This window comes from bacterium (genome assembly GCA_023150945.1).
Lineage (GTDB): Bacteria > Zhuqueibacterota > Zhuqueibacteria > Zhuqueibacterales > Zhuqueibacteraceae > Coneutiohabitans.
Genome location: JAKLJX010000033.1, coordinates 1 through 57,671 on the forward strand (window position 1 = coordinate 1; position 57,671 = coordinate 57,671).

The 57,671-nt window shown below is 60.9% G+C and carries 47 protein-coding genes (1 of these 47 running past the window's edge); 30 read left to right on the forward strand and 17 right to left on the reverse strand.

Annotation, left to right across the window (positions count from 1 at the left end; all coding sequences use genetic code 11):
* Nucleotides 1-556: 556 nt before the first annotated feature.
* From L6R21_25895 to L6R21_25955, 13 genes are all read left to right on the forward strand, one after another.
* A complete protein-coding gene (locus L6R21_25895) occupies nt 557-2,608 on the forward strand; it encodes an oligopeptide transporter, OPT family (GenBank protein ID MCK6562637.1) in 2,052 nt (683 codons plus the stop codon).
* 391 nt (nt 2,609-2,999) lie between these two features.
* Complete coding sequence (locus L6R21_25900) at nt 3,000-3,398, forward strand: hypothetical protein (GenBank protein MCK6562638.1); 399 nt, start codon at nt 3,000-3,002, stop codon at nt 3,396-3,398.
* A 176-nt stretch (nt 3,399-3,574) separates the two neighbouring features.
* Nucleotides 3,575-3,898 (forward strand): hypothetical protein, encoded by a 324-nt coding sequence (locus tag L6R21_25905; GenBank protein ID MCK6562639.1) that lies wholly within the window; start codon nt 3,575-3,577, stop codon nt 3,896-3,898.
* Nucleotides 3,899-3,944: 46 nt separating this feature from the next.
* Nucleotides 3,945-4,112, forward strand: coding sequence for a hypothetical protein (locus L6R21_25910; protein MCK6562640.1), 168 nt, complete (start codon nt 3,945-3,947; stop codon nt 4,110-4,112).
* A 422-nt stretch (nt 4,113-4,534) separates the two neighbouring features.
* A complete protein-coding gene (locus L6R21_25915; protein MCK6562641.1) occupies nt 4,535-5,866 on the forward strand; it encodes a sodium:proton antiporter in 1,332 nt (443 codons plus the stop codon).
* A 142-nt stretch (nt 5,867-6,008) separates the two neighbouring features.
* Nucleotides 6,009-7,283 (forward strand): dicarboxylate/amino acid:cation symporter, encoded by a 1,275-nt coding sequence (locus L6R21_25920; GenBank protein ID MCK6562642.1) that lies wholly within the window; start codon nt 6,009-6,011, stop codon nt 7,281-7,283.
* A gap of 313 nt (nt 7,284-7,596) precedes the next feature.
* Nucleotides 7,597-7,998, forward strand: coding sequence for a hypothetical protein (locus tag L6R21_25925; protein ID MCK6562643.1), 402 nt, complete (start codon nt 7,597-7,599; stop codon nt 7,996-7,998).
* Between the two features lie 273 nt (nt 7,999-8,271).
* On the forward strand, nt 8,272-10,413 hold the full coding sequence (locus L6R21_25930) for a sodium-translocating pyrophosphatase (GenBank protein ID MCK6562644.1): 2,142 nt from the start codon (nt 8,272-8,274) through the stop codon (nt 10,411-10,413).
* A gap of 23 nt (nt 10,414-10,436) precedes the next feature.
* Complete coding sequence (locus L6R21_25935) at nt 10,437-11,681, forward strand: NupC/NupG family nucleoside CNT transporter (protein ID MCK6562645.1); 1,245 nt, start codon at nt 10,437-10,439, stop codon at nt 11,679-11,681.
* Nucleotides 11,682-12,209: 528 nt separating this feature from the next.
* Nucleotides 12,210-13,637, forward strand: a complete 1,428-nt coding sequence (locus tag L6R21_25940; protein ID MCK6562646.1) for an amino acid permease — start codon at nt 12,210-12,212, stop codon at nt 13,635-13,637.
* Nucleotides 13,634-14,938 carry a cell envelope integrity protein CreD gene (creD, locus tag L6R21_25945; protein ID MCK6562647.1) on the forward strand — a complete coding sequence of 435 codons (1,305 nt, stop codon included), beginning with the start codon at nt 13,634-13,636 and terminating at the stop codon, nt 14,936-14,938. Before L6R21_25940 ends, creD begins: the two co-directional genes overlap by 4 nt.
* Nucleotides 14,939-14,999: 61 nt before the next feature.
* Nucleotides 15,000-16,544, forward strand: a complete 1,545-nt coding sequence (gene guaA / locus L6R21_25950) for a glutamine-hydrolyzing GMP synthase (protein MCK6562648.1) — start codon at nt 15,000-15,002, stop codon at nt 16,542-16,544.
* A 126-nt stretch (nt 16,545-16,670) separates the two neighbouring features.
* Nucleotides 16,671-17,852, forward strand: coding sequence for a ceramide glucosyltransferase (locus L6R21_25955; protein MCK6562649.1), 1,182 nt, complete (start codon nt 16,671-16,673; stop codon nt 17,850-17,852).
* Nucleotides 17,853-17,990: 138 nt separating this feature from the next.
* On the opposite strand, the gene L6R21_25960 is transcribed toward L6R21_25955, so the two are convergent.
* Entirely contained in the window at nt 17,991-19,313 is a 1,323-nt protein-coding gene (locus L6R21_25960) for an ABC transporter permease (protein MCK6562650.1), read from the reverse strand.
* A 12-nt stretch (nt 19,314-19,325) separates the two neighbouring features.
* Nucleotides 19,326-20,222: an ATP-binding cassette domain-containing protein gene (locus L6R21_25965; protein MCK6562651.1), complete on the reverse strand. Its 897-nt coding sequence runs from the start codon at nt 20,220-20,222 to the stop codon at nt 19,326-19,328.
* Nucleotides 20,223-20,450: 228 nt separating this feature from the next.
* On the opposite strand from L6R21_25965, the gene alr reads away from it, so the two are divergent.
* Nucleotides 20,451-21,623, forward strand: coding sequence for an alanine racemase (alr, locus tag L6R21_25970; GenBank protein ID MCK6562652.1), 1,173 nt, complete (start codon nt 20,451-20,453; stop codon nt 21,621-21,623).
* A 245-nt stretch (nt 21,624-21,868) separates the two neighbouring features.
* Here alr and efp read toward each other — a convergent pair whose 3' ends face one another.
* The 6 genes from efp to L6R21_26000 all read right to left on the reverse strand — a co-directional run bounded on the left by efp (nt 21,869) and on the right by L6R21_26000 (nt 29,435).
* The gene (efp, locus tag L6R21_25975) at nt 21,869-22,429 is read right to left on the reverse strand and encodes an elongation factor P (protein ID MCK6562653.1); all 561 of its coding nucleotides are present in this window, start codon (nt 22,427-22,429) and stop codon (nt 21,869-21,871) included.
* A gap of 43 nt (nt 22,430-22,472) precedes the next feature.
* Entirely contained in the window at nt 22,473-23,453 is a 981-nt protein-coding gene (mtgA, locus tag L6R21_25980) for a monofunctional biosynthetic peptidoglycan transglycosylase (protein ID MCK6562654.1), read from the reverse strand.
* Between the two features lie 53 nt (nt 23,454-23,506).
* Complete coding sequence (locus L6R21_25985) at nt 23,507-23,710, reverse strand: winged helix-turn-helix domain-containing protein (GenBank protein MCK6562655.1); 204 nt, start codon at nt 23,708-23,710, stop codon at nt 23,507-23,509.
* 211 nt (nt 23,711-23,921) lie between these two features.
* Nucleotides 23,922-25,778 (reverse strand): serine/threonine protein kinase, encoded by a 1,857-nt coding sequence (locus L6R21_25990; protein MCK6562656.1) that lies wholly within the window; start codon nt 25,776-25,778, stop codon nt 23,922-23,924.
* Nucleotides 25,779-25,869: 91 nt separating this feature from the next.
* Nucleotides 25,870-27,972: an AAA family ATPase gene (locus L6R21_25995; GenBank protein MCK6562657.1), complete on the reverse strand. Its 2,103-nt coding sequence runs from the start codon at nt 27,970-27,972 to the stop codon at nt 25,870-25,872.
* A complete protein-coding gene (locus L6R21_26000) occupies nt 27,969-29,435 on the reverse strand; it encodes a UPF0164 family protein (protein ID MCK6562658.1) in 1,467 nt (488 codons plus the stop codon). The genes L6R21_25995 and L6R21_26000 overlap by 4 nt, the downstream gene beginning before the upstream one ends.
* 313 nt (nt 29,436-29,748) lie before the next feature.
* On the opposite strand from L6R21_26000, the gene L6R21_26005 reads away from it, so the two are divergent.
* Nucleotides 29,749-31,299 carry a sigma-54-dependent Fis family transcriptional regulator gene (locus tag L6R21_26005; protein MCK6562659.1) on the forward strand — a complete coding sequence of 517 codons (1,551 nt, stop codon included), beginning with the start codon at nt 29,749-29,751 and terminating at the stop codon, nt 31,297-31,299.
* Between the two features lie 132 nt (nt 31,300-31,431).
* Here the strand turns inward: L6R21_26005 and L6R21_26010 are convergent, their stop codons facing one another.
* The gene (locus tag L6R21_26010; protein ID MCK6562660.1) at nt 31,432-32,313 is read right to left on the reverse strand and encodes an exodeoxyribonuclease IX; all 882 of its coding nucleotides are present in this window, start codon (nt 32,311-32,313) and stop codon (nt 31,432-31,434) included.
* A gap of 450 nt (nt 32,314-32,763) precedes the next feature.
* Between L6R21_26010 and L6R21_26015 the strand changes: the two genes are divergently transcribed.
* The 6 genes from L6R21_26015 to L6R21_26040 all read left to right on the forward strand — a co-directional run bounded on the left by L6R21_26015 (nt 32,764) and on the right by L6R21_26040 (nt 37,252).
* Nucleotides 32,764-33,525 (forward strand): carboxypeptidase regulatory-like domain-containing protein, encoded by a 762-nt coding sequence (locus L6R21_26015; protein ID MCK6562661.1) that lies wholly within the window; start codon nt 32,764-32,766, stop codon nt 33,523-33,525.
* A gap of 6 nt (nt 33,526-33,531) precedes the next feature.
* Entirely contained in the window at nt 33,532-34,479 is a 948-nt protein-coding gene (locus tag L6R21_26020) for an ATP-binding cassette domain-containing protein (GenBank protein MCK6562662.1), read from the forward strand.
* Nucleotides 34,454-35,335 carry an ABC transporter permease gene (locus L6R21_26025; protein MCK6562663.1) on the forward strand — a complete coding sequence of 294 codons (882 nt, stop codon included), beginning with the start codon at nt 34,454-34,456 and terminating at the stop codon, nt 35,333-35,335. Before L6R21_26020 ends, L6R21_26025 begins: the two co-directional genes overlap by 26 nt.
* Before the next feature lie 23 nt (nt 35,336-35,358).
* On the forward strand, nt 35,359-36,030 hold the full coding sequence (locus L6R21_26030) for a redoxin domain-containing protein (protein MCK6562664.1): 672 nt from the start codon (nt 35,359-35,361) through the stop codon (nt 36,028-36,030).
* A gap of 61 nt (nt 36,031-36,091) precedes the next feature.
* On the forward strand, nt 36,092-36,481 hold the full coding sequence (locus L6R21_26035; protein MCK6562665.1) for a RidA family protein: 390 nt from the start codon (nt 36,092-36,094) through the stop codon (nt 36,479-36,481).
* A 279-nt stretch (nt 36,482-36,760) separates the two neighbouring features.
* Nucleotides 36,761-37,252: an adenosine-specific kinase gene (locus L6R21_26040; protein MCK6562666.1), complete on the forward strand. Its 492-nt coding sequence runs from the start codon at nt 36,761-36,763 to the stop codon at nt 37,250-37,252.
* A gap of 44 nt (nt 37,253-37,296) precedes the next feature.
* On the opposite strand, the gene L6R21_26045 is transcribed toward L6R21_26040, so the two are convergent.
* The 8 genes from L6R21_26045 to L6R21_26080 all read right to left on the reverse strand — a co-directional run bounded on the left by L6R21_26045 (nt 37,297) and on the right by L6R21_26080 (nt 46,363).
* Nucleotides 37,297-37,512, reverse strand: coding sequence for a hypothetical protein (locus L6R21_26045; protein MCK6562667.1), 216 nt, complete (start codon nt 37,510-37,512; stop codon nt 37,297-37,299).
* 9 nt (nt 37,513-37,521) lie between these two features.
* Nucleotides 37,522-38,001, reverse strand: coding sequence for a tetratricopeptide repeat protein (locus tag L6R21_26050; GenBank protein ID MCK6562668.1), 480 nt, complete (start codon nt 37,999-38,001; stop codon nt 37,522-37,524).
* Between the two features lie 42 nt (nt 38,002-38,043).
* Nucleotides 38,044-40,152, reverse strand: coding sequence for a S8 family serine peptidase (locus L6R21_26055; GenBank protein MCK6562669.1), 2,109 nt, complete (start codon nt 40,150-40,152; stop codon nt 38,044-38,046).
* Nucleotides 40,153-40,644: 492 nt separating this feature from the next.
* Nucleotides 40,645-41,091 carry a hypothetical protein gene (locus L6R21_26060; protein ID MCK6562670.1) on the reverse strand — a complete coding sequence of 149 codons (447 nt, stop codon included), beginning with the start codon at nt 41,089-41,091 and terminating at the stop codon, nt 40,645-40,647.
* A gap of 163 nt (nt 41,092-41,254) precedes the next feature.
* Entirely contained in the window at nt 41,255-42,097 is an 843-nt protein-coding gene (locus L6R21_26065; GenBank protein ID MCK6562671.1) for a CPBP family intramembrane metalloprotease, read from the reverse strand.
* A 3-nt stretch (nt 42,098-42,100) separates the two neighbouring features.
* Entirely contained in the window at nt 42,101-42,883 is a 783-nt protein-coding gene (locus L6R21_26070) for an RNA methyltransferase (GenBank protein ID MCK6562672.1), read from the reverse strand.
* A gap of 81 nt (nt 42,884-42,964) precedes the next feature.
* On the reverse strand, nt 42,965-43,435 hold the full coding sequence (locus L6R21_26075) for a PTS sugar transporter subunit IIA (GenBank protein ID MCK6562673.1): 471 nt from the start codon (nt 43,433-43,435) through the stop codon (nt 42,965-42,967).
* A 369-nt stretch (nt 43,436-43,804) separates the two neighbouring features.
* Nucleotides 43,805-46,363, reverse strand: coding sequence for a YfhO family protein (locus tag L6R21_26080; protein ID MCK6562674.1), 2,559 nt, complete (start codon nt 46,361-46,363; stop codon nt 43,805-43,807).
* 147 nt (nt 46,364-46,510) lie between these two features.
* Between L6R21_26080 and L6R21_26085 the strand changes: the two genes are divergently transcribed.
* The 9 genes from L6R21_26085 to L6R21_26125 form a co-directional block, all read left to right on the forward strand.
* Entirely contained in the window at nt 46,511-47,176 is a 666-nt protein-coding gene (locus L6R21_26085) for a methyltransferase domain-containing protein (GenBank protein MCK6562675.1), read from the forward strand.
* 360 nt (nt 47,177-47,536) lie between these two features.
* The gene (gene pseB / locus L6R21_26090) at nt 47,537-48,505 is read left to right on the forward strand and encodes a UDP-N-acetylglucosamine 4,6-dehydratase (inverting) (GenBank protein ID MCK6562676.1); all 969 of its coding nucleotides are present in this window, start codon (nt 47,537-47,539) and stop codon (nt 48,503-48,505) included.
* On the forward strand, nt 48,502-49,677 hold the full coding sequence (gene pseC, locus L6R21_26095) for a UDP-4-amino-4,6-dideoxy-N-acetyl-beta-L-altrosamine transaminase (GenBank protein MCK6562677.1): 1,176 nt from the start codon (nt 48,502-48,504) through the stop codon (nt 49,675-49,677). Before pseB ends, pseC begins: the two co-directional genes overlap by 4 nt.
* On the forward strand, nt 49,674-50,441 hold the full coding sequence (locus L6R21_26100) for a glycosyltransferase family protein (GenBank protein ID MCK6562678.1): 768 nt from the start codon (nt 49,674-49,676) through the stop codon (nt 50,439-50,441). The genes pseC and L6R21_26100 overlap by 4 nt, the downstream gene beginning before the upstream one ends.
* On the forward strand, nt 50,434-51,459 hold the full coding sequence (gene pseG / locus L6R21_26105; GenBank protein MCK6562679.1) for a UDP-2,4-diacetamido-2,4,6-trideoxy-beta-L-altropyranose hydrolase: 1,026 nt from the start codon (nt 50,434-50,436) through the stop codon (nt 51,457-51,459). The genes L6R21_26100 and pseG overlap by 8 nt, the downstream gene beginning before the upstream one ends.
* On the forward strand, nt 51,437-52,495 hold the full coding sequence (locus L6R21_26110) for an N-acetylneuraminate synthase family protein (GenBank protein MCK6562680.1): 1,059 nt from the start codon (nt 51,437-51,439) through the stop codon (nt 52,493-52,495). Before pseG ends, L6R21_26110 begins: the two co-directional genes overlap by 23 nt.
* A gap of 12 nt (nt 52,496-52,507) precedes the next feature.
* Nucleotides 52,508-54,415, forward strand: a complete 1,908-nt coding sequence (locus L6R21_26115; GenBank protein ID MCK6562681.1) for a GNAT family N-acetyltransferase — start codon at nt 52,508-52,510, stop codon at nt 54,413-54,415.
* Nucleotides 54,412-56,229, forward strand: coding sequence for a hypothetical protein (locus tag L6R21_26120; protein MCK6562682.1), 1,818 nt, complete (start codon nt 54,412-54,414; stop codon nt 56,227-56,229). Before L6R21_26115 ends, L6R21_26120 begins: the two co-directional genes overlap by 4 nt.
* A 216-nt stretch (nt 56,230-56,445) precedes the next feature.
* Nucleotides 56,446-57,671: the 5' portion of a T9SS type A sorting domain-containing protein gene (locus L6R21_26125; GenBank protein ID MCK6562683.1), read on the forward strand. Its footprint extends 1,960 nt past the window's final position; only the first 1,226 of its 3,186 coding nucleotides appear in the window; the start codon lies at nt 56,446-56,448; the stop codon falls past the right edge of the window.

Genomic DNA, 57,671 nt, shown 5'->3' on the forward strand with positions numbered 1-57,671 from the left:
GATTGGGTAACACATATTATGAGGCAACGACGCCATTTCAAAAAACCTTCGGTAACAATATTTATGAGCCAATGCGCTTCCCGCCTGCTTGCGACAAAGGGCTTGCGCCCGAGCGCGCTGATCGGTATATTGCCCCCGCCTTTTCGGACCACCCCACCACGAGGAGCGTATGAGCGTATGATCGAACGAGCCGTTTGACCGGATGCCGCAGCCTTCTCCCACCCAAACTTCACCGAAGGCCGGCGCAACCAAACTGAGAGAGGGAGGTGTCGCATGCCGAATGCGAAATGCAAGCCCGTAATCCTGGCTTCACGATTCCCACCGCAGTCTTCATCCATCATTTTGGCGACCATAACTTAAACCACATTCCTGCCCGGAGGCCTGTTCTGCACCGTTGCAGTCTGTTGCCGGCAGCGGTGCCAACCGCCGCACGCCGTGCACCGCGCGCCAACTCGATCCCCGGCGGCAAGCCCCTGCAGAACAGCAAAGGATAATCCGGCCGGGCACGGTCAGCATGGTGATGCTTCAGATTTCCATCTCAACGAAGGAGACAATCATGGCTGAAGTCAAATCCACGGGTGGTGCAGCCCCCACCTACAAACCCTATGTTCCGCCGGAATCCTCCATGTCGGAATTCACCATGCGCGCCCTGCTCATCGGCCTGGTGATGTCGGTGGTGCTGGGCGCGGCGAATGCCTACCTGGGCTTGAAGGCCGGCATGACCATCGCCGCAACCTATCCGGCGGCGGTGATCGGCATGGCGCTGCTGCGCATCGTGAAAGGCTCGATTCTGGAGGAAAATTTTGCGCGTACCGTCGGTTCCATCGGTGAGTCGGTGGCGGCCGGCGCGATTTTCACGATCCCGGCTTTCTACATCGCCCGCATTTGGTATCCGCATTTTGCCACCACCGGGCACTATCTGGAATCCACCGCCATCATGGCCGCCGGCGGTGTGTTGGGCATCATGTTCGTGGCCTTGCTGCGCCGCGTGATGGTCGAAGACAAAGAACTCCCGTTTCCGGAATCCGTGGCGGCCTCCGAGATTCACAAAGCCGGGCGCAGCTCCGGCACCGGCGCGAAATTCCTGTTTGGCGCGATGGGCGCGGGTGCGTTGATTCAGGCGCTGGGCCAGTTCAAATTTTTCGCCACCACTTGGGAAAAGTTGGTGACGTTTTCCAAAACCAGCATTGGTCTGCAACGCAGCGGCGAAGTTACCGCGCAGGGCGGCATGCTGCTCAGCTCGCCCGGTATCAGCCCGGCTTACATCGGCGTGGGCTACATCATCGGGCCCAAGCTGGCTTCGTTGAACTTCAGCGGCGGTTTGCTGGCCTGGGGTTTGTTCGTGCCGATTCTCATGTATTTCATCGGGCCGACTTTGATCGCGGCGGGCGCCACGCCCGATGAAGGCACGTGGACGGCGATGGCCGGCAACATTTGGCGCCTGATTGTGCGGCCGATTGCCATCGGCGGCATGTTGGTGAGCGCGGGCTACACGCTGTTCCGCATGCGCAAGAGCCTGGCCACCGGCCTGGCACGCTCGATCAGCGACGTGAAAAAAGCGGCGGCCGGCGGCCACGTGACGGTGCGCACCGAGCAGGATTTGAAATTCAACTGGATCATGATCGGTATTCTGGCTGCCGGCGTGGCGACGTTTTTCATCTACAACTATTTTGCCAAAGATGTGACGGCAGCGCTGGTGGCGACGCTGGTCATGGTGATTGCCGGCTTCTTCTTCGCCGCGGTGTCCGGCTATCTGGTCGGCATCATCGGCTCGAGCAACAATCCCATCAGCGGCCTCACGCTTTCCACTTTGCTGGTGGCAGCTTTGTTGATGGTGGTGTTGGGCATGAAGGGCACCGAAGGCGTGGCCGCGGTTTTGGGCGTGGCCGCAGTGGTGTGCGTGGCTGCCGCGGTGGCCGGTGAAATGCTGCAGGATCTCAAGGTCGGTCACATTCTGGGCGGCACGCCCTGGAAGATGCAGGTCGGCGATCTCTTCGGCATTGCGCTCGCCGCCGCCGTGATGTTTCTGCCGCTCGTCATTCTGCACGAGGGCGACATCAAGGCCGGGCAGATGGCCAGCCCGCCATATGAGGGTGGCTTCGGCAGCCCGAAGCTCTCCGCGCCGCAGGCCAGCTTGATGGCGCTGCTGTCGCAAGGCATCGTCGGCGGCACCATGCCGTGGCCGCTGATTATCGTGGGCATGTTCATGGGCTTCGGCTTCATTCTCATGCAGGTGAGAAGCCCGATGCTGGTGAGCGTCGGCATGTATCTGCCCCTGGAAACGACCTTTGCCATTTTTGTCGGCGGCTTGATCAAGGGCCTGGTGGAAAGAGTGAATGCCAAGCGGCAGTTCAATGACGCGCAAAAAGCGCGCGTGGAAAACACCGGCGTGCTGCTCGCGTCCGGCTTGATCGCCGGCGAGGCGCTTATCGGCCTGCTGTTTGCCGGCCTCGCGTTCGCGGAGGTTCAGCTTTTTGCCATTTTCGAGAAGCCGTCGTTCCTCATCAGTCTGGTGGTGCTCGCGATCATCGGCTGGATTTTGGTGCAGATTCCGGTGAAGAATGCCGGCCGGCCGGATGAACCCGCGCCGCCGAGCGCCGTGTTTTAGTGTAATGGTTGTGGTGAATCATTCGCAGTCCCTGCCCCTGGTGCGCGGCCGTCGCAGCAACGGCACTCGCAATTGCAGCAGCGCCCGGCCAGGGGCATGACCGCGAAATTGACATGACACTGTTAACCTGACATTGTCACCCCCCAAGAATTGCCGCTGCGCCGCGGAGTTCGCAATCGCGATTGCCTGAATTCTCTGCGAACTCTGCGTCACCGCGGTTCAAATGTTTGCTTTGTGGTTCAGAATCGTTCAGAATTCTATTCTGATATTGAACGCCCCACGGCATACCAAACCCGCCCGCCATCGGATTTTTCCCGCCATTCTTGGGACTTGACTTTCGCAAAAGCCTTTCGTATTGTTGCGCCCGGTTGAACGAACCATGAATCTTGTCATGTCAAAAAAATCCGGTAAAAAGATGGGACGCAGCATGTTGCTGGCTTTGATCAGCCTCAACATGATTGTCGCGCTGCCGCCGGCAGGCGCGGCGTTCATCTTTTCCCGTGAACACCAGGGCGAAGCCGCGGCCGGCCGGGTGATGCAGGCCTGGACCGACGGCGAAGTGCTGGCCGGCTGCCACTTCCTCATCCCCAAAGCCGGCCAGGATGAGATTGCGGTCAGCCTCAAACGCAGCCTCGAACCGACGCCCCTGGTCAAATGTCGCATCTTGCTGGCAGTGGACTCCCCGCAAATCTCCAGCGGCGACGATTATTTTCAAGCCAACGATCTGCAATTCAATATTCCCCGCCTCGTTTTTCGGCAGCCGGTGAGCGAGCATTCCTCCGAAGGCTGAAAGCTTGCCCAACTCTTTCTCCAATTTTCATCACTCCCATCATTGATTCGGCGCCCGCCGTGCGCAACCGCAATGGTTTCGTCGCGGCATTCGGCGCCTGTTCACGCACGAACGGAATCGCAGGGTGGCAGGGAGGCTTGCGTTTATCACGATATGCCTGCAGCCAGGAGTATGCGATGTCCAGTTTCAAAGAGGACCAGGAGAACTTCACCGTCAGACGGTCCGCGCTGGAGCAAAATACCGCGCGCGACCTGCAAAGCCTCGCCCAACTGATTTCCGCGGAGCAACGCCGGCATTTGCTGCGCAAGCTCTTCGCCGGGGATGCCCAGCGGTTTGATTTGCTGTGCGCACAACTCGAGACCGCGCCCGCCTGGAATCTGGCGCGCCGCCTCTTGCACCAGCATTTCAAGGTGCATGGCATCAATCCCTATCAGGAGGAAGCGCGGCGATTCTCCAGCTTGGTTTACAAGCGCTATTTTCCACAGGATGCCTACGTTTAGGCTCCGGCGCAACTCAACCGAAAACACTGCAATTGAGGATAGCATCATGCCACTCAATCAGATCTTTTTGATCATCATCGGCGGCGGCATGGTCGTCGGCATGCTGTACCTGTTCGTCCGCGTGCTGTTACGGCCCACGTCCAACCATACCGCAACCGAAGCCCATTCGGGCAGCAGCACCAAAACCGGCGTTGCCGGCAAAGCCAAAGCCTGATTGCCACCGAAAGTCCCGGCGCCGGCAGTGCGGCGCCGGGCCTTTCGAAATTTGGCTTGCGCGAGTTGAAATTTATGCTAGGTTAGGGCGGAGCTTGATTCACAGGTTGATGACGGCAACCGGATTGTAACGATGAAAAAAAATCAACAAGGATTTGCATGTCACCGAGCAACGCCTTACTACAACCGCATGAAATCAGACTCCCTTCTGTTTCACGCCCTCCCCGCCTCGCATTTCACCTCTCGAGAAATTTTACCCTGATCATCGCTCTCGCGCTAACCCTGTTCCTGCCCGCAGTTCCCGCAGGGGCGTTGCCGGTGCACGGCGAATTGCGCGCCCTCCACGCGGACGCGGCCGGCCTTCCCGCCGGGCAGGCTGAATCTGCCGCGCAGCAGGAGGCCCCCGCCGCCGGGCACCAGAGCCTGGGCGAGCAATTGCCGTTATGGAGCGGCTTCCCCTTCGTCGGCATTCTGCTCTCTATTGCGCTCTTCCCCTTGCTGGCGCCACAATTCTGGCATCATCATTTCGGCAAAATCACGGCGGCCTGGGCACTGCTGTTCGCCCTGCCCTTCGTGCTGCAATTTGGCGGTGTGGCACTGCATGAAATCCTGCACATCTACCTGAAGGATTACCTGCCCTTCATTATCCTGCTTTGGGCACTTTACACCATCTCGGGCGGCATTTTGGTAGAGGGCGCGCCCGCCGGCCGGCCGGCCACCAACACGGTGATGCTGGCCATCGGTACTTTGATCGCCTCCTGGGTCGGCACCACCGGCGCCTCGATGCTGTTGATCCGCCCGATGCTGCGCATGAACCAGGAGCGCAAACACAAGGTGCACGTGGTCATCTTCTTCATCTTTCTGGTGAGCAATTTGGGCGGCTCGCTGACGCCGCTGGGCGATCCGCCGCTCTTCCTCGGTTTTTTGCACGGCGTGCCGTTCTTTTGGACCATGAAGCTGATTCCGGAAATGTTGACGGTGTCCCTGCTCGTGCTCGGGTTGTTCTATCTCATGGACACCATGCTGGCGCGGCGCGAGGGGCTCGCGGCCGGCACCCACAAATCCCGCGGCATCCGGCTGCGCGGCCTGCAGAATTTGATTTTTCTAGCGGGCGTGGTTGCGGGTGTGCTGTTCAGCGGTTTGGTGAAAGTGGGATCTTTCAACGTGCTCGGCATCGAGCTGGCCACGCAAGATGTCGTGCGCGACCTGTTTTTGATTCTCATGGGGCTGCTCAGCCTGCGGCTGACCGCACCCGAGGTGCGCCAGGGCAACGGCTTCACCTGGTTTCCCATTCAAGAAGTGGCCATTCTGTTCGCCGGCATCTTCATGACCATCATCCCCATGCTGGCGATGCTGCGCGCCGGCACGCAGGGCGCGATGGCGTTCATCATCGGCGCGGTGCATGAACCCTGGCAGTACTTTTGGGCGACCGGCGGCTTGTCGAGCTTTTTGGACAATGCCCCGACCTATCTCACTTTTCTGAGCACGGCGCTCGGCCAGTTCTACCCCGGCCAGGTGGAGCTGGAGGCGTTGCATCACCTCATCGCCGACCACGAAATCTACTTGAAGGCAGTCTCCTGTGGGGCGGTGTTCATGGGCGCCAACACCTACATCGGCAACGCCCCCAACTTCATGGTGAAATCGATTGCGGAAGAAAGCAAGATTCCCATGCCCAGCTTTTTCGGCTACATGCTCTATTCGCTGGCGATTTTGATTCCCTGTTTTGTTCTGATAACACTCATTTTCTTCAAATAGTGGTCCAAGGTTCCGTCGCAATCTGTGGCGCAGGCAAACAGCGCCACAGGCGTGCAATGGTGCAGCGAAGGGCAAGACCCCGACAATCGGCCGGACAAAACAGCGGATCACTAACGTCGTGGCAATGGAAGGGAGGAAAGGGATGGCGCGGCACACCAAAATCTTCATCGGGCTGGTTGCCGGCGCGGTCGCCGGCGTGCTCTGTAACAAATTCCTGCAGGACACGGCGCTGGTCGCATTCGTGCAGAAATACCTGAGCGACCCGCTCGGCCGGATCTTTCTCAACCTGCTGATCATGGTGGTGATTCCGCTGGTGTTCTCCAGCCTGGCGCTGGGCGTGGCGCAATTCGGCGATCTCAAACAGCTCGGCCGCGTCGGCCTGCGCACGATCGGCTATTTTCTGCTGGTCACCGCCATCGCCGTGACCATCGGCCTGGTGCTGGTCAACACCATTCGCCCCGGTGACTATCTGCCCGCCGCGACCAAAGAGAAGCTGATGGCGCAGTACAGCAAGGAAGCCACCGAGAAGATGGGGGCCGCCGAGCAGGCGAGCACCGAATTCGGCATTCAAACCCTGGTCAACATCGTACCGCGCAATCCCATTGCCGCGGTGGCGCGGCCCAATCCCGACATGCTGGCGTTGATCTTCGTGGCCTTGCTGGCGGGCGTGGGCCTCACCCTGATTGCCCAGGACAAGGCGCAGCCCGTCGTCCGTTTGCTGGAGGGCGTGTACGAGATTTCCGTCAAGATCATCAACCTCGCCATGAAGCTGGCGCCCTATGGCGTGGCGGCGCTGATTTTCAGCGTCACGTCGCGCTTTGGCTTCGATCTCATCGTCGCGCTCGGCATGTACGTGCTCACGGTTTTGCTCGGCCTGGCGCTGCATCAATTCGGCGCATTTTCGGTGCTGGTGCGGTTGTTTGCGCGCTATCACCCGCTGAAGTTCTTCAAAAAGGTGGAAACGGTGATGCTCACCGCGTTTTCCACCAGCTCGAGCAATGCCACCCTGCCCACGACACTGATGGTCTCGCAGGAGAATCTCGGCATTCCGCCCAAAATCTGCGGCTTCGTCATTCCGCTGGGCGCGACCATGAACATGAACGGCACGGCCCTGTTTGAAGGCGTGACCGTGCTGTTTCTCGCGCAGGTCTTCGGCGTGCATCTCGATCTCTCCATGCAGTTGATCGTGGTGATCATGAGCGTGTTGACGGCGGTGGGCGCGGCGGGCGTGCCCTCCGGCTCGATTCCGTTGCTCATTCTGGTGCTGCAGATGGTGCACGTGCCGCCGGAAGGCATTGCCATCATTCTCGGCGTCGACCGGATTCTCGACATGTGCCGCACGGTGTTGAACGTCACCGGCGACATCACCTGCGCGGCCTACGTCGCGCGCAGCGAAGGCGTGGTGTTGAAGGAGTAGCACGCTGTGCCTGGCAGGCATGTGCGCCGCGGAGAGGTGCAGAGCGCAGCGTCTGTGTGGTTCTGACCATGACTTTGATGCGGCGCGGTGAACCAAACGACTGGCCAGTTGCCCGCATGTGTAGAATTGGCCTCGCGCTATGTCATGCAGACGGATCTCGTGAAATATTTGCACTGCGCCCAAGTCTTGACTGAGTTCTTGCGCGATGACATTGCAACTGGTTTTGCCCGTAATGGTTTTGGCTAAACTCTTTCCCCGTGCCGTCCGAGGGCTTCAGTTTTCACTGATTTGAAAACTGGTGTAGACACTTGGCATGAAAAGACCATTGAACAATCTCCAACGCGGCTTGCTCGCCGGCGGCCTCATTTTCAATCTGTTGATGACGTGCCCACCGCTGGGCATGGCGGCCGTGCTTTGCTCCGGCCCGGAGGAAAGCGTTGACCTGCCCTCCTGCCCGCTCCTCACCAGAATCAGCGATGCCGAGATTGCCGCCGGTGTTCCGAGCTTCATGCCCAAGTCCTCGCAGGAGACCGAGTTTCTCCTGCTGAAACGGCTGCGGGCGAGCGCCGTGGCGCTCAGCAGCAGGATAGTTTTGTGGCACGAATCCCGGCTGATCGCCGAAGTTAACGAGTATCCGCTCGCCAACGATCTTCATTTCAACCAACCGCGCGTTTCTTTTCGCCAGCCTTCCAGCGAGCATTCTCCCGCAGGCTGACCTTTTCCCTTCCTGCCGGCGCGTGCTGCCGTGGAATTGCCGGCACGCGCCCAATTCTCCACAATAATCACAGCCAATTTCGAAAGTGGCGCCCTCCGTGGAAAACCGGCGGTTTTCCACGGGCAAAGTCGCAGCGGTGCCGCCTTCACCCGACAAGCATACGGTCGCTTCACCTCGCCTCGGTTGCAGGCGGGCCGCGCCGGCGCTCGGTTAACGCATGATCATTCGAACCGCCTGCGGTCCAACAAAATGAATTGCTGAAAGGGAGTGCTTGTGGAACTCGGTCTCACCCTCGGGTGCAGCGTCTTTGCGCTGCTGTTTGCCGGATATCTGGCAAAATGGGTATTGCGGAATGACGAGGGCACGCCGGCGATGCGCGAAATTGCCGACGCCATCCGCGAAGGCGCCGAGGCATTTCTCGCGCGCCAATACAAGACTATCGCGCTGCTCACGGTGCCGGTGGCGGCGGTGCTTTATGTGCTTTACGCTTTCGTGCGGCCCGGCACGGCGCATGACCCGGTGCCGGAAGTCCTGCTGGCGGCTTATGTCGCCGGTTCGTTCGTTTTGGGCGCGATTTGCTCGGGTATTGCCGGCTACATGGGAATGTTTGTCTCGATCCGCGCCAACATTCGCACGGCCTCGGCCGCGCGCACGAGCTTGAATCGCGGCTTGCGCATTGCGTTGCGCGGCGGCGCGGTTTCCGGTTTGTTTGTGGTGGCGATGAGCTTGCTCGGGGTCGGTGGCTTGTTTGCAATTCTCAAAGCGCTCGGCACGAAGCCGGAGCACATTCCGTTCTTGATTGTCGGCTATGGCTTCGGGGCGAGTTTCGTGGCGCTGTTCGCGCAGCTCGGCGGCGGCATCTACACCAAAGCCGCGGATGTCGGCGCCGATCTCGTCGGCAAAGTCGAAGCCGGCATTCCGGAAGATGATCCGCGCAATCCCGCGGTGATTGCGGATCTCGTGGGCGACAATGTCGGAGACTGCGCCGGCCGTGGCGCGGATTTGTTCGAATCCACCGCGGCCGAAAACATCGGTGCCATGATTTTGGGCGCCACCCTGGCGCTGTCGGCGCAACAAAGCGGCGCGGTTTTCTCCGCCGGCGTCGTGGGCGTGATGCTCTTCCCGCTGGTGGCGCGTGCTTTCGGTTTAATCGCTTCGATCATCGGCATCATGGTGGTGCACACCAAAGAAGACGGCGACCCGATGCACGCGCTCAATCGCGGCTACTATCTCACCACCGTGCTGGCCGCGCTGGGGTTTGGCGCGGGCTGCTACTGGCTGTTGGATTCGCCGCAAGCGCCGCAGGCCTGGTGGCATTTCTGGCTGTGCGGCTTGATTGGCCTGGCCACCGCGATGGCGTTCGTCTACCTCACACAATACTACACCGAGTACAAGTATCGTCCGGTGAGGGAAATCGCCCGCGCCTCGCTCACCGGGCCGGCGACCAACATCATCACCGGCTTGGCAGTGGCGCTCGAGTGCACCGCGCTGCCGGTGGTGGTGATTTCGGTGGCGATCATCGCCTCCTATCACCTCGGCCAAAGCAGCGGCTTGAGCCACGCCGGTTTGTTCGGCACGGCGGTGGCGACCATGGGCATGCTCGGCACCGCCGCCTACATTCTGGCGATGGACACCTTCGGCCCGATCGCAGACAATGCCGGCGGCATCATCGAAATGAGCCAACAGCCGGAAGAAGTGCGGAAGAAGACCGATCGTCTCGATGCTGTGGGCAACACCACGAAAGCGCTGACCAAGGGATATGCCATCGGCAGCGCGGCACTCGCGGCCTTTCTGCTCTTCTCCGCTTATCTTGATGAGTTGAGAAATTTCGGCAAGCCGCTGCAAGCGGTTGACATCGCCCAGCCCGAGGTGTTCATCGGCGGTTTGCTCGGCGCGACGCTGATCTTCCTCTTCGCCGCGCTCGCGATTCGGGCCGTGGGCAAGGCGGCCTATTACGTCATCAATGAAGTGCGCCGCCAGTTCAAAGAAAATCCCGGCATTCTGCAGGGCACGGTCAAGCCTTCCTATCGGCAGTGTGTGGACATTGTGACCGCCGGCGCCTTGCGGGAAATGGTGCTGCCCGGCGTGCTCACCGTGGCCACGCCCATCGCAACCGGCCTCATTTTCAAACAATTTCAACTCGGCGCCGAGGCCGTGGCCGCGCTGTTGATGGTCGGCACCATGGCCGGCATTTTGGTCGCGACCATGCTCAACAACGGCGGCGGCGCGTGGGACAACGCCAAGAAGTTCATCGAAACCGGCGAATACGGCGGCAAAGGCTCGGACCCGCACAAAGCCGCGGTGGTCGGCGATACGGTGGGCGATCCCTGCAAAGACACCGCCGGGCCGTCCTTGCACGTCGTCATCAAGCTGCTCAGCACGATCACGCTGGTGCTGGCGCCCTTGTTCATTTGACTCGCAATGCAAAGGAGGAGAGGATGGAAAGAGGAATCAGTGTACTCGGCATGTTTGCGATGATCGGCCTCGCCTATGCCTTGTCCTATGACCGCCGCCGTTTCCCCTGGCGGGTGGTGTTTTGGGGAACCGCGCTGCAGTTGCTGTTCGCGTTTTTCATACTCTGGACGAATGCCGGCAAGATCGCCTTTCAATGGACGGGAGACAAGGTCACCGCCTTTCTCGGATTTACCCGCTACGGCACCGAGTTTCTCTTCGGCAACCTGGTCAAGCCGGAATATCAAAACACCTTCGGCATGCAGTTCGCCTTTGCGGTGCTGCCCACCATCGTCTTTTTCTCGGCGGTGATGTCGATCCTCTATCATCTCGGCCTCATGCAGAAGATCGTCGCGGGCATCGCCGTGGTGATGGCGAAGACCATGGGCACGAGCGGTGCGGAATCGCTGTCATGCGCCGCCAACATCTTCGTCGGCCAAACCGAAGCGCCGTTGTTGATCCGGCCGTTTGTGGCGCAGGCGACCAACTCCGAATTGATGGCGGTCATGTGCGGCGGTTTCGCCACCATTGCCGGCGGTGTGATGGCCGGCTACATCCTGATGGGCATTCCTGCGGCGCATATTCTCGCGGCGAGCGTCATGTCCGCCCCGGCGGCGCTGGTGATGGCCAAGATTATTCTGCCGGAGAGAGAGGAGCCGGTGACGCGCGGCCACGTCAAAGTGCCGCCCACCAAGGTTGCCGGTGATGTGATCGAAGCGGCAGCCATTGGCGCAGCGGACGGCATGAAGCTGGCGGTCAACGTCGGCGCGATGCTGCTGGCCTTCATCGCCCTCATCGCGGTGATCAACGCCGGCATGGGCATTATTCACAATGCGCTGGCGGGCCTGGGCTTTCCCTATTTCCCCGGCGAGCTGCGCATTCTGTTCGGCTGGATTTTCGCGCCGCTCGCCTGGCTGATGGGCGTGCCCTGGCAGGATTGCATCGAGTTCGGCAATCTGCTCGGCACCAAGATTTCAATCAATGAATTCGTCGCCTATCTGCATCTGGCGGAGCTGATCAAAACCGGCGGCATGAGCGAGCGCGCCAACCTCATCGCCACCTATGCCCTGTGCGGCTTCGCGAATTTTTCCTCGATCGCGATTCAAATCGGCGGCATTGGCGGCATGGCGCCTGAGCGCCGCGGCGACCTTGCCCGGCTCGGCTTGCGTGCCATGTTCGGCGGCGCGCTGGCAAGCTGGATGACCGCCGCGATTGCCGGCATGTTGGTTTGAATCGAAACACAACCGAGTTCTCAATCACCTTTGCGCACGTGCCGGCCGCTGCGCCGGCACGCACTCTTACCTATCTGAAAAGGAGCCTCATCCATGTCCCTGTCTGCCTGGATCACCATGCTGTCGACTTGGGGAATCATCACGGGCTACACGGTTTATTTCTTTCTCAAGGTGATGAAAGCGCCGCAAAAGATGGATCGGGACGACTAGTTTTTGTCACCGTGATTCATGAAAGGGGTCCATCGTTGTGTCATCCAGAGGGATCTTGTGAAGCAATCGTCACCGCGCCAGCGCAGCGCTGACTTTTGTCTGCAGGCAGGTGACTTGCGCGACGACCCGGCATTGCCCCGTTTTTTTGGTTTGTCAATTTCACCAAGTTGCCCGATATTCCGCCTTCCGGCGCGTCTGTGCCGGTGCTGTTTTGCTCCACAAAAATTGCAGCCGCGATTCTGCCATTGCACCAGCCGCGCTGCCGCATTCATCCGGTTCCGACGCTCGGGAGCTTTTCTGAAAGACGACTCGCAACGCTTGCCCGCGGCAACCCCCTCGCCCGCTGCCACCAACCTGGCGCGGCGCCTCGGTTTGCCCTCCGCAATTCTAATCGTGCTGGGATTGATCATCGGCTCGGGAATCTTCCTCACGCCGCAAAACATCGCGGCCGCGGTGCAAGTGCCGGGATTGATGATTGTCGTGTGGGTGGTGAGCGGGCTGCTCACGCTTGCCGGCGCGCTCACCAACGCTGAAATCGCCGCTGAGATCACCGAATCCGGCGGACAATACGTCTACTTCCGCGTGCTGTACCGCGACTGGATGGCTTTCCTCTACGGCTGGACCTCCTTCATCGTCTATCAAACCGCCTCGATTGCCGCGATCGCGGTTGCGTTCGCGCGCTATCTGGAGTACTTCGTTCCGTTGCCCCATCTCAGTCCGGCGCTGGAGGCGTGGCAATTGCCCCTGTTCAGCAACATCACGCCCCTTGCCGATTTCGGCGTCAAGGCGGCCGCCATCCTCAGCATTCTTTTGCTGACGTGGGTAAATTATCGCGGCGTGGAATTCGGTGCGGCGGTGCAGAATGTCTTCACCGCGCTGAAAGTGCTGGCGCTCGGCGGCATCGTCGTGTTTGCGTTCACCTCGGCGCAGGGCAGTGTGGCGAACTTCTTCCCGTTGTGGGGCGCGCCGCCCTCCGGAAATTGGCTCGCCGCGGTGGGCGTGGCCATGATCGCGGCGCTCTGGTGCTACGACGGCTGGAACAATCTCACCTACATTGCCGGCGAGGTGAAGGAGCCGCAGAAGAACATTCCGCGGGCGCTGGTGCTGGGCACGCTCGCAACCATCGCGCTCTACTTGCTCATCAACCTGGCCTTTCTCTACGTGATGCCGATCACCGAGATTGCCGCCTCCAAGCTGGTGGCGGCGGAAGCCATGGCAAAAGTTCTGGGCCCGTGGGGCGGCGGTTTCATCGCACTCACGGTAATGATCTCCACCTTCGGCATTGTGAACACGACCTGCCTGACCGCCTCGCGCCTCTATCAGGCCATGGCGCAAGACCGGTTGTTCTTTGCCGGCTATGCTGAAATCCATCCCGTCTATCGCACGCCGGGCAAGGCGCTGCTGGCGCAAGGCGTGTGGTCGGCGCTGTTGACGTTCACCGGCACCTACGAACAGCTTTTTCTCTACGCCATTTTTGCGGCGTGGATTTTCTACGCGCTGGGCGCGGCCGGCATCTTCGTCCTGCGGCGCAAATTTCCCAATCCGCAGCGCGCCTATGCCACGCCCGGCTATCCGCTCGTGCCGCTGCTCTTCGTGCTGGTTGCGACTTGGTTCGTGATCAATACGCTGATCGAACAAACCGCTGACTCGCTGGTGGGCCTGCTTTTAGTGCTTGCAGGTTTGCCGTTTTATTTGTATTGGAAAAGGCAATTACAATCAACCTTCCAACCTGAGCAACCGTCATGACGACTTCCTATCGCCAATCAGTGGGCTTGCGGCTCTTCATCATTGCCGGACTGAGCCTGGTGCTGTTGATTCCCGCCACGTTGATCATTCTGCTGATCAATGAACGCGAACAGCGGCGCGATCACGCCATTCTCGAAGTCAGCGAAAAGTGGGGGCAAAGCCAGGTCATCGCGGGTCCAATCCTCACCATTCCCTACCGGCGTGCCGTGAGCAGCAATGACGGCAAAACCGTGACCACCGTGATGGAGAATGCCCACTTTCTGCCGGAGCAATTGCAGGTGACCGGTGAACTGGTGCCGGAAATCCGCCACCGCGGCATCTATGACGTCGTGCTTTATCAATCCGATCTGCAGTTGACCGGCACGTTCACGGCGCCCAATTTCGGCGAGCTGAGCATTGCTCCGGAGAACATTCTCTGGCAGGAAGCGGTATTCGCACTCGGCATCAGCGACTTGAAGGGCATTCGTGAAACCATCGTGATCAAGTGGAACGAGCTTGACCACATCGCCAATCCCGGCATCGAATCAAAGGACGTCCTGTTCTCCGGCATCAGCACCAAGCTGGCGGTGCAGCCGGCGACGCCGGGCTACTCCTTTTCCGTGGGCTTGAAATTGAACGGCAGCGGTGAGCTGCAGTTTTTGCCGGTGGGCAAGGAGACCAAGGTCAACATCGCGGCGGCCTGGGGCAATCCCAGCTTCGTGGGCAGCTTTCTGCCGGTCACCCGGGAAGTCCGGCACGATCGTTTCAACGCGGCGTGGAGCGTGCTGCATCTCAACCGCAACTACCCGCAGCAGTGGCTCGGCCCGCGGCAGGAGTTGCTCGCCTCGGCCTTTGGCGTCAAACTGCTGCTGCCGATCGACGAATATCAAAAAACCACGCGCTCGGCCAAATACGCCATCATGTTCATCGCGCTGACGTTCCTGGCGTTTTTCATGATCGAGATCCTGAACAAGAAGATCCTGCATCCGATTCAATACCTGCTCGTGGGCTTTGCCCTGCTGGTGTTTTACACGTTGCTGCTGTCGATCTCGGAATACCTGCACTTCAACCAGGCCTACTTGATCGCCAGCGCCGCGGTGGTGCTGCTGATCAGCGCCTACACCCGGGGCATGCTGCAGAACAATGTGATCACGCTCATCATCGGCGGCATTCTGGTTCTGCTCTACGGCTTTTTGTTCGTGATCCTGCAACTGCAAGATTATGCCCTGTTGCTCGGCAGCATCGGCCTGTTCGTGATTCTCGCGCTGGTGATGTATTTGACGCGCAACCTCGACTGGTTCGGCGTCGGCAAGGCGGACTGAGGCGCAGCGACGCGGAGACCTTGCCGGCCTTGCAGAAACGCTTCGCATTCGAAAAGTAGCCATGCACCCACACGACTACATCCTGATTCTTGATTTCGGCTCGCAATACACCCAACTCATTGCCCGCCGCATTCGCGAGCAAAACGTCTATTCTGAAATCAAACCGTGTACGCTCACGGCGGCGGAGATCAACGCGCTGCAACCCAAGGGCATCATCCTCTCCGGCGGGCCCAATTCGGTGTATGACGCGAATGCGCCGGCGTTCGCGACCGAAGTTTTTCAGCTCGGCGTTCCGATTCTCGGGTTGTGCTACGGCCAACAATTGCTGGCGCACCATCTCGGCGGCCGCGTGCAGCCCGCGCGGCAGCGCGAATACGGTTTTGCCACGCTGCAGGCAGTGGCCGAGAACGCGCTGTTGCAGGGCGTGCCGGCCAGCAGCCAGGTGTGGATGAGCCACGGCGACAGCGTGGCGGAACTGCCACCGGATTTTGTCGCGCTCGGTCGCACCGAGAATTCCGCCTATGCCGCTTTCGGCCATCCCGCGCGCAAATGCTACGGCCTGCAATTTCATCCCGAAGTGGCGCACACCACCGCCGGCGTCCAGATGCTGCGCAATTTTGTTTTTGCCATCTGCGGCTGCACGCCGAACTGGAATCCTGAGAATTTCATCAGCGCGACGGCGGAAGCGATTCGCGACCGCGTCGGCCGGGAACAAGTCATCTGTGCGCTTTCCGGCGGCGTGGATTCCGCGGTGGCCGCGGCGCTGGTGCACCAGGCCATCGGGCCGCAGTTGCATTGTGTTTTTGTCGATCACGGCTTGTTGCGCTGGCAGGAGGCCGAGCAAGTGTCCGCGGTGTTCTCACGGCAATTCGGCCCGGCCTTTCGCAAGGTGGAGGCGGCGGAGCTCTTTCTGAGCCGGCTGCGCGGGGTGACGGATCCGGAGCAAAAACGCAAGATCATCGGCGAGCAGTTCATTCGCGTATTCGAAGCCGAAGCGCGGCAGCTCGCCGGCATTCGCTTTTTGGTGCAGGGCACGCTCTATCCCGACGTGATTGAGAGCGTGTCGCCCACCGGCGGGCCGTCGGTAACGATCAAAAGTCATCACAACGTCGGCGGTCTGCCCAAAGATTTGCAGCTCGAGCTGATCGAGCCGTTGCGCGAACTGTTCAAGGATGAAGTGCGCCGCGTCGGCGCCCGGCTCGGCCTCGATCCCGCCATTCTCAACCGCCATCCCTTCCCGGGGCCGGGCCTGGCGGTGCGCATTCTCGGAGAAGTGACGCCGGAGCGGATCGAGTTGCTGCGCCAGGCGGATCACCTCTTCATCAGCGAGCTGCAAGATCAAGGCTGGTACGATCAGGTTTGGCAGGCCTTTGCCGTGTTGCTGCCGGTGCAGTCCGTGGGCGTGATGGGCGACAACCGCACGTATGAAATGACTGCGGCGCTGCGCGCCGTCACCTCGACCGACGGCATGACGGCGGATTGGGCGCGCCTGCCGCACGACTTGCTCATGAAAGTTTCCTCCCGCATCACCAACGAAGTGCGCGGCATCAATCGCGTGGTATACGACATCAGCGCCAAACCGCCGAGCACGATCGAGTGGGAATGACGCCGGCAGACCGATCGCAACTGCCGGCCTTCCTCTTCATCAAACTTAACCTGCCTTTCATCATCCGCTAACACGCCTGCGGTATCTTCGCGCAAATCGCAACATGTCCCAGCAGGCGTTTCCTCCATGCAGACTATTGCCACGGCCCTCCTGGCAGCACTTGTCCTGAGCGGCCTGATCTATCTCATTCAAGCCTGGTGTGTTCTCTACCAGACGCGACGCAAACAGCAGCACACTGCCTCGCTGCCGCCGGTGTCGATTTTGAAGCCGCTGTGCGGCCAGGTCGATGGCCTGGCGGAGAATCTGGAGAGCTTTGCCCGGCTGCGCTATCCCGAATACGAAATCATCTTCGGGTTGAAATCGGCCGGCGATGAGGCCATTGCGGTTGCGCGTGCTTTCCAGGCGCGCCATCCCGAGTTGCCCATCAAGATCGTCATTGACGAGCGGCAATTCGGTTTCAACCCCAAGGTCAACAATCTCGTGCCGATGATGGTGCACGCCAGTTACGATCTGCTGTTGATCAGTGATGACAACGTGCGCGTGCCGCCGGACTATCTGCGCGACACGGTCGCCGAAATGACCGAAGGCACGGGGTTGGTCTACAATCTCATCTGCGGCCTGGGCGGCGAGCGGCTGGGCTCGATTCTGGAGAATCTGCATCTCAATTCGTTCATCGCGGGCAGTGTTTGCTTTCTGCACACGCTGCTGCGTCACCCGTGTGTGATCGGCAAATCGATGTTGTTGCGCCGCTCGACGCTGCAACAGACCGGCGGCTTGCAGCAGGTGCGCAACGTGCTGGCGGAAGACTACCTGCTCGGCCGTCACTATCAGAGGCAGGGCTATCGCGTGGCGCTGTGCCGCACGCCGGTATGCAACTTCAACGTCACCTGGCCGCTGCGCAGCTTTTGGCGGCGGCACGTGCGCTGGGCGAGAATGCGCTTCTGGATCGGCACCTACCGCTACGCGGCGGAATGGCTCGGGAATCCGCTGGCCATTGCCCTGGCCTGGTCGCTGGTCGAACCTGGCTGGTTCAGCGGAGGCGTCTTTGCCGGACTGGCAGCGGCCAAGTCAGTGGCGGATTGGCTGCTGGCACGCCGGCTTTCGCCGGCAGTCGACTTTCGGCATTTCCTGCTGATGCCGGTGAAAGACCTGCTGATCGCGCTCGTTTGGTTTGCGCCCTTCACCAGCCGGACGATTCGCTGGCGGGAGAAAAAGCTGGTGGTGGGATTGGGTTCGAAGTTGCGGCCTCATCGCGAAAATAGCGGCGCCGGTGTGCTTCACCATACCTCCCTTCCGGTTTTGAGTTAGTTCGTCTCTCCGTGGCCCCGGACGGCTGACCGAAACCGGATTCCCCATAAAAAAAGAACGCGCGGCCAGGAATTGGCCGCGCGTTCTCATTTTCATCTCCACCCGAAGAATCCCCGCCCCGTTCAACCGCCTTCTGCCTCAAGCATAACGAATCCATCTGATGACTTCCGGCAGCGTGGGCCGTTTGCCGTACATCAACACACCGACGCGAAAAATCTTGCCGCTCAGCCACACGCAGCCGATCAGCGTCAGCACCATCAACATGATCGACAACGCGATCTCCCACGGCGTCACGGTTTCGAGCGCGATGCGAGTCATCATGGTGATGGGGGCAAAAAAGGGGATCATCGAGAGCACTTGCGTGGCCGGCGCCGTGGGGTTGTTGATGATGTAGATGCTGGAGAGAAACGCCACCACGAACACCAGCGTGATCGGCATCGCCAGGTGCTGGGCATCCTGGTCGGAATTCACCAGCGAGCCGACGCCGGCATAGAGCGAGGCATAGAGAAAATATCCCAACACGAAGAACAAGACGAAAAAGCCGAGCACCGCAACCGGAATTTGGGTTAGCTCCATGCCCGGTCCGGCTGGGGCGCCGAACATGGCGGCGAGCGAGATGCCGTAGAGCGACACCAGGCCGGCCACCGTGGCCCAGATCAGAAATTGCAGCAGGCCCATGGCGCCGACGCCGAGCAGCTTGCCGGCCATAAGATAGAAAGGCTTCACCGAAGAAATGACCGATTCCACCACGCGCGACGTCTTTTCCTCCAGCACGCTGCGCAGGATGATGGTGCCGTAGAGAATCATCGCCATGTAAAGGAAAAAGCACAGAATCCAGGCCACCACCACCTTCATTTCACTTTCTTTCTGCTCCCGGCCTTCCTCGCTGAGCTTGAAAGCCTCCAAATCGACCGGCCGCATCAGCGTGCGGATGCGATCGCCATCCAGACCGGAGCGTGCCAGCCGCTGATCGATGACGGCCTTGGTGATGGCATCCTCGATCGCCTCATTCTTGCGGAAATCGCTGGCCGTCTGGCCGTAGATTTCGGCGTGATTGTTTGCATAGATGCCGGCCTCGAGCAAAACGTAGTAATCCAGATCACCGGCGGCGATGCGCTCCGCCAGTATTTTCTTGGTGACGTCCAGATTCGGGACCGTCTCGACTTTTTCCAGTAGAAACAGGCGCACGCCCGCGGGAGTGGTGGCGTCGAGATATTTTTCCAAACCGGCAAACAGGTCGCCGGTGCCGTCCACCACACCGACTTTCTTGATTTCCTCCGAAGTGGCCGTGGCCAGCCAGATTTGCACGCCAAAGAGGCCGATAATGAACACCGGCATGAGCACCGTGCCGATGAGGAAGCCCTTGGTCTTGACGCGCGAGAAAAACTCCCGGCGCATGACCGTGAACATTTTGGTGAGACTGCCGCCCATGCCGGAGGCGGCGATCGGGGTCGAGGTCATGAGTCTGCTCCCTTAATTCGATTTCACCACGGCCAGAAAGATCTCGTGCAGCGAGGGTTCGGTGACTTCAAAGCGCGAAATGTCGGCAGATTCGAGCGCGCGCCGCAAAAAGGCCTTGGGCGTCACCGCCGCGGCCAGCGTGACTTCGACGTACTGGCCGTAATCATTGTAGCGCTCGACCAGCGACTGATCTCGCAGGTAATCCGCCCGGCCACTGTAGGAAAGAATGATGCTCTTGGGGCCGAAGCTTTGCCGGATGTCGGCGAGGCTGCCTTCCAGCATCTTGCGGCCGCGGTTGATCAGGCAAATGGCATCGCACAGGCGCTCGGCCTCGTGCATTTGGTGGGTGGAAAAGAGAATCGAGGCGCCGCGTTTTTTCTGCTCGAGCATTACGTCCTTCACCAGTTCCACATTGAGCGGATCCAGCCCCATGAACGGCTCGTCCAGAATGATCAAATCGGGCTGATGCAGAACCGTGGTCAGAAATTGGATCTTTTGCTGGTTGCCTTTGGAGAGTTCCTCGACTTTCTTGTCGCGCACGCCCGTCATTTCGAAGCGTTCCAGCCAATACTGCATGCCCGCCTGGATTTGCCGGCGCTTCATGCCCTTCAGCTCGCCGAAAAACTCGAGCGCCTCGTGCACTTTCATTTTGCGGTACAGCCCGCGTTCCTCCGGCAGATAGCCGACGCGGTCACGCATCGTCAGGGAATTGGGCCGGCCGGCGATGTGAATGGTGCCGGCATCCGGCAGGATGATCTCCATGATCATGCGCAAGGTCGTGGTCTTGCCCGCGCCATTGGGCCCGAGGAAACCATACATCGTTCCCGGCGGCACATGGAAGCTCAACTCCTTCACGGCTTCGACTTGGTCGAAGGTCTTGGAGATGTTATCGAGACGCAGTGTGTCCATGTGAGTGCTTTCGTTGTTGAACGGATTAGTCTCCACAAAACTGACGGAGAGCTTTTACGGGAAAAACCTTCAAACGCTTGCCGCCATTGGTTGCACCTGCAAAGCAGTGAAATTCGAAACCGGCGCAAGGTAATCATTGGACAATCCAGTTGCAAATGAAGCCCTCGCGTTTTAGTTTCGGCTTCCAACAAAAAACAACCTGCTCTCCAATACAAGGGAAGACGTCAAATGATCTCTCTGTGCCAACCTGAAGCGCCGCGCCGGCCGGCGTGGGTGGAAATCGATCTGCCACAACTGCGTCGCAATCTCGCCCTCATTCGCGCCGATCTGCCGCCGGGTTTGCGCTGGTGCTCCGTCGTCAAAGATCAAGCCTATGGTCACGGCGCCGTGGAAATAGCCCGGGCAACGGTCGCGGCCGGTGCAGCGTGTCTCGCGGTGGCCACGCTCGACGAGGCGCTGGAGCTGCAGCACGCCCGCGTGCCGGCGCCGGTTCTGATCTTTGGCGAGCGGCCCGCCGCCGAGCTGGATGCTTGCGTGCGCCACGGATTTCAAATCTTTGTCAATGACGCGCAACCAGCCGCGCAGCTTGATCAACTCTGCCGAAAACACAACCGGCTCGCCGAGGTGCACGTTGAAATCGACACCGGCCTGAATCGCTACGGCGTGCGCTGGACCGAGGCGCCGCCGGTCGTCAGCGCGATCCGCCAGCATGCCAATCTGCGGCTGGCCGGATTGATGACGCACTTTGCCATGTCCGACGAGTTGGACAAGACTTTCGCGCTCGAACAGTTGCGGCGCTTTGACGAGGCGGTGCAACGAATTCGCCAGGCGGGAGTCTTATTGGGCGATTCCCAACCGGGTGGGCCGCTGCTGCATGCCTGCAACACCGGCGGTTATCTCGATCTTCCCCAGGCCCATTTTGATCTGGTGCGCATGGGGATTCTGCCGCTCGGCGTGTATCCTTCACAAGTGTGCCGGCGCGTGCCGGGTTTGGCGCCGGTGCTGTCGGTGAAGACGCGGGTGGCGGCGATCAAGACCATTGCTGCCGGTGACACGGTTGGGTACGGTATGCGCTATCGCGCGGAATCGCCGCGCACCATAGCCGTACTCCCGCTCGGTTATGGCGACGGTTTTCCGCGCGTGCGCAACCTCGGCCAGGTGTTACTGCACGGCCGCCGCGCGCCCATCATCGGCGGCAACGCGATGGATGCGATGATGATCGACATCAGCGACATTCACCAAGCGCGGCTGTGGGATGAAGTTGTCATCCTGGGCCGGCAGGGCACGGAGGAAATCTCAGTGCATGAGCTGGCGGCGTGGGGCGGAACCGTCTCGTACGATATCATGACGCGGTGGAGCGTGCGCCTGCCGCGCGTGTACCGCGAGTCGGCGGCGGCGTGAAACTGCCGCAAGGCGCCGGGCAGGTGTGCCGAGGGAGCTGCAAAGCTGGGCATCCTGCGCTTTCTCGTGCAACGCCTTCAGGAGTGGTGGAGGAAGCACCACCGACTGGCTTCGTTGGATTGCCCCTCGCTGGCCACGCAAATCAACCGTTGGCGGAAGATCGCGTTGTGCGCCTGCCGAAAAACAAAAAAGCAACGGCATGGCCGCTGCTTTTTCTTCACGCTGTGGTTGGGCGGTGAAACGGCTTACTTCACACGCTCCAGATATTTCCCCGTCCGGGTGTCGATTTTGATGCTGTCCCCCTCCTTCACGAACAGCGGCACCTGCACCTTGGCGCCGGTCTCGATCACCGCGTTCTTCATGACGCCGGTGGCGGTGTCGCCCTTCACCGCAGGCTCGGCCTCGACAATCTTGAATTCGATGAAAAACGGCAGCTCCGCGGAGATGGCCTTGCCTTCGTAGAACATGACGTGGCAAAGATTGCCCTCCTTCAGGAAGCGCTTCTGCTCACCCAACAAATTGGCCGGGATGAAGGTCTGTTCGTAGGTTTCGGCGTCCATGAAATAGAGATTGCCCTCGGACTCATACAGATACTGCATGTCCTTCTCTTCGAGCAGCACCTCTTCGATCTTGTCGGACATACGGAAGGTGTGATCGATGACCCGGCCGCTTTTGGCGTGTTTCAACTTCGTGCGCACCATCGCGCGCCAGTTGCCCGGATTGAAATGTTGAAACTCGACGATGACCCAGACATCATTGTTGTGCAGAATGGCCATGCCATTGCGAAAATCAGAAGCTGCTGCCATGAAAAAGACTCCTGTGGTTCGGTTATGGAGCAAGACGTTGTTTTCAATTTTGCAGGTGCAATGAATCCGGCGCTGCCCGCATGCTGTCGCCGGCGGCCGGCACCGGCACCGGCGTGAGCACCACCGGCGGCAGTGAATCCGCCGCTTGCATCATCTGCAGGGCTTCAGCAGTATCGCTCTCGGCCACTGCGGGAACCGCCGGTTGCTGACCGCCGCGCGGCACCAGCGTCACACCCGCCGCTGCCAGCGCCTGGGCTTGCGCCGGTGTGATCAGGCGATGCAGTTGCAGCAGCCAGAGCACGCGCTGCTGCATGCGCTGGCAGGCCTTGGGCCGGCGGTAGGGATTGAAGTATCTGGGATTCGGCAGCATGCCGGCCAGCAACGAGGCTTCCGCCCAATCGAGCGCGGCCGCCGGCTTGCCGAAATAGTAACGCGCCGCCGCTTCCGCGCCATAGATGCCGTCGCCCCATTCAATCACGTTGAGATAGAGTTCGAGAATCCGCGCTTTGGAGAGCGCCTTTTCGATCCGGCGCGTCACGATCATTTCACGCACTTTGCGCCGCAGCGTTTTTTGCCGATGCAGGAAGGCGTTGCGCGCGAGTTGCATAGTGATGGTGCTGGCGCCGCGCACGTAGCGGCCTTGCTCGAGATTCTTTTCGAACGATTCCCTCATCATCTCGAGATTGAAGCCCTGGTGCTGATAAAACTGATCGTCCTCGCTGACGATGACGGCCTGTTTTAGTTTTTGTGAAATCCGCGCCGACGGCACCCACAGGCGGATGGGCGAATGCAAACGCCGCTCCCAATCAATCTTGCCGGCACGCGCCGTGGAGTCCGGCTGATAGGCACGAATCGCTTCCTCGTCGGGCAGGCCGCCGAAAAGCCACCACCACCCGCCCGCCAGCACGAGCAGCACCGCGAGCGCCACAAAACAAAAACGCCGCTGGCGCGGGCTGAGTTTGCGCAGCGGCGAAAAGGGTGAGCCATTCCGCCCGGCAGCGGACGCGAGAACGTCGTCATTCATTGTTCATCGACGGCAGAGAGGATTCGTCCGGGCTCGCAGGCACGCCGGAGCTCTCATTTCGCTTTCAGACTGATTTTGTAGCTCGCCTTGTTCTTGGCAATCTCAATATTGTCTTCGCGCGCCAGCCAGCCGAGCGCCAGCCACAGCATTTTGTCGTCCGCGCCGGTCGCCCTCTTCAGATTCGTCGGCGTCATGTCCTGCTGACCCTGCAGGGCGTTCCAAATTTTACCGGCGATTTGACCGATTTCTCCAGTCATCACTCCTCCTTATGACTTTGTATCATTGCATTCAGCGGGAATCCTCAACCTCGGTTCACGATCAGCCAGCCAGACGCCTGCTCGTGATGGGCACAATCGCCACGATGCTGCAAACACGCGAACAACGCAAAGCGAGAATTCAATAGGCCGCAGGTGTTTTTCAAAACGGCGTATGATATAGTGATTTGTCCCAGGAAAGTCAAGCTTTTTTTCAGATTTGCAGGAGGCGGGACAGCAGTTCACCGGCATCGGCAAAGCGTTTTGCCGGCTGCTTTTGCAGCGCTTGCAGCAGCACCTGTTGCAGGCCGGCCGAAACCGCCGGTGCAATCACACCCGGTGCGGCTGGATTCTCGTTCACGATGGCATAAGCCAGCGCATACAAATTCTCTCCCTGAAACGGCCGGCTGCCGGTGAACAGCTCGTACAGCACCACGCCCAGGGAGAAGACGTCGCTGCGCCGATCGACTTCCAGGTTGCTGATCTGCTCGGGCGACATGTAGGCCGGCGTGCCGAGCATCTGGCCGGCCTGAGTGAGACGCAGACCCGCCTGCTCGCGCCGTGCAATGCCGAAATCCAGCAGCTTGACGACTTGCTGGGAATTGACGATGATGTTGCTCGGCTTGAGATCACGATGGATGAGGCCGGCGGCATGCGCGGCGGCGAGCGCCGTGGCGATTTGCCGCGCGACGGCCAGCTTCCGGCTGAAATCGTTATGTGGCTGACTCGCCCACGCATCCAGCGGCAAACCTTCCACATATTCCATACACAAACAGGGCGCGCCGTCGACAAACTCCACGGCATAAATGATGGCAATATTCGGGTGGTTGAGTTGGGAAAGCGCGCGCGCCTCCGCCAGCAGGCGGGCGCGCTGCGCCGGCTCATGCCCAAGCTCCGGCGGCAGCACTTTGATCGCTGCCCGCCGCTGCAGATGTACGTCACGCGCGCAGTAGACGACGCCCATGCCGCCGCGCGCAATCTCATAAAGAATTTCATAAGCGCCGATCCGATCACCCGGCTGCAGCGGCAAGGTCACCGCGATCGTGCCGGCTGCAGTCGCTGACTCGACTTGTGCAAGGGCGCCGGGCAGGGCGGCCAGCCAGTTCTGGAACAATGGCGAACGCAGTTGCAGCGTCTCGCCGGTCTCAGCAAGCAGGCCGAGAGCGCGCAGAGTTTGCAGCGCGATGCGTTCCACCGCAGTAGTGGCGAGCGCCTCGGCCGGCAGACTCTGGCGGGCGCAGCGCTGCAGCAACGCCTGTTCGACCGGCTGCAGGCTTTGGTAATCGACTTGAAAAAAATTGCGCAGCGTTTCATCGTGCTGCATGCTGGCCAGAGCGGCATCGAATTCGCCCAACTCCAGCGTGCGCTTGGCCAGCACTTGCAGCAGAAAGGGATGGCCGCCGGTGCAGGCAAAGAGTTGTGCCTGCACGGCAACGTCAAAATCAGCCTGTGCGGTGAGGCGGCGGGCTTCCTCTTCTGAGAAAGGAGAAAGGTAAAGCGGCGGCGTGAAGCCGTGCAGAAAGGGTGAGGTTTCAGCGGCCTCGAACGTTTCCAGGCGCGCCAAGCGGCGGGTGGCGGTCAACAGGCAGCGGACGGCCTCGCTGCCCTGCAGCACGCGGCGCAAGCGCGCCAGCAGCGGCGCATCGTTCTGTGCCAGCGCGAGCAGGGCTTCTCCTTCGTCACACAGCAGCAGCAGTCTTTTGTTGTGCGAGCGCGTTGTGCTTTGCAGGCGCCGCAGGATTTCGGGAGTGGACAACTTCTCCCATTGGCGGTCGCAGTCGAAACGGTCGCGGGCCTCATCGAGGCCGGCGAGCAAGCTCTCGCGCAGGGTGTCGTCATCAACCGCGCCTTCCAAATCCCAATACAGCGGGAGGTAAACGGGATCGGCAGCGCGCAGCACGCGGCGCTCGAGCTCGCGCAGCAGCGAAGTCTTGCCCATGCGGCGCAGACCCGCGATCCACACCGCCGCGCGCGGGCCGTGCAACAATTCGTCGATCAATGCCGCGCGGCCGAAGAATTTCTCGCCGCGCACCCATTGGCCAATTACGAAGGGATGGGATTGCGTCATCATATTCGGAGCCAATACCATTTTCCGCCGGCGCGGCAGCGGCCAATCTCGGAGCTCCGGTCGCCGCGTTGCGCCCAGCCTCGAATTTCCACGTTCATGAGGCAGTATCCTCTCTCACTTCCTGCCGCAGGCGCTCGACCTCCGGCAAGCGGATGACACGCCGCCGGGTTTCGATGGCATGATTCACCAACCGCACGCAGAATTTCTGAATGAGAAACGGCCGGCCCTCGGAAAGCTGCCAGATTCTTTCTGCTGCCTCCGGCGTGAACTTGAAAAACCCCCTGACCGGCTCATGAATGAGCTGCAGCGCCTCGGCGCGCGACAGCGCCGGCATTGCGATTTGCTCGAAAAAATTGTACCACGGACTTGATTCACTCTCCCACTGTTTGCGAATGTTGCTGCCGGTCAGCACCGCCACCAGGTTCTCGCTGAATGACTTCATGAAAATCGAACGCAGCCGCTGGTTGGTGCGCTCACTGTAGCGATTGAGTTCATCCACTTCATCGAGCAGGAAAACCAGCCGCACGCGCTTGCCCGCCGCGCCGCGGTCATTCTCGCGGGCCTGCAAACACGCCAGGATGGTGCGCAAGTCTTCGGCGAACTCACGGTGGCCGTAGCCGGCGCGCGGCTGCGGTTTCGCCACGGCCGCCGCCACCTCCGGGCCGAGCTGGTCGCGCGCTTCTTCGATGAGATGCGTAAAGAACGACTCTTCGGCCACGCCCTGCAAATCCACCAGCACCGGCGCAAAATGATAAACCGGATCCTCCCGCTCCTTGAGCAGGCGCAGCAATTGATGCTGCAACGAAGTCTTGCCGATCCGCCGCGCTCCCGAGATCATCAGACTGTTGTTGGGCAGGGTACGCAGAATGCGCTCGAGCAATTGTCGCCGGCCGAAGAACATCTCGGCGTCACGAATCGGCGCGCCGGCGATGTAGGGATTGTAGCGATTCACGAACGAAATGCGGTTGCGGATCAGGCGATTGGCGAAAAGGGCGCCGAGCACGAACACCAGACCCGCGCCGGTGATCAGCCAGAATTGCGCGGTTTGATACAACGGCGGCAGGCGGCGCAGGCGTAACCGTTCCGTGCTGGTGTGCTGTTGGCGATCGAGATCAGCAGCAGTCACGGCGATTTCGTTTTCGCCCAGACGCAAGGGAATCGCGGCGGTGAAATGATATTTGCCTTCGGCATCCGGCTGCGGCCGGGCAGCCTCGGCTAGCGCGGCGCCATTCACCACAAAAGTGATCGCGGCAATGCCGGAATCATCTTGCGCATATCCGCGAATGCGCAGCGTCGGCGTGCGCACGCTGGCGGTGGCGGCCTCCGGCTCGCGCAGCACGAGCACCGGCGCGCCGGCCCGCACGTATTCGGTTCGGGTGATGGTATCGCTGCGCGCGGCAGCGGCGGGGGCCGGCGCACTCAGGCGGGCAATCTCGAATTGCACACGCTCGCGCCAGGCGGCGAGGGTGGCATCATTCGGCGCGAGTGTGGCGAGGCGATCGAAGCGGGCGAGCGCCTCGAAATAGCGGCCTTGCAGGTAGGCGGTCTGCGCAGCTTGCTGTTCTTGTGCGAGGGAATCAAGCGCGGCAGCCGGTTCCGCGCGCGCCGGGGAACTGCGCGCTGCCGGCGGATGCTCGGCAAACCAGCGCAAAATTTGTTGCCGGCCGGGTTCGTCCAACGCGGGGTTTGCCGTCAGCAAGGAATCCAGGCGGCGAATCGTGAAGCCCTGACCGAGGCGATAGCTCGCCTCCAACAGCGCCGTCCAGGGCAACACAGCCGGCGCGCTCTCACTCTTCTGCATTTGCAACAGGGCAGTGGCGGCCTCACGCAGCCGCAGCAGATTGTTGTAATCCGCGGGCAGCTCGCGAATGGTGGCGTATTCCAGTTCGCGATCGAAATGCGCGCGGGCGCCGGCATAATCCGCGAGGAAAAACAGCGCGCGGCCGAGTTGATAGTGCGGCAAATAATTGAAGGGGATCAACCCCACCTCGCTCACGGCATCGCGTCGCGGTGCGGGCTTGATCGCCAGCGCTGCTCGAAAATCCTGCGCCGCCTCCTGCCACTGGCTCTTCTCGACCTTCTGCAGGCCGTTCAAGTAGTGCGTGGACCATTGCGCCATGACTGCCGGTGCCGTCAACAGCATCATTCCCGCGAGCAGCATCAGCCACGGCCGCGGCCCATTCGATTGCTTCATCATAAACGCAACACCGCCGAGCCGATCAGGCTGATTTGCCCTCGTTCCGGACTGACATCCAGGCTCGTTTCGAAGCGCACCTTGTTGTTGAGCACGACGCCGGCGCCGGAAGTGAAATGCAGGAAGCCGGATTTATCCGGAAACTCGCGCTGCACCGCCGGCGCGCGTGAAACGGCCTGCCAGCCGAAGTTGGGTTCGGAGTAAATTCCCAGGCGCAACGGCCAGATGCGGCCCAGTTCGATCAAACGATACTCCACGCCGGCGCGCCAGGAAACGTGATGGTGCGCCGCCACGTCTCCCAAACCATCGGGATCGCGGCCGGCGACGTCGTCTTGCGGCAGATCATCATGCAGGCCCTGCAACAATCCGCGGCTGCGATAAAGCAGCACGTCCGCGGCCAGCAACAGACGGACATGCGCCCGCCAACTCAGCCCGAAACCGAGAAAGTCCGGCAGATTGAGCGTGAAGGGCACGCGTTTTTCTTCGGCAGTGAAATGGAGGGAGTCATCACGGCCGTCGCCGGGCGTGCGGTCGGGTAAAGTGTAAGCCGGCTGCGTGATGCGATTGACGATTTCATAGGCGGGCAGATGTTCATACACCGCGCCCAGCGTCCAGCGGGGACTGAATTCGAACAGCATGCCCAGGCTGTAGCCCGGCTTGAACTGGCTGCGCTGGGCATGATCGATGCGATAGAGGCCCTCGATGCGCACCGGCACGCTTTGCTCGGGCATGCCGGTGAAGTCGGTTTGCTGCCACAGCGCAGGCTCGAAGTACTGGCGTTCGTCGAGCTGCAGCCGCAACTGCGTGGCGCGCAGCGAGAGGCCGAGATGCACGCCGCCGGGCAGCGTGCGTGCCACCACCACGGCATTGTGAATCACTTCGCAATAGTGCTCGCTCGCCAGTCCCGGAAAGTTGCCGCCCGCGCCCAATTGCTCGGCCAGTGTCAACGGCCGGTTTGGCGCGAGGGTGAGAAATTGCCGGCGGCTGAAACTGAATTCCGAACGAAACGCCACCTGGCGGAAGGCCGCGAAAGTAAAACCCCACTGCGGGTAAGTGATGTTGACGAGCGTCTGGTCGAAGATCCGCTGGTATTGCCGCGCGCGGCCGTTGGATTCTTCCTGCCGGCTGACGGCAAAATCCGTGGTGTGCCAGCCGGCGCTATGACTCAAGCTGATTTCCGGCGTCGACAAAAAACTGATGCCGGCGGGATTGATGGCCGCGGCCGTGGCATCATCCGCGATGGCGATGAACGCGCCGCCCAGACTCGCGGGCCGGCTCGCGGGTTGAATCGGAACCAGGCGAAATTGCGTGAAGGCGAAATCAGCCAAACGCGGGCGGCTGGTTTGACTGCGCGCGGCGCCGGAGAGCATGACCAGCGACAGCAGCACCAGAATGCCGGCGAGGTGGCTGCGCCAGAACAGCGCGCAATCAGATCGCCGCGACGTGCGCACGCAGACCCGTTCCATATTTTTCAGAAAATCCGCAGCTCTCATCATCGTCTCGATAATGAAATTCACTGCCGGCAAGATAGCGCTTTGCCTTGGAATTTCAAGGGGATTTTTGGCCGCCGGCGCTGCCCGCTTGACATTGCAGCGATAAAAGCGTAATGTGAGCGGCGCCGGAGCGCGCGTCTGGCCTTTTGGCAAGAATGTTCCCGCAACGGCTTGGCCGTTGCATCAAAAACCGCAGATTTTCCACGGAACTCGAAGTTTTGAAATCCCCGGCTCAGCCGAGGTTGGAGCATTTTCCGACGGACTCGAACCAACCTGTGTGTACGACATGACTGACCCACAGAGTGATGATCTGAAACAAGAACTGCTCGCCCTGCAGACCCTGCACCGGTTGGCGCAGGCCCTGGTGATCGCGCCAGAAGCCGATGCAATTCTCGAACAGACGGTTGCCACTGCCACCGAGCTGACGACCGCAGCCGGCGCAGCGCTGTTGCTGGTGCAACCGGGCCGGTTTGAAGCGGAAGTCACTTCTGCCGGCTGGTTTCGCACGCTCGCGCGCCACGCCGCCGCGCCCGACACCGGCGCAGCAGAACTGCAACAACTCCACCGTCAGTTGGCCGGCTGGATTTTCAAACATCGCACCGCGCTGCTTTCGCCGTGGCTGCCGGAAGATGAACGCTTTCCGGGTTTGGCGATTTTGGGTCCGCCCGCGCTGGCCGCAGCGGGCGTGCCGATTCAGGCAGGCGAGGCCGTCATCGGCGCGCTGGTGGTAGTGAAGGGAGAGAGGCTGCGCAGCGGCGAAAATCCGATGGCGCGGCTGGAGCCGATCGCCGCACTGGTCGCGCCGGCCCTACAACGCCTGCGCCGGCTGCAGGAATTGGCGGAGGAGAACGACTATTTTCGCCAGACGCTGATCGCGCAGCAGGGCTTCCCGGGCATGCTGGCGAAAAGCGAGGCCATGCAAAAAGTCCTGGCGCTGCTGCAACGGGTGGCGCCCAGCGACGCGCGCGTGTTGATCGAAGGCGAGAGCGGCACGGGCAAGGAACTCGTCGCGCGGCTGCTGCATGAGTATGGCCCGCGGCGCGGTCGCAAGTTTCTCGCCGTGGATTGCGGCGCGATTCCCGACAATCTATTGGAAAGCGAGCTGTTCGGCTATGTCAAGGGCGCGTTCACCGGCGCCACGCAGAATCGCAAAGGCCTGCTGCAAGAGGCGGAAGGTGGCACGCTCTTTCTCGACGAAATCAACAATCTGCCCCTGCCGCTGCAGGCCAAGCTCATGCGGGTGTTGCAGGAGGGCGAGGTGCGGCCGTTGGGCAGCAACGTCACGCAAAAGGTCGATGTGCGCGTGGTCGCGGCCAGCAGCCGCAGCCTGGCTGAGCTGGTCAAGAGCGGCGCGTTTCGCGAGGATTTGTATTTTCGTTTGAAAGTGGTGCTGTTGCGCCTGCCCGCGTTGCGGGAGCGCAACGGCGATGTGCCGCTGCTCGCCGCGCATTTTCTCAAAAAGTACGCGCAACAATATCAAAAGCCGCTCACCGGTTTCGATCCGGCGGCGATGCAGATGCTGCAACGCTATCACTGGCCGGGCAATGTGCGCGAGCTCGAGCATGCGATCGAGCAGGCCGTGGTCCTGGCGCCGCCGCAGGCGCAGTGTCTGACCGTGAATGACTTGCCGGAAGAGGTGCGGCCGGGCGCACCCGCGGCAGCGCCGCTCGAGGAAATGGCCAGCCTGTCCGCGGCCGTGGAGGCACTGGAACGCCGCATGATTCAAAAAGCGCTCAACGCAACCAACGGCAACAAATCACAAGCAGCAGCGCGCTTGGGACTGAGCCGCCGCGGTTTGTTGAACAAGCTGGAACGGTATCAAATCGCGACGGAGTGAGCAGCCGGTTTCGGGTTCGCCCCAAAACACCACCGCCCGGGCGCTTCATCATGAACGCACGCACGCCTTGTTCGACTGGTGCACACTTCAGGAGCAAGCGCCCGGGCGGTTTCTTCCTGCTCTGAACAGACACTATTTCTTCCAGCGGGGGATGCGTTCGCGAATCCTGCCGAAGCCCAGCCGGTCGAACAATGCCTCCACTTTGCCGCGATCGGCGCCGGTGTATTTCAGCATGCGCCAGTTGGCTTCGACCGGAGCCTCGGTGGCGATGGTGGCGAGCTGCCGCGAGAGCATCGCGCTGGCGCGGCCTTGCTCCAGCTTGGCGCGAAGCGCGGCCGCGCCGCGCAGGTTCATGCGCTCGACCGCGGCGAGCCGCGCGTACAAGTCGTCCAGGTCATGGAATTTCGCCAGCAAGGCGGCGGCGGTTTTCGCGCCGATACCGTTCACGCCCGGAATATTGTCGACGGCGTCTCCCATCAATGCCAGCAAGTCCACCACCTGCTGGGGTCGCACACCGAAATGCTGTTTCACGCCTTTTTCATTCAAACGCCGATCTTTCGCAAAATCCCACAGCGTCACCCGCGGGCCGACGAGTTGCGCCAGATCCTTGTCGCCGGAGACGATCACGAACTCGCCGGTTTTGCGGCCCAGTTTGTGGAGAAGAGTACCGATCAAGTCATCGGCCTCGAAGCGATCGTCGATAAACGTGCACATGCCCAGCGCGGCGGTGACTTCGCGGCAGGCCTCGAATTGTGCTTCCAACTCCGGCGGCGGCAGCTCACGCTGGGCTTTGTAAGCCGGGTAAATGTCATTGCGAAACGAAGTGGTGAGGCTGCCGTCAAACGCCACGGCGAGATGCGATGGCTGCTCGCGCTTGAGCAAATCGAGCAGGAAAGCGGTGTAACCGTAAACGGCATTGCTGGCCGCGCCCGCGGGCGTGCGCATCGAGGCGGGAATCGAAAAATAAGCGCGAAAGACGTAGGGGCTGGCGTCAATGAGGTAGAGCGTGGGCATTGCGATCGGCTCCGGGAATTGTTCACGATTAGATGGGTGCCTGGCAATATAAGCGCCCGGCGTTGTGAAGCCAGAACAAAATTGCAGGAGACTTTGGGGGCTTTGGGGGCGGAATCCTTTGGGGGGCAGGATGGTTGAAAGGCCTTTTTCCCAACAGTGACGCGGCTCTGCCGGCAATAAGGTCGCCGGCGGACGAAGCAGGATTTTCATCGTCAGGAATCCGCCGCGTTTTTTCTGTCCGCTGCCACGGCGCGATCGCGAAATCGCGGGGGAAAATTAGCTTGACATTCGTGGGCGCGTTTTATATTGTTGCGTCGCGATAGGCGATGAATTTGTCCTTCATTTGCAAGTCCGGCCTCTGGTTCAGCCGTCATTGATCTCGCCTGCAAACCAACATCCACTCAGTTAATCCTCTCATCCATGAACCCCAGTACCAAGGGAGGTGTACCGATGCGAGTTGTACGTCTGTGGATCTTGCTGGCAGCGACAGTAATTCTCGGCTTGGCGTTTGCGGGAGCGGACAACGACAAACCTGCCGGCAGCCCTGCTGTGAAGATCGAAGCGGCGGCGCCGGCCAACGGTTCGGTCACCGGAACCGTGAAATACGCCGGCAAGGCGGCGTCCAAAACCAAGCTGCCCATCACCAAAGACACGGAAGTGTGCGGCAAGCAGGAACATTTCGATGAATCGCTGGTGGTGTCAGCGAACGGCGGCATCAAGGACGTGGTCGTGTCGATCACGGGCGTCACCGGCGGCAAACCGATGACTGCGCTGGGCAGCGATTTTGTCATCGACCAAAAAGGCTGCATGTACAACCCGCACATTTCCGTGGTGCCAGTGAAAACGCCGATTCGGATTCTCAATCCCGACGGCATCCTGCACAACGTGCACAGCTACAGCACCAAGAACAAAGAGTTCAACATGTCGCAGCCCAAGTTCGTGAAGGAGAAAAAGATCAGTTATGACTTCGCGGAAGTGGTGACGCTGAAGTGTGATGTACACGGCTGGATGAGCGCGAAAGTCATGGTGGTGGATCACCCCTACCATGCCGTGACCGACGCCGACGGCAATTTCACCATTGCCGATGTGCCGCCGGGAACCTACACGGTGGAATACTGGCAGGAGAAGCTGGGCAAGCAAACCGCCAAGGTGACTGTCGCTGCCGGCGCGGCTGCCAAGGCCGATTTCAGCTACCCTGCCGCGGCCAAGTGAAATGGAATGAATTCTCAGCCTCTGGTTCAAATCGAGAATCTAACCCACTCCTACGACGGGCGCGCGGCGCTGCGGGGAGTGGGTTTTTCTGTTTATGCCGGTGAAATTTTCGGCATCCTTGGGCCCAATGGCGGCGGCAAGACCACGCTGTTTCGCATTCTCGCCACGCTGTTTCAAGCCGGCGGCGGCCGCGCCCTGGTGGCCGGGTTTGACGTCGCGCAGCAGCCGCAACAAGTCCGCAGCCGTCTCGGGGTCGTTTTCCAGTCGCCGAGCGTCGACGGCAAGCTCACCGTGGCGGAGAATCTCCAACATCAGGGCAGGCTCTACGGCTTGCATGGTGCACTGCTGGAGCAGCGCCTGACCGGATTGTTGCAGCGCTTTGGCCTGCAGGAACGCCGCCATGAGCTGGTGGAGAATCTTTCCGGCGGGTTACGCCGCCGGGTCGAGTTGGCGAAAGGTTTGTTGCATCAACCCGCGATTCTCCTGCTCGATGAGCCGAGCACGGGACTCGATCCCGGAGCGCGCAAGGATCTTTGGGACCTGTTGCGCAGCCTGCAAAGCGGCGAAGGCGTCACCGCCCTGCTCACCACGCACCTGCTGGAAGAGGCGGAGAAATGTGATCGCCTCGCGATTCTCGATGCCGGCCGACTGATCGCGCTGGGCACGCCGGAGGAATTGAAAGCGCGCATCGGCGGCGACGTCATCATGCTCAACTCTGCGCAGCCGGAACTGCTGCGCCAGCGCATCCGTGAGCTGTTTCAAATCGAAGCGACGCTGGTGGACGGCCGCCTGCGCCTGGAGCGCGCCCACGGCCATGCGTTCGTGCCCAAACTCATCGAGGCATTTCCCGGCATGATCACCTCCCTCACCATCGGCAAACCGACCTTGGAAGACGTGTTTATCAAAGAAACCGGCCACCAATTCTGGGATGGCGCAACAGCACAGCGAGGTTGAAAGCGTGCCGCAACTTTCGAGTGTCAACCAACCGGAATCCTCCTCCGCCACCGGCTTGCCTTCGCCACGCTCCTTCTTCTGGCGGCCGGTGTTCACCCTGTGGCAGCGCGAGCTGATGCGCTTCGTGCGGCAGCGCAGCCGCTTGTTTGGCGCGCTCGGGCAGCCGCTGCTGTTCTGGCTGCTGCTGGGCGCTGGCTTGAGTCCCTCCTTTCAGCCCGCCGGCGCACCGGAGCATTTGAACTATTTGGAGTACTTTTTCCCCGGCACGATTCTGCTCATCCTGCTGTTCAGCGCGATCTTCACCAACATCTCCATCATCGAAGACCGTACTTCGGGATTTCTGCAATCCGTGTTGGTGGCGCCGGTTCATCCCGCCGTGCTGGTACTCGGCAAAGTGGGCGGCGGCGCCACGCTGGCGCTGGTGCAAGCCGTCCTCTTCCTGCTGCTGGCACCGTTGCTCGGCATCGCGCTGACCTGGCGCACGCTGCTCTCCGCCACGCTGGTGCTGGCGCTCAGCGCTGGCGCCATGACCGCCCTGGGTTTTGCCATTGCCTGGCGCATGGATTCGACACAGGGCTTTCACGTCATCATGAATGTGTTTCTCATTCCGCTGTGGCTGCTCTCGGGCGCGTTTTTTCCGGCAGCCGGCACGCCGGCGCCGCTGCAGTGGATCATCATGATCAATCCCGTCACCTATTGCCTGGCGGCGCTGCGGCAGTGTTTGTATGCGCCCGAAATCAGCCGCGCCATGGCGCTGCCGCCGGCCGGCCTCGCCCTGTTGATTACCGTCATTTTTGCGATCGCGATGTTCGGTTTGGCGCTGTGGTCGCGCCGCCGAGCCTATCGCCTGCCCTGATCAATTCCAAACAACATACAGCCATGAAATACTCCTGCAGACACTTCCTTGCTGCGCTGCTGCTGTTGCTGGCAACGGCGGCGACTCCCCAAACTCCCGAACAGGCACTGTGCGCGGTCTGCCGCGTGTTGGAAGGCACCACCACACCCGAAAAAGTGGCGGCTTCCACCATTTACCAAGGCCAAACCTACTACTTCTGCGCCAAACGCTGTCAGGGAATATTCGCGCAGGATCCCGAAGCCTACGTGCCGCCGGTGTTGCCGCGGCCGGCGCCGTCATTCACTGTGAACACACTGACAGGCGAGGCGGTGACGCTGGCGAATTTCCGCGGCCAGGTTCTTTTGCTCGACTTTTGGGCGACCTGGTGCAAGCCGTGCGTGCGCACCTTGCCCAGCCTGCAAAAAGTGCATGATCAGTTCGCCGACAGCGGCTTTTCCGTCGTGGGAATTGCCGTCAATGAAAAAGGCGTCAAGCCGGTGCAATCCTTCCGGCAGAAGCACAAGATCACTTATCCGATTTTCATGGATGCCGCGGACAAGCCGGCATGGGAAACATATCGCGTGAAAGTGATTCCGGCGATGTTTCTCATCGACCGGCAGGGTCAAATCGTGCAACAATGGGTGAATGAGCCGGATTTCAACGAAGTGACGGCGGCCATTCGCCGGCTGGTTGCGAAGCCCGAGCCGCGTGATTAGTGGTTGAGAGGATTGCTGCAATCCGTTGTTGTTGCCGTATGGCACAAAGGAGAGACCAATGCTGGAACGAAAGAACATCGCCACCGGCACAAAGTGGGAGCCGGTGGTGGGCTATTCGCGCGCGGTGCGGCTCGGCAACACGATTTGTGTTTCCGGCACGACGGCGACCAACGCCGACGGCGGGATCGTCGGCCTCGGTGATCCGTACGCGCAAACCGTGCAGACGATCCGCAACATTCAGACGGCGCTGCAGCACGCCGGCGCCCGCCTGCAGGACGTGGTGCGCACGCGCATCTATGTCATCAACATCGACGATTGGGAGCAGATCGGCCGCGCCCATGGCGAGTTTTTCGGCGCCATCCGGCCCGCGACCAGCATGGTACAGGTGAGCCGCTTGATCATGCCGGAAATGCTGGTCGAGATCGAGGCCGATGCCATCATTTCCTCATAACCCGAACGGGACGGAACCGCAAACGGCAAAATCCACGCAAAGCTGCCGGGAGGCGCAATGCAGACTTGGCTGCAGCCTTCCATGATTAGTGGCAACGGATGATCAAGCGATCATGGCGAGCCTCTGCGGCCAGGCCTCTCCGCGTGAGTTCTTTTCTCAACCTCGAATGCACTGAAGCTCTGCAGAATTGGCATTGGCATTTCTGCCGGGTTTTCTTACCTTCCGCGCAACACTCCCCACAATTCTCCTTCACCCCGAACCAAAACCGTGAGGAAGATCATGCGACTCGAAGAGCTCAAGCTCGTCCCCATCGAAAAGCCCGAGGCGATGAATTTCATTCTCGGGCAAAGCCATTTTATCAAAACGGTTGAAGATCTGCACGAGGCGCTGGTGGCCGCCGTGCCCGGCATCAAGTTTGGCCTGGCCTTTTGCGAAGCCAGCGGCCCGCGGCTGATCCGCTGGAGCGGGACGGACGAGGAGTGCCTGGCGCTGGCGAAGAAAAATGCGCAAGCGATCGGCGCCGGCCACAGCTTCATTATTTTCCTCGGCAATGTCTTCCCGATCAACGTGCTCGGCCTCATCCGCAATGTGCCGGAAGTGTGCCGGATCTTCTGCGCCACGGCCAACCCGACGCAAGTGATCGTGGCGGAGAGCGCCCAGGGCCGTGGTATTCTCGGCGTGATTGACGGCGAATCGCCGCTGGGCGTGGAAGGCGAAAAGGAAATCGCGGAACGAAAAGGCTTGTTGCGCCGGTTTGGTTACAAGCTCTGAGTCATCGCATGCGGCTGCGCCGACCTGGGCGGCGTAGCCAGACTTCAATCATCCTGCGAGGCCGGGGGGCGCGGCTGGTGGCGGTGGGATTCTGCCGGCGGCTGGGGAGCAAGCAGCTTTTCCTGCATCGTCGAAGTGGGTTTGGGTGGGACAACGGGTGAGCGGCGGTTGCGGCGATAGAGTCTGAGCCACAGGCCGACAAAGACGCCGGCGACCAGCAAACAGGCAAGGGCCACGACCAGCAGTGCTTGCGCCGTCATGCCCCTGCCTCAATTCAGATTCGCCCGCAGGCGTTCTACGGCCTTGCGGGCTACGGTATAATCCGGCCGTATGGCGAGCGCGGCTTCATAGTGCTCGAGCGCGCGCGGCCACAGCAACTTCCGCTCGAAGATCAAGCCGAGATTGGCATGGGGAAATTCGCGGTTTTCGTAGCGCGGGGCGGACATGGCCCGCCGCAGCCAGGGGATCGCCTCCTCGAGTTTTCCCATCTCCATCAAATAGACCCCGATGTCGTTGTAGGGATTGCCGAAATCCGAATCGAGCTGGATCGCGCGCCGGCATTCGGCAATCGCTTCCTCCAGGCGTCCCATCATGCTGTAGGTCCAACCCAAGAACGTATGCGCTTCCGCGGTCGGCGCGATTTCCAGAGATTTCTTGTAATGCGCGGCCGCCTGTTCCAAATGCCCCCGCATTTGCATCTCATATGCAATGCGAAAGAAGCGCAACGCCTCGTCTCTCAGTCTTTCCATGATTGGATCACGGGCGGATTCAGGGTTCAAGTGCAGCCGGCGTCACCGCAAGAGCAGGAGTTTTTTGCGCGCGGTTGCCTGCGGCGTGCGGATGACGTAGAAATAGACGCCGCTCGCAAGCAGGCGGCCGCGGCTGTCACGGCCGTCCCAGCTTATTTCCGAACGGCCGGCTTCGCGCGGGGCGGACAACAAGGTACGTACCTCCTGGCCCAGCATGTTGTAGATGCGGATATTCACCGGCGCCGCTTCGGTGAGCGTGAAGCCGATCACCGTCGCCGCGTTACCGGTAGAAACCCGAAACGGATTGGGCGTGTTTTGTTCCAGCACAAAACTTGTGGGCGGCTTGGGCGGCCGGCTGCCGACTTCCAGCGTGCCGTCGCGCCGCACGAGAAAATCACCTTGCGGTGAATTGCGCGGATAGGTGACGCGGCCGAAACCGTTGTCCTCCGCGGTAAAGTGAATCTGGAAGTGCGCCGTATCCGAGGCCGGTTTGGGAATCCGGCCGGCGAAGGCAATCGAATCAACCGGCGCCAGCGTCGCGCTGCTGTAGTTCGTGCTGCCGCGCTCGGCATACCAAACCTGCACGCTGCCCGGCACCAGGCCGTCGCGCGAAAGAATGCGAATCGTGACCTGCAGTTCGCCGTTGGTGGAGCTGATTTCAGGAAGATTGCTGAACGCCGGACCGAGCGCCGTGACCGCCGCGCGCGCATTCAGAATGCCATAGCCGTAATCATTGTTGGGCGTGGCGGCGAGGCTGCCGGTGCTGTGCAGCACACTCATCATCTGCTGCGGCGTGACCTCCGGATGCGCCGAAAGGATTTGCGCGACCACGCCCGCGGTCAACGGGCAGGAGAAAGAAGTGCCGCTGACGAAGCCGTAGCTGTTGGGCGCGCCGATCACCACGGCTTGCACGCCGATGCCCATGGCCATCACATCGGGTTTGATGCGGCCGTCCGCGGTCGGGCCGCGGCCCGAGAAGCCGACAATCTCGCCCGCCGCGTTGACCGCGCCCGCGGCAATCACGTTCGGGCCGTCCGCCGGCGCCGTGATGATGCGCCAACTGTCGTCACCCTCATTGCCCGCGCTGTTGACCACGATCACGCCCTTGCCGGCCGCAATTTCCGCGGCCTTGGTGATGATGGCGGTTTTGCCGTCCATGTCCGCGGGGGAATAACCCGCCTGCCCCTGGTCGAAGGTGCTGTAGCCCAGCGAGGTCGAAGTCACCTGAACGCCCAATTGCTCCATCCACTCGATGCCCGCCACCCAGAAATCCTCTTCGGCATGCGTTTCCGAGGTGATGTTTTCCGTTTTGGCAAACAGAAAATCGGCATCGAAGGCCGGGCCGATCAGTTGCCCTTCTTTGAAACCGCCCAGCACCGAGAGCGTTTCCGTGCCGTGGCTGTCCTGGCCGGGCGGATCACCCGACTGATTGCGTGTAACCTTGTCATTGCGGATGAAATCGCGCTCGCCGAGCACGCGGTTTTTCAGATGTTGAAAGGCCTCATGCTCCTGCCAGCGAAAGCCGGAGTCGAACATGCCCACCAGCACGCCACGGCCGGTGATGCCGGCATCATGCAAATCCGTGGCGCGGATCTGTTCCATTTGCGTCAGTGAGGTGCCATAGGAATAACGATGCGGCGCCGCCGGCTTTCGCAAGCTTGCCGGCGGTTGTTCCAGCGTTTTGACTGGCGGCGTTCGCAAGCGGCTCACCGGCCGCACGGAGGCAACGCTGGCGAGTTGCTCGACCGCTGCCCTCTGCGCCGGCGTGGCGGCTACACTCACCGCATTCAACCAGCGCGACACCGTGATGGGCGTCAGGCCGAGGGCCGCCAGCTCTTTGAGATAAGGTTCGTACACGTCCAGGTCGTAGGCATCGACCAGTTGGCTCTCGCCGGCGACCCTGGCGCGGCGCTGCAAAGCGCGCTCAGAAAGCCGCGACTTCGCTTCCTGCAACGCGGCCGCACTTTTGGCCAGCGCGGTCGGGCCTTTATCCTTGAAAAATATCCAAAACTTTTCTGATTGCTCCGCCTGCTCCTGGGATTGGGCGGACGGCGCGCCGAAATCCGGGGTGCCGGCAGAAAACGTGTCAGGCAGGAAAAACAGCGAGAGCAAAGTGGCGAGCGACACGAAGAAAAAGGGGCGCTGAGACAAGCGGTACCTCATAGGATTGATCGTTTACTGGTTTAGATGATTCAGAAGCGTCAGCGGCGCGCTGCTGGAACCCGCCCCGGTGCGATTGCCCTCCGCTCCGCACGCGCATTCTCGCGTTCTCTTCCAACAACGCCGCCGACGATCCGAAAATTTCGCCTTCACGGCAACAGTTGCTTGTGGGCCAAAATAGAAAAACAGCCTAGCAAAAGCAAGGGGCAAAACCGCGAGTGACGAAGCGCCTTGACACGATGACGGAGAGCCTGCGGCGGGAGGCAAGCGGCCGCCTGCGCCGCTGCCGGGTCAGGGTGTCAAAAATAAAAAACCGGGTTCCACTTGGTTGTAGAATCCGGCTCTGGCAGGCAATTCGAGGGTCGCGACGGTGCTTGGCGCAGCCGCAATCGCGTTTCTGGAAACTCTGGGGTATTTGATGGAACGGCCAAGCCCTGGCGGGAGCACTTTTGTGCAGTGCCTGCAATTTCGAACGGACGCCCGCTAGAGCAGCTCGTTCGGACTCAAGGCCACAGCGGCCTCCGGCTCGTCGCTGCCAGCGGTTTCCAGGGTGAAGGGGGTTGGCAAGGCGAGCAGGCGATTGACGCGCGCCAGCAATTCATCCGCCTCGACGTGACGATCGACCCAGCCATCGGCGCCGCTCTCCTGCAGCGAGCAGCCCAGGCGTTCGTCGCTGGCGACAATGGCGAGCACGCGCACGCGGCGGTGTTTGTGTTTGATCTTCTGAATCAGCTTGCAGGCGGTTTTGCCGTCTTGATTGAAACGGCTGTAATGCGCATCTAGCAGCAGCAAATCCGGCCGCTTGCGGCGCAAGAGCCGCATCAACGTCACTTCGTCCTCGGCAATGTCGATGCGATAACTCGCACACAGCGCCAGATACATGCGCATCTGAGATTCGAGGTCGTCGTTGAGAATGATGATTCGGTCCATAGTCGCAGCCCACGCTCTCGTTCGGCGAACTCTCTTCCCGGCAATCTGTCGCAACAGTGCCGAGCGCAAAACCTGCGCACAGATTTCCTGCGGTTAAGAGAATGCAATCGTTTGGCTAAACAGTAGTGTCAACCCGGCGGGAATGCGGAAAGCGGTGGGCGGCTCAGAAGGGTGACAGCGGCGTGTTCAAGAACGTGGGAATTTGAATTTCTTCCTCGCAGTAGCGGAAGAACAGGCGCAAGCCCGCCACCAACACCAGCACGGCGGCGAGCAACAGCAGCGGATGCACGTGGCCGTGCCACTGCATCAGCGGATTGTTGGCGTCCTGCGTGAGATTGTTGAGCAGCAGCGCGGTGAGATTGTTTTGCGCGTGCACGATCGCGCCGGGAATGATCGAGTCACTCTTCCAGGCCAGCACGCCGAGAAAGAAGGCGATGAAGATGAACTGCACGAACCACCAGGGATTCAAATGCACCGCGCCGAAGAGAATTGCGGTGATGAAAATGGCGTAGGCCGGCTGGTGCCGCTCTTCAAAGGCATTCTGCACGAAGCCGCGAAACAGCATTTCTTCGAACACGCCGGCAAACAGCACCGCGGCGAGCAGCATGATGATCCAATCCAGCGTGCTGTTGGCCTGCAAAGTCCGCTGCAGGATTGCCTCCCATTGTTCGGGAAAAGGCAGCAGCACACTCACCAGGCGATCCACTTCGAAGGCGAGCACGGTAATGGCCAGCCCCAGGGCCACGGTCACCCCCACCACGCGCCAGCTCACCGGGTTGAGGCGGAACACCGTGCGCGGCGAAAGTTTTTTGTGGCGCAGGTAGAGATAAGCCGGCACCAGCAGCGACAACTCGCCGAACAGCAGCGGCCACTTGGTGAGCGTGCGCTCGCTCAGAAATCCGGCGATGACCAGGGGAATGGAGGAAAGCAGGAGAACAATGCCGACGCCGCGCAGAGGAGGATAAAGGGCAGCGGTCGCAGCGGGCGGGGTTGCTTCAGATCGCATGGTTCACCGGCACATTTCCGCCAGCAGAATGGCCGCGGCAATCGCGACATTGAGCGAGTCGCCGCCGCCGCGTTTGGGAATGGAAACGCGATGCTGGATGATCTCTTTGAGCTGCGGGGAGAGTCCTTCGATTTCATCGCCCAACACCAGCACTTTCTTGGCGGAAAAGCGCAAGGTCGTGTAGGGAAAATCGCCGGACTGATCCGCGCCGTAAAGCACGCAGCCGAACATCTGGAATTTGCGCAACAGGCCGACGACATCTTCGACTTCGTGGATCGCCAGCCGGAACAGCGCGCCCATGCTGGCGCGCACGACTTTGGGATTGTATACCTCGACGCAGGTGGTGCCCACGATGATGCCGTCCACGCCCAGCCAGTCCGCGGTCCGCAAGATCGTGCCGAGGTTGCCGGGGTCATGGAGTTTTTCGATCGCCACCCACAAGCTGCGCGGCACCTGCTTCATTTGCTCCAGCGGATCGAGGGCGGGCGGCCGCTTGCGCACAACCGCGACAATCCCCTGCGAGTTCTTGGTGTCGGAAAGATTAGCGAACGCCTCGACGCCGACTTCTTCGACCGGCAGGCCGCGCTGCTGCGCCAGCTTCAACGCCTGATGCGAGCGCAGCGAGTTGAGCAGCGAGGGGCAAGAGATGATGTGTTCAATCTCCCAACCCGATTGGATCGCTTCTTCACAGACGCGGCCGCCTTCCGCCAGGAAGCATTGCGTCTCTTCACGGTATTTCTTCTGCAGCAACCGGGTGATGGATTTCAAATCAGCTTTGGAAAGCATAGGAGGACAGACGGGCTAGGTGCTGAGCAGGAAAGCAAGCGGTGTGGACTTCAATGCCGCCACCGGGCAGCCCCGCGACGATCAGGATTCATGAAAGCTTTCTTCCTCATTGCTGATGGTGCCAAAGGCTTCTGCGGGCGTGGCGGCCGCCAGCAGGCGCTCGCGAAAGTCTCGTTTGTGCACCAGGCGCGAAATCCGGCTGAGCGCTTTCAAATGCGGACCGGTTTGATGCGGCGGGCCGACCAGCAGCCACACCAGCCGCACCGGCTGATCATCGATCGCATCGAACTCAACCGGAGTGTGGGCAATGCCGAGCGCCGCCACGATCTCCGGCGCCGCTTCGGCCTTGCCGTGCGGAATCGCAACGCCTTCGCCCACGCCGGTGCTCATCACCGCCTCGCGGTCGAGAATGGCCTTGAGCACCTGGTTGCGATCCTTGATCCGGTGCGCCGCGGCCAGCACATCCACCATCTCTTCGATCACTTTCGTCTTGTCGCGGCTGGCGAGCGGCACTTTGATCAGGTCTTTTGACAAAATATCCTGCAACTTCATGAACAATGTCTCCTTCGAGCACACCGGCTGCCTGCGCACCACTCCCCACGAACCGCACTGTCCGGCAGTGACTGCCGCCTGCATGCGGTGCGGCCCTGGGGGCAAACTCACAATGTGCGCACGTGATCACGACTCACAGCCCGCCAGGCAGGAGGGCGCGGGTATGAGGCCAATCAACTCCTCCGGTCAAATTAGGACGGCAAATTTATAGCAGTGTCGTCTCAATTGCAAACCTTATTTTCGCACTGGTGTCCGCAGCGATGCCGCACTCGCTCTCAAATCACCGGCGCTTCAAGAAAAACTCAGCGCTGCCGGCAGCGCACTGTCCGTGTTCTTCACGCATGCGGACAACGGTTTTACGAACCACCCTCAACCGCGCCGGCGCCCGACAACGATAAAGGCCACACCGATCACCAACGCGCTGACGCTCAACCACACGCCGGTGGTGAAAGCGCGTGAAGCATAGCGAAACTCGATGCGATGCTGACCGGCGGGCACGGCAACGCCGCGAAAACAGTAGTTGGCGAGATACGTTTTGACCGGCTTGCCGTCCAGATAGGCGTGCCAACCAGAAGGGTAATAATTATCACTCAACACCAAAATCTGCGGAAACGCCGAAGCCGTTTCCACCGTGAGGTGATGAAGCTGATATTCCTTAATTGTTGCGCTCGCCGTGGAATCCGGTTGCGGCGCCGGCTCGGGCGTCTGCTCGAGCAGGACGGTGGTGTGCGGATCGAACGCGCCGGAGGCCAGCCGCTGCAGCGCTGCGAGGTTGTCCGTTTGCACCTCATATTGCCCCACCAAAAACGCGCGCGGCAGGGCCGTGGTGTTCTCCAAAAGGTGCAACGGATACGTGCCGCCTTGATAGTTCATCGGCACCGTCGCGCGGCTCACCCAGTTTTCCTCCGGCAAGGGAAAGAACGAAAGAATGTATTTCACGTTCAGCAGGTCGAGCAGGTTTTTGATGGCGGTGCGGCGTTCCGCCGGAATCGCCTCCACCGGTTTTGGCTGCAGGCCGCGCTGGCCGTCTTGCGTGACCACGGTGAAGTAGTCGTTCATCAAACCGCTTTGCAGATCCGTGGCCTCGAGAAAATCCTGGTAGCGCCGGGGCTTGGCGGCATGATAGCCGCCCACGCTGTGAATGTCCTGCGCCGCCCAGTGGGTTTCGCGAAAGAGATCGAGCGTCGGAAAGATGCGATAGAGGCTCTTGTCCTGCTGCAGGAATTGCGCAACGGCATCCGGTTGCAGCACCGCCTGTGCGTTGCGCTCCGGCGCGGGCGGATTGCCGATCTTCTTGTCCACCATCCAGAGATCGACGAGCGTGACGAGCACGATGACGGCCGCGGCCGTGCGCGGTGCCACTTTGCCGGCAAAGGCCAGCGCCAGCAGCGCGAGGCCCGTGCCCGTGAACAGCGTGAACTTCCACAAATCTCCGAACAACAGGCCGAAACGCATCTCATCCAGCCGCGCCTGCGTGGCGGGGTCATATTGATCGGGATAGAGGCCGGCCATGAACTGCTGCAAGCCGCTCTTGAACACGGTCACTGCCAGCGCCAGCACGAGCAGCGCACCGGCGATGCGCCAGAGATTCTTCGCGATCAGGGCGCGGCGGCCGGCCGTCTGCGCCTCCGGCGCAGCCAGCGGCTGCAGCAGCGCCTGCAATCCCAGTCCCGCCAAAATCGCCACGCAGCATTGCACCAGCACCAGAATCATCACCGGCACACGAAACTTGTTGAAGTGCGGGAAATAGTCATAAAACAGCCGGTAGAATGATTCGAAATGATGGCCGAAGGAGATGAGCAGCGCGAGCACAATGCTGGCGCCCAGGAAGCCGGTGTGCGGCACGCGTTTGAGCAACGCTACGATCGCCAGCGCCAGCACGAGAATGCCCATGTAATTGGGATAGTCCGTAAAGGGCATGGTGCCCCAATACGTCATGCCGCCGAAGCCGTAGAACGAAGGCAGGAGAAACGTCATCATCTCGCCGGGTGAGAACGACCATTGCGTGGCGTAATCGAAGCCCACGCCCGCTTCCACCTGGCCCTGCGCTGATTGCAGCACCGAGGCGGAGCCGCGAATGGAATAGGGCGTGTATTCCTGCACCGGCAAAAAGAGAATGGCGGCGAGCGCGAACGCCAACACCAGGGCTGCGGCGAAACCGCCCAGCATCGGCAACACGCGCTGCGCTTGCTTGCGCAGCAGCGCTGCGGTCAGCTCGTAGAGCACGAAGAAGCCCACCAGCATCAGGCCGTAATACGCGATTTGAATGTGGCCGCGCTGCAGCATGAAGCCGAGCGTCAAGCCCGCCAGGCCGACATTCAACCACGAAAACTTTTCGAACAGGCGATCCACCGCCCAAAGCGCGAGCGGCAGATAAGCGGCGGTCATCATTTGCGAGCCGTGACCGAAAATGATCATGGTGATCAAGTAAGGCGTGAGCATAAACGCCAGACCGCCGAGCAGGGCCGGCAGATAGTTCGCGCCCTTGCGGCGCAGGAACAGAAAGACGCCCAACCCGGCCAGCACGTAATGCAGGGCGATAACCAGCATGCCGCGCACCGGCACGAGGCGGCTGATCACATCGACAATGGCATGAGGAAAGTAGGCAAAGGGATTATACGTCAGGCTGGCGAAGCTGGGCATGCCGCCGAAAATGTGGGGCAGCCACAGCGGATACACACCATCTTCCCACAACGCTTTTTTCAATGGTGCGGAGATGGCAAGCGGCGCCTGCGCGTCAGGAGAGAGATATGTCTTGCCAAGGAATATGGTCTCGAAAAAAAACACCAGCATGAGCAGAAGATAAACGCCGCTGGCGGACAACACGGGATGTTTTGCGAACCAGGCGAAGGTGGGTGAGGGAGCTGCAGCGCGGCCGGGTTTGATGGTTGCGGTGGCGCGCCGGTGCGAAGAGGTTTTCTTGGACATGGATGAACGGTGATCCTCGAGAAAATGCGTTGTCACACCTCGGAATGAGGCGCTATATAGGATGATTTTCCACGAATCGCAAGATTTTTTCTGTGGAAAATTCCCGCTGCGTGTTTATATTGCCGCACGAATTTGAGGATGAATGAAATGAAACAGACAGTGCCCGCGCCGGCAGATGCGTGGCGCGGTGAATTCGGCAAAGCCTACACCGATCGCAACGCCTGGCCGCTGGCGGAGATGGAAGAAAGATACCGGCAAACCTACGGGCTGAGCCGCACCGAGATGAACCGCCGCCAGCTCGACGTGCTCGACCGCAACCTGCGCATCCTGGAAGTGGGCGCCAATGTCGGCAACCAGTTGCTCTGCCTGCAGCAGATGGGCTTCACTTCACTTTACGGCATCGAACTGCAGGACTATGCCGTGGAGCTGGCCAAGCAGCGCACCCGCCACCTCAATCTGCTCACCGGCGTCGCGCACGACCTGCCGTTCAAAGACGGTTACTTCGATCTGGTCTTCACCTCCGGCGTGCTGATTCACATCGCGCCCGCCGATATCCCGGCGGTGTTGCGCGAGATCCATCGCTGCAGCCGGCGCTACATTTGGGGCTTCGAGTATTTTGCCGAACGCTATACCGAAGTCAATTACCGCGGCCATGACGGCTTGCTGTGGAAAACGGATTTTGCCCGCCTTTATCTCGACACCTTTGCCGATCTGCGTTTGCTGCGGGAAGACCGTTACCGTTATCTGAATCAGGATTTGACCGACACCATGTTTCTGTTGGAGCGGATCGATGCACCGGCCGGCCGCGAGTGAAGCGGCAGGTTCGGCCTTTGTTCCCCCAATAGGCATTTGGCGATTCAAACTCAGAGTAAACTTCTGAAAGATCCTTAACCACAAAGCAAACATCTGCACCGCGGAGACGCAAAGGCACGCAAAGAAAAGATTCGAGTTCTGTCTTTCATGATTGCAGGCAACAAATGATTGGGAAATCTTTGCGAACCTTTGCGCCTCTGCGTGATTTCTTTGCCGAAATTCGAGAGCGTTGGGAACGGTCAGAATTGTCACGAAACCCCCATAAATACAGGTTGAGATAGTACCCGTCGGACAAATGTTTGCTTTTTTTTGCAGCGCTTCGATTTCAAAGAACCCATCAATTCCACTGTGAGAGGCAACATGAACTGGAGTGACAAAAACGTTTTGCTCACCGGCGGCACCGGCTCGTTCGGCAAGAAATTCGTCGCGATTGCGCTGCAAAAATACCGGCCGAAGAAGCTGATCGTCTTCAGCCGCGACGAGCTCAAGCAGTATGAAATGCAGCAGCAGTTCCGCGATCCGATCTTGCGCTATTTTCTCGGCGATGTGCGCGACCAGGAGCGGCTGCACCGCGCGCTGCACGGCGTAGACATCGTCGTGCACGCCGCCGCCCTCAAACAAATCCCCGCCTGTGAATACAATCCCATCGAAGCCGTGAAGACCAACGTGCTGGGCGCGCAGAACATCATCGAAGCCGCGATCAACAACGGCGTGCAGCGCGTGATCGCCCTGAGCACCGACAAGGCCGCAAATCCCGTCAATCTTTATGGCGCGACCAAACTGGTGTCGGACAAACTCTTCGTCGCGGGCAACTCCTATTCCGGCGCCACCGGGCCCCGCTTCAGCGCGGTGCGCTACGGCAACGTCATCGGCAGCCGCGGCAGCGTGATTCCCTTCTTCAAGGAAAAACGCGCCACCGGCGAGCTGCCCATCACCGATTTGCGCATGACCCGCTTCTTCATCACCCTCGAGCAGGGCGTGGAATTCGTGTTCCGCTGTTTTGATTTGATGCAGGGCGGCGAGATTTTCGTGCCGAAAATTCCCAGCATGCGCATCACCGATCTCGCCAAAGCGCTGGCGCCGGAGTGCACCATCAAAGTCGTGGGCATCCGGCCCGGCGAAAAAATTCACGAAACCATGGTGCCGCGCGACGAAGCCCATCACACGCTCGAGTTCGATACTTACTTCATCGTCGAGCCGACCTTCCCGTGGTGGGGCAGAGCCAACCACGGCGCGGGCAAACGCGTGCCGGATGACTTCAGCTACAGCAGTGACAACAACACCTGGTGGCTGAGCGCGGACGAACTGAAAAAACTGGTGGGCGAATGAGTCTGGCTTGGCTGCCCTATGGCCGGCACTGGCTGGAAGAAGATGACATCGCCGCAGTGGTCGAAGTGCTGCGCCATCACAATCTCACCCAGGGTGAAAAGGTCGCGGAATTCGAACAAGCGCTGGCAGCGTATTGCGGCGCGCAGTACGCCGTGGCGGTGGCCAACGGCACGGCGGCTTTGCATTGCGCCGCGCTGGCGGCCGGCTTCGCGCCCGGCGACGAGGTGATCACTTCGCCGCTCACCTTTGCCGCTTCAGCCAATTGCATTGCCTATCTCGGCGGCCGGCCGGTGTTCGCGGATATCGATGCCGGCACGCGCAATCTCGATCCCGCGGAAGTGGCTCGCCGACTCACGCCGCAAACCCGCGGCCTGCTACCGGTGCATTTCGCCGGCCGCAGTTGTGACATGCCGGTATTCGCCGAGCTGGCCCGCCGCCACAATCTGGTGGTGATCGAAGACGCGGCGCACGCCATCGGCAGCGAATATGAAGCCGACGGCGCCTGTCTGCGCGTCGGCGCGTGCGCCCATTCCGACATGACGGTGTTCAGCTTCCATCCGGTCAAACATGTGACCACCGGCGAAGGCGGCGCCATTCTCACCAACCGCGCGGATATCTACCAGCGCCTGTTGCTGTTTCGCAGCCACGGCATCACCAAGAATCCACAACGCCTCGAGCACAACGAGGGCCCATGGTATTATGAGATGCAAGCGCTCGGTTACAATTACCGCTTGACCGACATGCAGTGTGCGCTCGGCCTCAGCCAGATGAAAAAGCTGCCGCAATTTCTCGCGCGCCGCGCGGAAATCGTCGCCCGCTACAACAAAACGTTCGGCAGCCATCCGGCCCTGATTCCGCCGCAAGTGCCCAAGGCGGCCACGGCCTGGCATCTCTACGTTTTGGAATTCGACCTCGCCCAGCTCGATTGCGACCGGCGCACGATTTTCCTGGAGCTGCAGGAAGCCCGCCTGGGCGTGCAGGTGCATTACATTCCCGTGCATTTGCTGCCTTATTACCGCAAACACTTCGGCACCAAACCCGGCGATTATCCCCGCGCCGAACGCTACTACAGCCGCGCGCTGTCGCTGCCGCTCTACCCGAAACTTACCGACGCCGAGGTGAACCGCGTGATCGACACGGTTCTGCAAATCGTCAACCGGCACCGGCGATGAACCCGCTCTCTGACAGTGCGGCGGCGTGGTCGGCAGGCGTCATTCTGCAGGCGCGCATGGGCTCGACTCGCTTGCCCGGCAAAGTGCTGCGCCTGGCCGCGGGCCGGCCGGTGCTCGAATGGTGCCTCTTGCGCCTGGCGGAATCGCAGCAGTGCCGCCGGGTGATCGTGGCCACCAGCACGCTGCCGCAGGATGATGCCATTGCGGCGTTCTGCGATCAGCGGCAAGTACCTTGCTTTCGCGGCAGTGAAAACGATGTGCTGCAGCGCTACTACGAAGCAATGCGCCGCTTTCACGTCGATCCGGTGATCCGCGTCACCGCCGACTGCCCGCTGATCGATGCGCACGTGCTCGATGCCATGCTGCCAGCCTACTTTGCCCGGCAGGCCGACTATCTGAGCAACACGCTGACGCGCACGTTCCCGCGCGGTTATGATCTCGAAATCTTTTCTTTCGCCGCGCTGCAAACGGCGCAGCAACAGGCGCAACAGGCCTACGAGCGCGAGCATGTCACGCCCTTCATCTACCAGCATCCCCAGTTGTTCAAACTGGCAGGCTACGAAAATGATTTCGATGCTTCGGCGCTGCGGGTGACAGTGGATACGCCGGAGGACTTGCTGGTGGTGGATCGCATCTATCAGCACTTCGTGCAAACGGGCCGCGGCCATCATTTCACCCTGCCGGAGCTGGTGAAGCTGTGGTCGAGCCAGCCCGACCTGGCGGCCCGCAATCAACACATTCGTCAGAAACAACTCGGTGAATAGAACCATTATCTTTCGCACCGACGGCAGCCGCACGATCGGCGTCGGCCATGTTTATCGCTGCCTGGCGCTGGCGGAAGCGCTGCGCAGCCGCGGCTGCAACGCCTGTTTTGCGGTAACAGTAACGCCGGCGGCGATTCAAGATTTGATTCGGCAGCACGGCCATCAGGTGGAGGTGCTCGCCAGCGGGGCGCCGGAAATCACGCAGCTTGCCGCGTTGGCGGAACGATACGCCACGCGTTTGCTTTGCGTCGATACCTACGCGGTGGAGGCGGCGTATTTCCGCGACTTGCAGGCCACGGGCTGGCGCACGGTGTGCATCGATGACTTTGCCGGCTTTGCGATCGCAGCGGAGGTGGTGATCAATCACAACGCCTACGCCGCGGATTTGCGCTACGAAGTTCCGGCCGGCACGCGCTTGCTGCTCGGTCCGCGCTATGCGCTGTTGCGGCGGCAGTTTCGTGAAGCGCGCGCGGCGGCCACTGCACCGGCGGCGACGCCTTACCTGCTGGTGCTGATCGGTGGCTCGGATCCGCATCAATGGAGTTTGCGCTTGGCACACAGTCTGTTGGCCGCGCTGCCGGTCAACATCGTGGTCGTGGCCGGGCCGGCAACCATCGGGCTGCCGGAATTGCAGCAACTGGCGCAGGCGCACGCCCGCCTGCGCGTGAAAAGCCAGCCGCCGGATTTGCCGGCCCTGATGGCCGGCGCCAGCCTCGCGGTCAGCGGCGCCGGCGTGACGACGTATGAGCTGGCCTGCCTCGGTGTGCCCAGTTTGTTGTTGATTGTCGCCGATAATCAGCGGCAAAATGCGGCGGCGCTCGGCCGCTTGGGCATTGCGCAGGTGTTGGGCTGGCATGCAGACTGGCAGGCGGACGCTATTGCCGCTCGCGCGGCTGCGCTGTTGGACAATGGCAGTGAACGGCAAGCGATGGCGGCGCGTGGCCGGCGCCTGGTGGATGGCGCCGGCGCGGAACGCGTTGCCGAGGAGATCGTGCATGAAATCGATTCGTCTCACTGAGTCCCGCTGCCTCGGCGAGGGCGAGCCGTGCTTCGTGATTGCGGAAGCCGGCTCCAACCACAATCGCGATTTTGCGCTGGCACAGAAGCTCATCGAGGTCGCGGCTGAGGCCGGCGCCGACAGCGTCAAATTTCAAATCTTCACCGCCGACAAGATCTATTCGAAAAAGACGCCGAAGATGAGCTATTTGAAGGAAAAGCAGCTCACGCAGGAAAGCGAGACGGTGTATGATTTGATCAAGAAACTCGAGCTGCCGCGTGAGTGGCTGCCGGACTTGCAGGCCTACAGCGAACAAAAAGGCATCATCTTCTCCGCCACGCCCTTCGACCTCGAAGCGGTCGATCTGCTGGCAAAACTCGACGTGCCCTTCTACAAAGTCGCCTCGTTTGAGATTACGCATCTGCCGCTGTTGCGGCACATCAGCCGCACCGGCAAGCCCATCATTCTCTCCACCGGCATGGCCAACCTGGCGGACATCGAGCGCGCACTGGAGGTAATTCAGCAGGCCGGCAGCAGCGAGGTGATCCTGCTGCACTGTGCCATCAACTATCCGCCGGCCTATGAAGACATTCATCTGCGTGCGATCGCCACCTTGCGCCGCGCCTTCGAAGTGCCGGTGGGCTTTTCCGATCACACGCTCGACAACGTGTGCCCGATCGCGGCGGTGGCGCTGGGCGCGTGCGTTATCGAGAAACATTACACCACCGACCGCGCGCTGCCCGGGCCTGATCATCCGTTTGCGATGGACCCGCCGCAACTGCGTGAGATGATCGCCGCCATTCGCAAAACCGAAAAGGCGCTGGGCCACAGCCTGAAGCGGCACACCGCCGCCGAAGCAGAATTACACCAGCTTGCGCGGCGCAGTTTGGTGGCGGCCTGTGATATTCCCGCCGGCACGGCCATCACTGCGGCGATGCTGGAAGTGAAACGGCCGGGCTTCGGCATTCCCACGCACTTGATGGATTTGGTCGTCGGCCGCACGGCGCGGGTCAACATCGCAGCCGACGACATTCTTTCCTGGGATATGATTGGCTGATTTCCACGCGTGATGAACACCACCATCCATCTGCGCCCGGCTGCGGCGCACGACAGCGAAGATGTGCTGCGCTGGCGCAATGATCCCCTCACCCGCGCCAACTCCTTTCACAGCGAGACGATTTCTCCGGAAGAACACCAGCGCTGGTTCAGCCAGACGCTGCAGCGCAGCGACCGGCTGTTGCTCATCGGCCTGGCGGACGCCGGCAAGATCGGCGTCGTGCGCTTTGATCTCGCCGGCGACAGCGCGGAGATCAACCTCAACCTGGCACCGGAAGCGCGCGGCCGCGGGCTGGGCACGGCGTTGATTGTCGCCGGCAGCGGTTATTTGCTGCAGCAGCATCCGGCCATCGCGAAAATCTACGCGAATATCAAACGCGAGAACCTGGCCTCGGTTCGGGCGTTCGAGAAGGCCGGCTATCGTTTGCTGGCCGGCGGCGAGCACGCAACCTACGTTTTCACACCCGATCGCAGCGCGGCAGCCGGCAGCCGCCCCAACCGCCGCATGATTGCACGGCAGGTGATGCAATTGTCGAGCGCCAACGTGATGGTGCAGGCGGCGCGCTTCATGAAGAATTTTCTGCTGGCGCGGCTGCTCGGCCCGCAATTGTTCGGCTTGTGGAACGGCCTGCAAATTCTGCTGGTGTACGGCGTGAACGCGCATCTCGGCGTGCTCAATGCGATGAATCGCGAAGTGCCCTTGCGCCGCGGCCGCGGCCAGAGCGCAGCGATTCCGGCGCTGGCGCGCGTCAGCCTGACCTTCACCATGATCGCCACGCTGGCGCTGGCGGTGGTGCTCGTGCTGATCAGCATTTCGCCGCTGGTCGACGGTCTCGAAGCCGTGGCGTTGCGCCTGCTCGCCGCGGTGTTGCTGGCGCAACAGCTTTATCAATTCTTCCAATTTTGGCTGCGCGCCGATGATCAATTCGCCCTGCTCAGCCGCACGCTGGTCGTTTCGGCGGTGATCGAGCTGGCTGTGACGGTGGCGTGGGTTTATTATGTCGGCTTTCTCGGCATCTTCTACGGCTTTTTGGCCGGCGCGCTGGTGGCCGTCGTGCTCTGCCTGCGCGCGGTCAATCCCGCGTTTTGGCGCCTTGCTTTCGATTTCAAACTCATTCCGCAGTTGGTGCGGCTGGGTTTTCCGATGATGATCGTCGGCCTAAGCTACAGTTTGATGACGACGCTCGATCGCGTGTTGATCATCAACTTTCTCGGCACCGAGCAGCTCGGCTACTATGCCTTGGGGCCGCTGGTGCTGGCGGCGCTGACCTATGTGCCGGCCACCATCAATCAAGTGATCTACCCCAAGCTGGGCGAGCGTTACGGCGCGACCGGCGAAGCGCCCAGCGTGGCCGGCTATGTCATCCGGCCCACCGTCATCACAGCGTACCTCATGGCCTTGGTGTTGGGCGGCGCTTATCTCGGCCTGCCGCTGCTGCTGCAATTGCTGCCGAAATACAACGCCGGATTGCCGGCGGCGCGCATTCTGTTCGCGGGCTTCTATTTCCTCAGTCTGGTCGGCGCCAGTGCCAACTTGCTGGTCACCATCAACCGCCAGATGCAATACCTGGCCACGTTGTTCGCGGCGATTGCCCTGGGCTTGCTGCTCAATTTTGCCGCGATTTTCGCGGGCTGGGGCATTGCCGGCATTGCCGCCACCACCAGCGTCACCTATTTTCTTTATGCCGCCGGCGTCATTGGCTTCACCGCCCGGCGTTACCTCGGCCTGAGCCGCAGGCAACTCCATCGCCTGGCCTGGCGCATCGTGCTGCCCTATGGCCTGGCCGTGGCCAGCCTCGCCGCCGCCCTGCAGATTGAAACCGGCAATCCCCTGCTCACGCCCTGTCTGCAACTCGGTGCGTTTGTGCTGGCATTCAGCCTGCTCGCGTTCCTGCCCGGCCGCCGGGAGATGTCATCGTGAGAACCGTCATCGTGCTGGAGCGCGGCGCAGCTCTCCCCGACATGCCATCGCTGGAGACGGCGGAGCGCCTCTATTTCACCGACGATCACCACCTGCAACAGCAACTGGATGCCGCCGCACAAACCTGGCTCTCGACGCCGCGTCTGCTTTCCAACGCCGAATTGGAGGAATTGACTGCCGTCGCAGCGCAACGGCATGCCGATTGGCTGCAGCGTTCGCCGGAATTCCACCATGCCGGTTTGCCCATTGCCACGAGTCTGGTGCAATTTTATGAACCCTGGGCGATCGCGCTGCGCAAGCTTGCGGCTTATCGCCGTTTGCTTGCCTCCGCCCGGCCGCTGCGCGTGATTGCGCCCGCCAGCGAAATGCCGTGGCTGCAAGCGCTGCTCTCTAGGCAACCGGAGGTGGAACTCGTTGCCGCAGCGGCGCCGCGCGGCTTCCTGCGCAAGCTGCGGCAACGGCTTGCGAACAGTTGGCTGATCCATCGCCTGCGTTATCGCGGCGGCTGGCGGCCGGCGCTGCGCTTCTACTTCGATTACTGGTGGAGTGAAACGCCGTGGCTGAAAGCGCCGGTGAAACCAGCCGAGCTTGCCGGCGATTATGTGCTGTTCTCCACCGGCTACATCAATCACGCCAGGACGTTTCTGCCGATTCTGCGCAAGCTGCCGCGGCCTTATCTCCTCATTGCCAGCACGCCCGCAGCCTGCCGCTATTTTCGCGAACAGGGCGTGCCCTATCGCCGCTTCGGCCACTTCATCACACCGGCCGCCTGGCGGCGTTATCGCGCCTTTGATCGCACCAAGCTCGACGCGCTGGTCGCGGCGGGCAGCGACGCCCTTTTCAATTTCGAAGGCATCGATCTGCGGCCGTTCGTGCGCGCGAGTTTGCTCCGGCTGTTGCGCCATCAGCTCGGCCGCCTGCGCTTGTATGCCGAAGTCTATCTCGAGTTGCTGCGGCGGGCGCGGCCGCGGCACGTCGTGGTGGCGGATGACACCACCACGCACGGCCGCCTCCTCGTGCTGGCGGCGCAAGCCTGCGGCATTCCCACGCTCAACATTCAGCACGGCGCCATCGCCGACGTGCAGCACTATCGCCAGACCGTGGCCGAGAAGCTGGCGGTGTGGGGCGAACACGATCGCGCTTTGCTCGTACGACACGGCGTCGCCGCGGAGAAGGTCGTCGTCACCGGTCAGCCGCGCTTCGAGGCCGCGGCAACTGCCCCGGCGGAAACCGCAAGTCTGCGGCGCCGGTATCGCGTGCCGGCAAACGCGAAGGTGCTGCTGTGGGCCACCACGCCTTTTGTGCCGCGCCTATCCTACGATGTGCCGGAGCGCAATCAGCGCTATCTCGCCGCGTTGCTCGAAATTCTGGCCGCCGAGCCGCTGTGGTTTCTGTTGATCAAACTGCATCCGCGTGATCAGCGTGAAGTCTATGAAAAGGGATTAGCAGAACGCGATCGCGCGCTGCGCGGCCGGGTGCGCCTGCTGCAAGCCGAAGACATGCAGGGGCTACTGCCCCTCGCCGACGTGCTGCTGGCCTGGAACACCAGCGTGATTCAAGAAGCGGTGCTGGCGGGCAAAGCCATCATCGGCGTCAACTTTTTCGGCATGCCGGAATCCATTCCCTCGGTCTCCGAGGGCGTGGCATTGCCCGCCCGCACGCCGGAAGAACTGCGCGGCGCGTTGCAAAGCCTCTTGTTGGGGAAGGGCGCCGTGCACGCCATGCTGGCCGAGGCGCGGCCACGCTATGCTGCCCGCTATTTGAATGTGAGCGAACGCTCCGCGGTTGACCGTATCCTCGAGCTGCTGGCCTGAACGCGATTCCGCAGCGCCGGTGAATGACCGCTACTTCCTCCCGCAAGGCAGCGCCCGCCGGAATCTTCACCGCCGCGCGAACCAATCCTCGCTGCCGGCAGTTAGAAAACGTGGAATTCAACTCACGAAGTGAACCTGCCCCGCAGCGCTGGCACTGAGTTTCACCGGTTACCCCCAGTCGGCAAGGGCCTCCAAAATTCGCCGTGGAGGATCGTCATGTTCTTCAAAAAAAGTGCCTGCCTCATCGTCGCCGTTGTGCTTATCCCCCTCGTTCTATCAGCACAAACCCAGTGGCAAACCTATCCCGGCAATCCCCTCATCACTGCAAATGTTTTCTATTCGATGGATCCCGCAGTGGTATTCAATCCGGCGACCGGCCTCTACCAGATGTGGTATACTGCTGATCAAGAGGGCCACTACTATGTCTTCTATGCTACTTCTGAAGATGGCCTCGCCTGGGAGAAATTCGGCGGTAACCCCGTGCTCAGCCCCGGGCCGGAGAGTGCCTGGGATGGCTGGCATGCGCGCTGCTCTGCCGTGGTTTTCGATGGTGAGAAATATCACATGTTCTACATGGGCGCCAGTTACAGCTCACGTGAGCGGATCGGCCTCGCGACCTCTTTCGACGGCATTCACTGGCAAAAGTATCAGAACAATCCGATCCTGGGGCCGGGTGCGCCGGGAACATGGGATCAAACCCAGGTCTATCATCCTGAAGTCTATTTCGACGGCGCGATGTTCTATCTCTGGTACGCCGGCTACAACGGCAGCACGATGCGCGGCGGCTTGGCAACCTCACCGGATGGCATGCACTGGACGAAACATCCGGCAAATCCTGTGTTGCAGGTGGGCGCACCGGGCGAGTGGGATGACTACGGTGTGTGGCCCAACAGCGGCGTGGTCCGCAGCGACGGCGTTTTCTATCTGCTGTATTCCGCAGCGAGCAACCAGAACACCAGCAGGGGCGCAATCGGTTTGGCGACCTCTGCGGATGGCGTGCACTGGACGAAACACCAAGGCAACCCCGTGCTGCGCGCCGGCGCGCCGGGTTCGTGGAATCAAGCGGGACTCGGGCCGGGAGCGCTGCTTTTCGATGGTACGTATTTCAAGCTTTGGTTTGCGGGCCACACCAATCCCACCAACACCTGGCACATCGGCTATGCGCAATCAGCGCGCGGTGCTGCCACGGATTTCGCTTTGGAGTTCGATGGCCGCGATGACATCGTAAAGATCCCGGACGCCGGCAATGCGCTCGACTTGGACGATTTCACCATCGAGGCCTGGGTTTACCGGCTGTCCGCGAATGCCAACCACATGCTGGTCTCCAAAGCCGAAGCGGGCGAAACCGCGGCAGTGAATTCCAACTTCTGGTTGTGGATCAAAGACAATAATCGCGCCGAAGTGGGCTGGGAGCTGGCGAATTCGGAAAATCAGCAGGTGGA

What these genes read in the sequence shown, in the direction of transcription:
- L6R21_25895 (MCK6562637.1), top strand. Translation starts at nt 557, where the DNA reads ATGGCTGAAGTCAAATCCACGGGTGGTGCAGCCCCCACCTACAAACCC.
- L6R21_25900 (MCK6562638.1), top strand. Translation starts at nt 3,000, where the DNA reads ATGTCAAAAAAATCCGGTAAAAAGATGGGACGCAGCATGTTGCTGGCT.
- L6R21_25905 (MCK6562639.1), top strand. Translation starts at nt 3,575, where the DNA reads ATGTCCAGTTTCAAAGAGGACCAGGAGAACTTCACCGTCAGACGGTCC.
- L6R21_25910 (MCK6562640.1), top strand. Translation starts at nt 3,945, where the DNA reads ATGCCACTCAATCAGATCTTTTTGATCATCATCGGCGGCGGCATGGTC.
- L6R21_25920 (MCK6562642.1), top strand. Translation starts at nt 6,009, where the DNA reads ATGGCGCGGCACACCAAAATCTTCATCGGGCTGGTTGCCGGCGCGGTC.
- L6R21_25925 (MCK6562643.1), top strand. Translation starts at nt 7,597, where the DNA reads ATGAAAAGACCATTGAACAATCTCCAACGCGGCTTGCTCGCCGGCGGC.
- L6R21_25935 (MCK6562645.1), top strand. Translation starts at nt 10,437, where the DNA reads ATGGAAAGAGGAATCAGTGTACTCGGCATGTTTGCGATGATCGGCCTC.
- creD (MCK6562647.1), top strand. Translation starts at nt 13,634, where the DNA reads ATGACGACTTCCTATCGCCAATCAGTGGGCTTGCGGCTCTTCATCATT.
- guaA (MCK6562648.1), top strand. Translation starts at nt 15,000, where the DNA reads ATGCACCCACACGACTACATCCTGATTCTTGATTTCGGCTCGCAATAC.
- L6R21_25955 (MCK6562649.1), top strand. Translation starts at nt 16,671, where the DNA reads ATGCAGACTATTGCCACGGCCCTCCTGGCAGCACTTGTCCTGAGCGGC.
- L6R21_25960 (MCK6562650.1), bottom strand. Translation starts at nt 19,313, where the DNA reads ATGACCTCGACCCCGATCGCCGCCTCCGGCATGGGCGGCAGTCTCACC.
- L6R21_25965 (MCK6562651.1), bottom strand. Translation starts at nt 20,222, where the DNA reads ATGGACACACTGCGTCTCGATAACATCTCCAAGACCTTCGACCAAGTC.
- alr (MCK6562652.1), top strand. Translation starts at nt 20,451, where the DNA reads ATGATCTCTCTGTGCCAACCTGAAGCGCCGCGCCGGCCGGCGTGGGTG.
- efp (MCK6562653.1), bottom strand. Translation starts at nt 22,429, where the DNA reads ATGGCAGCAGCTTCTGATTTTCGCAATGGCATGGCCATTCTGCACAAC.
- mtgA (MCK6562654.1), bottom strand. Translation starts at nt 23,453, where the DNA reads ATGAATGACGACGTTCTCGCGTCCGCTGCCGGGCGGAATGGCTCACCC.
- L6R21_25985 (MCK6562655.1), bottom strand. Translation starts at nt 23,710, where the DNA reads ATGACTGGAGAAATCGGTCAAATCGCCGGTAAAATTTGGAACGCCCTG.
- L6R21_25990 (MCK6562656.1), bottom strand. Translation starts at nt 25,778, where the DNA reads ATGATGACGCAATCCCATCCCTTCGTAATTGGCCAATGGGTGCGCGGC.
- L6R21_25995 (MCK6562657.1), bottom strand. Translation starts at nt 27,972, where the DNA reads ATGATGAAGCAATCGAATGGGCCGCGGCCGTGGCTGATGCTGCTCGCG.
- L6R21_26000 (MCK6562658.1), bottom strand. Translation starts at nt 29,435, where the DNA reads ATGGAACGGGTCTGCGTGCGCACGTCGCGGCGATCTGATTGCGCGCTG.
- L6R21_26005 (MCK6562659.1), top strand. Translation starts at nt 29,749, where the DNA reads ATGACTGACCCACAGAGTGATGATCTGAAACAAGAACTGCTCGCCCTG.
- L6R21_26010 (MCK6562660.1), bottom strand. Translation starts at nt 32,313, where the DNA reads ATGCCCACGCTCTACCTCATTGACGCCAGCCCCTACGTCTTTCGCGCT.
- L6R21_26015 (MCK6562661.1), top strand. Translation starts at nt 32,764, where the DNA reads ATGCGAGTTGTACGTCTGTGGATCTTGCTGGCAGCGACAGTAATTCTC.
- L6R21_26020 (MCK6562662.1), top strand. Translation starts at nt 33,532, where the DNA reads ATGAATTCTCAGCCTCTGGTTCAAATCGAGAATCTAACCCACTCCTAC.
- L6R21_26025 (MCK6562663.1), top strand. Translation starts at nt 34,454, where the DNA reads ATGGCGCAACAGCACAGCGAGGTTGAAAGCGTGCCGCAACTTTCGAGT.
- L6R21_26030 (MCK6562664.1), top strand. Translation starts at nt 35,359, where the DNA reads ATGAAATACTCCTGCAGACACTTCCTTGCTGCGCTGCTGCTGTTGCTG.
- L6R21_26040 (MCK6562666.1), top strand. Translation starts at nt 36,761, where the DNA reads ATGCGACTCGAAGAGCTCAAGCTCGTCCCCATCGAAAAGCCCGAGGCG.
- L6R21_26045 (MCK6562667.1), bottom strand. Translation starts at nt 37,512, where the DNA reads ATGACGGCGCAAGCACTGCTGGTCGTGGCCCTTGCCTGTTTGCTGGTC.
- L6R21_26050 (MCK6562668.1), bottom strand. Translation starts at nt 38,001, where the DNA reads ATGGAAAGACTGAGAGACGAGGCGTTGCGCTTCTTTCGCATTGCATAT.
- L6R21_26060 (MCK6562670.1), bottom strand. Translation starts at nt 41,091, where the DNA reads ATGGACCGAATCATCATTCTCAACGACGACCTCGAATCTCAGATGCGC.
- L6R21_26065 (MCK6562671.1), bottom strand. Translation starts at nt 42,097, where the DNA reads ATGCGATCTGAAGCAACCCCGCCCGCTGCGACCGCTGCCCTTTATCCT.
- L6R21_26070 (MCK6562672.1), bottom strand. Translation starts at nt 42,883, where the DNA reads ATGCTTTCCAAAGCTGATTTGAAATCCATCACCCGGTTGCTGCAGAAG.
- L6R21_26075 (MCK6562673.1), bottom strand. Translation starts at nt 43,435, where the DNA reads ATGAAGTTGCAGGATATTTTGTCAAAAGACCTGATCAAAGTGCCGCTC.
- L6R21_26080 (MCK6562674.1), bottom strand. Translation starts at nt 46,363, where the DNA reads ATGTCCAAGAAAACCTCTTCGCACCGGCGCGCCACCGCAACCATCAAA.
- L6R21_26085 (MCK6562675.1), top strand. Translation starts at nt 46,511, where the DNA reads ATGAAACAGACAGTGCCCGCGCCGGCAGATGCGTGGCGCGGTGAATTC.
- pseB (MCK6562676.1), top strand. Translation starts at nt 47,537, where the DNA reads ATGAACTGGAGTGACAAAAACGTTTTGCTCACCGGCGGCACCGGCTCG.
- pseC (MCK6562677.1), top strand. Translation starts at nt 48,502, where the DNA reads ATGAGTCTGGCTTGGCTGCCCTATGGCCGGCACTGGCTGGAAGAAGAT.
- L6R21_26100 (MCK6562678.1), top strand. Translation starts at nt 49,674, where the DNA reads ATGAACCCGCTCTCTGACAGTGCGGCGGCGTGGTCGGCAGGCGTCATT.
- L6R21_26110 (MCK6562680.1), top strand. Translation starts at nt 51,437, where the DNA reads ATGAAATCGATTCGTCTCACTGAGTCCCGCTGCCTCGGCGAGGGCGAG.
- L6R21_26115 (MCK6562681.1), top strand. Translation starts at nt 52,508, where the DNA reads ATGAACACCACCATCCATCTGCGCCCGGCTGCGGCGCACGACAGCGAA.